This window comes from Rhizobium pantanalense, assembly GCF_030182525.1.
Lineage (GTDB): Bacteria > Pseudomonadota > Alphaproteobacteria > Rhizobiales > Rhizobiaceae > Rhizobium.
Genome location: NZ_JAQJCH010000003.1, coordinates 392,028 through 448,584 on the forward strand (window position 1 = coordinate 392,028; position 56,557 = coordinate 448,584).

At 61.2% G+C, this 56,557-nt stretch carries 53 protein-coding genes and 1 pseudogene (2 of these 54 only partly in view); 29 read left to right on the plus strand and 25 right to left on the minus strand.

Annotated features, from left to right (window positions below):
• The 3 genes in view from PH558_RS11325 to PH558_RS11335 are tightly spaced (each overlapping or abutting the next) and all read left to right on the plus strand, a layout consistent with a single transcriptional unit that may run on beyond the window.
• Nucleotides 1–2,807, plus strand: partial view of a DUF499 domain-containing protein gene (locus PH558_RS11325; RefSeq protein ID WP_285204292.1) — the 3' portion only. 493 nt of this gene lie to the left of the window's left edge; 2,807 of the gene's 3,300 nt are visible here — the last part of the coding sequence; the start codon falls outside the window, past its left edge; its stop codon occupies nt 2,805–2,807.
• A complete protein-coding gene (locus tag PH558_RS11330) occupies nt 2,808–4,187 on the plus strand; it encodes a toll/interleukin-1 receptor domain-containing protein (protein WP_285204293.1) in 1,380 nt (459 codons plus the stop codon).
• Nucleotides 4,184–5,740: an argonaute/piwi family protein gene (locus tag PH558_RS11335; RefSeq protein ID WP_285204294.1), complete on the plus strand. Its 1,557-nt coding sequence runs from the start codon at nt 4,184–4,186 to the stop codon at nt 5,738–5,740. The genes PH558_RS11330 and PH558_RS11335 overlap by 4 nt, the downstream gene beginning before the upstream one ends.
• Nucleotides 5,741–5,913: 173 nt before the next feature.
• Here the strand turns inward: PH558_RS11335 and PH558_RS11340 are convergent, their stop codons facing one another.
• Nucleotides 5,914–6,951 (minus strand): nucleotidyl transferase AbiEii/AbiGii toxin family protein, encoded by a 1,038-nt coding sequence (locus PH558_RS11340; protein ID WP_285204296.1) that lies wholly within the window; start codon nt 6,949–6,951, stop codon nt 5,914–5,916.
• Entirely contained in the window at nt 6,944–7,573 is a 630-nt protein-coding gene (locus PH558_RS11345; protein WP_285204297.1) for a DUF6088 family protein, read from the minus strand. Before PH558_RS11345 ends, PH558_RS11340 begins: the two co-directional genes overlap by 8 nt.
• 145 nt (nt 7,574–7,718) lie before the next feature.
• Here PH558_RS11345 and PH558_RS11350 point away from each other — a divergent pair, with 145 nt between their 5' ends.
• Complete coding sequence (locus tag PH558_RS11350; RefSeq protein ID WP_285204300.1) at nt 7,719–7,913, plus strand: hypothetical protein; 195 nt, start codon at nt 7,719–7,721, stop codon at nt 7,911–7,913.
• A 156-nt stretch (nt 7,914–8,069) separates the two neighbouring features.
• On the opposite strand, the gene PH558_RS11355 is transcribed toward PH558_RS11350, so the two are convergent.
• Nucleotides 8,070–8,720, minus strand: a complete 651-nt coding sequence (locus tag PH558_RS11355) for a TetR/AcrR family transcriptional regulator (protein ID WP_285204302.1) — start codon at nt 8,718–8,720, stop codon at nt 8,070–8,072.
• A gap of 200 nt (nt 8,721–8,920) precedes the next feature.
• On the opposite strand from PH558_RS11355, the gene PH558_RS11360 reads away from it, so the two are divergent.
• Nucleotides 8,921–9,817 (plus strand): NAD(P)/FAD-dependent oxidoreductase, encoded by an 897-nt coding sequence (locus PH558_RS11360; RefSeq protein ID WP_285204303.1) that lies wholly within the window; start codon nt 8,921–8,923, stop codon nt 9,815–9,817.
• 16 nt (nt 9,818–9,833) lie between these two features.
• Nucleotides 9,834–9,997, plus strand: a pseudogene (locus PH558_RS11365) (isoprenylcysteine carboxylmethyltransferase family protein); the annotation flags it as partial.
• Nucleotides 9,998–10,013: 16 nt separating this feature from the next.
• Here PH558_RS11365 and PH558_RS11370 read toward each other — a convergent pair.
• Nucleotides 10,014–10,577 (minus strand): TetR/AcrR family transcriptional regulator, encoded by a 564-nt coding sequence (locus PH558_RS11370; RefSeq protein WP_113406794.1) that lies wholly within the window; start codon nt 10,575–10,577, stop codon nt 10,014–10,016.
• A gap of 81 nt (nt 10,578–10,658) precedes the next feature.
• Here PH558_RS11370 and PH558_RS11375 point away from each other — a divergent pair, with 81 nt between their 5' ends.
• Nucleotides 10,659–11,708, plus strand: coding sequence for an aldo/keto reductase (locus tag PH558_RS11375; protein ID WP_285204304.1), 1,050 nt, complete (start codon nt 10,659–10,661; stop codon nt 11,706–11,708).
• A gap of 200 nt (nt 11,709–11,908) precedes the next feature.
• Here PH558_RS11375 and PH558_RS11380 read toward each other — a convergent pair whose 3' ends face one another.
• Nucleotides 11,909–12,910, minus strand: a complete 1,002-nt coding sequence (locus tag PH558_RS11380; protein ID WP_285204308.1) for an AraC family transcriptional regulator — start codon at nt 12,908–12,910, stop codon at nt 11,909–11,911.
• A 53-nt stretch (nt 12,911–12,963) separates the two neighbouring features.
• On the opposite strand from PH558_RS11380, the gene PH558_RS11385 reads away from it, so the two are divergent.
• Nucleotides 12,964–13,686: an SDR family oxidoreductase gene (locus tag PH558_RS11385; RefSeq protein WP_285204310.1), complete on the plus strand. Its 723-nt coding sequence runs from the start codon at nt 12,964–12,966 to the stop codon at nt 13,684–13,686.
• 289 nt (nt 13,687–13,975) lie between these two features.
• On the opposite strand, the gene PH558_RS11390 is transcribed toward PH558_RS11385, so the two are convergent.
• Entirely contained in the window at nt 13,976–14,416 is a 441-nt protein-coding gene (locus tag PH558_RS11390; protein WP_095433713.1) for a lipid-binding SYLF domain-containing protein, read from the minus strand.
• A 298-nt stretch (nt 14,417–14,714) separates the two neighbouring features.
• Between PH558_RS11390 and mug the strand changes: the two genes are divergently transcribed.
• Nucleotides 14,715–15,296 carry a G/U mismatch-specific DNA glycosylase gene (gene mug / locus PH558_RS11395; RefSeq protein WP_285204313.1) on the plus strand — a complete coding sequence of 194 codons (582 nt, stop codon included), beginning with the start codon at nt 14,715–14,717 and terminating at the stop codon, nt 15,294–15,296.
• A gap of 310 nt (nt 15,297–15,606) precedes the next feature.
• On the opposite strand, the gene PH558_RS11400 is transcribed toward mug, so the two are convergent.
• On the minus strand, nt 15,607–16,155 hold the full coding sequence (locus tag PH558_RS11400) for an NADPH-dependent FMN reductase (protein WP_285204314.1): 549 nt from the start codon (nt 16,153–16,155) through the stop codon (nt 15,607–15,609).
• A 275-nt stretch (nt 16,156–16,430) separates the two neighbouring features.
• On the opposite strand from PH558_RS11400, the gene PH558_RS11405 reads away from it, so the two are divergent.
• Entirely contained in the window at nt 16,431–16,805 is a 375-nt protein-coding gene (locus tag PH558_RS11405) for a DUF4180 domain-containing protein (RefSeq protein ID WP_095433709.1), read from the plus strand.
• 17 nt (nt 16,806–16,822) lie between these two features.
• The gene (locus PH558_RS11410) at nt 16,823–17,389 is read left to right on the plus strand and encodes a GNAT family N-acetyltransferase (RefSeq protein WP_285204318.1); all 567 of its coding nucleotides are present in this window, start codon (nt 16,823–16,825) and stop codon (nt 17,387–17,389) included.
• A gap of 24 nt (nt 17,390–17,413) precedes the next feature.
• Here PH558_RS11410 and PH558_RS11415 read toward each other — a convergent pair whose 3' ends face one another.
• The gene (locus PH558_RS11415; protein WP_285204441.1) at nt 17,414–17,977 is read right to left on the minus strand and encodes a methylated-DNA--[protein]-cysteine S-methyltransferase; all 564 of its coding nucleotides are present in this window, start codon (nt 17,975–17,977) and stop codon (nt 17,414–17,416) included.
• Between the two features lie 138 nt (nt 17,978–18,115).
• Complete coding sequence (locus PH558_RS11420; RefSeq protein WP_158225416.1) at nt 18,116–18,253, minus strand: hypothetical protein; 138 nt, start codon at nt 18,251–18,253, stop codon at nt 18,116–18,118.
• 224 nt (nt 18,254–18,477) lie between these two features.
• Between PH558_RS11420 and PH558_RS11425 the strand changes: the two genes are divergently transcribed.
• Nucleotides 18,478–19,095 carry a 2'-5' RNA ligase family protein gene (locus PH558_RS11425; protein ID WP_285204319.1) on the plus strand — a complete coding sequence of 206 codons (618 nt, stop codon included), beginning with the start codon at nt 18,478–18,480 and terminating at the stop codon, nt 19,093–19,095.
• A 9-nt stretch (nt 19,096–19,104) separates the two neighbouring features.
• Here the strand turns inward: PH558_RS11425 and PH558_RS11430 are convergent, their stop codons facing one another.
• Both PH558_RS11430 and PH558_RS11435 read right to left on the minus strand, forming a co-directional pair.
• Nucleotides 19,105–20,745 carry a SulP family inorganic anion transporter gene (locus PH558_RS11430; RefSeq protein WP_285204320.1) on the minus strand — a complete coding sequence of 547 codons (1,641 nt, stop codon included), beginning with the start codon at nt 20,743–20,745 and terminating at the stop codon, nt 19,105–19,107.
• Nucleotides 20,746–20,831: 86 nt separating this feature from the next.
• On the minus strand, nt 20,832–21,779 hold the full coding sequence (locus tag PH558_RS11435) for a LysR family transcriptional regulator (RefSeq protein ID WP_285204322.1): 948 nt from the start codon (nt 21,777–21,779) through the stop codon (nt 20,832–20,834).
• Between the two features lie 25 nt (nt 21,780–21,804).
• Here PH558_RS11435 and PH558_RS11440 point away from each other — a divergent pair, with 25 nt between their 5' ends.
• The 3 genes from PH558_RS11440 (at nt 21,805) to PH558_RS11450 (ending at nt 25,421) form a co-directional block, all read left to right on the plus strand.
• Nucleotides 21,805–22,779 carry a quinone oxidoreductase family protein gene (locus PH558_RS11440; RefSeq protein WP_095436143.1) on the plus strand — a complete coding sequence of 325 codons (975 nt, stop codon included), beginning with the start codon at nt 21,805–21,807 and terminating at the stop codon, nt 22,777–22,779.
• A gap of 277 nt (nt 22,780–23,056) precedes the next feature.
• Nucleotides 23,057–24,238, plus strand: coding sequence for an MFS transporter (locus PH558_RS11445; RefSeq protein WP_095436142.1), 1,182 nt, complete (start codon nt 23,057–23,059; stop codon nt 24,236–24,238).
• 118 nt (nt 24,239–24,356) lie between these two features.
• On the plus strand, nt 24,357–25,421 hold the full coding sequence (locus PH558_RS11450; RefSeq protein ID WP_095433704.1) for a succinylglutamate desuccinylase/aspartoacylase domain-containing protein: 1,065 nt from the start codon (nt 24,357–24,359) through the stop codon (nt 25,419–25,421).
• A 6-nt stretch (nt 25,422–25,427) separates the two neighbouring features.
• Here PH558_RS11450 and PH558_RS11455 read toward each other — a convergent pair whose 3' ends face one another.
• Together PH558_RS11455 and PH558_RS11460 are read right to left on the minus strand one after the other, a co-directional pair.
• Entirely contained in the window at nt 25,428–25,580 is a 153-nt protein-coding gene (locus PH558_RS11455; protein WP_158225415.1) for a hypothetical protein, read from the minus strand.
• Nucleotides 25,581–25,710: 130 nt separating this feature from the next.
• Entirely contained in the window at nt 25,711–26,232 is a 522-nt protein-coding gene (locus PH558_RS11460) for a MarR family winged helix-turn-helix transcriptional regulator (protein ID WP_095433702.1), read from the minus strand.
• Nucleotides 26,233–26,387: 155 nt separating this feature from the next.
• On the opposite strand from PH558_RS11460, the gene PH558_RS11465 reads away from it, so the two are divergent.
• The 3 genes from PH558_RS11465 to PH558_RS11475 all read left to right on the plus strand — a co-directional run bounded on the left by PH558_RS11465 (nt 26,388) and on the right by PH558_RS11475 (nt 28,575).
• A complete protein-coding gene (locus PH558_RS11465; protein WP_095433701.1) occupies nt 26,388–26,744 on the plus strand; it encodes an ArsC family reductase in 357 nt (118 codons plus the stop codon).
• A 10-nt stretch (nt 26,745–26,754) separates the two neighbouring features.
• Nucleotides 26,755–27,228, plus strand: coding sequence for a Cys-tRNA(Pro) deacylase (ybaK, locus tag PH558_RS11470; RefSeq protein WP_095433700.1), 474 nt, complete (start codon nt 26,755–26,757; stop codon nt 27,226–27,228).
• Between the two features lie 93 nt (nt 27,229–27,321).
• On the plus strand, nt 27,322–28,575 hold the full coding sequence (locus PH558_RS11475; protein ID WP_285204328.1) for an aminopeptidase: 1,254 nt from the start codon (nt 27,322–27,324) through the stop codon (nt 28,573–28,575).
• A gap of 72 nt (nt 28,576–28,647) precedes the next feature.
• On the opposite strand, the gene PH558_RS11480 is transcribed toward PH558_RS11475, so the two are convergent.
• Nucleotides 28,648–29,238 (minus strand): NAD(P)H-dependent oxidoreductase, encoded by a 591-nt coding sequence (locus tag PH558_RS11480; RefSeq protein WP_285204329.1) that lies wholly within the window; start codon nt 29,236–29,238, stop codon nt 28,648–28,650.
• Nucleotides 29,238–30,854, minus strand: coding sequence for an exodeoxyribonuclease VII large subunit (xseA, locus tag PH558_RS11485; protein WP_285204332.1), 1,617 nt, complete (start codon nt 30,852–30,854; stop codon nt 29,238–29,240). The genes PH558_RS11480 and xseA overlap by 1 nt, the downstream gene beginning before the upstream one ends.
• 237 nt (nt 30,855–31,091) lie before the next feature.
• Between xseA and PH558_RS11490 the strand changes: the two genes are divergently transcribed.
• A complete protein-coding gene (locus PH558_RS11490) occupies nt 31,092–31,319 on the plus strand; it encodes a homogentisate export protein (protein ID WP_095433696.1) in 228 nt (75 codons plus the stop codon).
• 63 nt (nt 31,320–31,382) lie between these two features.
• On the opposite strand, the gene PH558_RS11495 is transcribed toward PH558_RS11490, so the two are convergent.
• A complete protein-coding gene (locus PH558_RS11495) occupies nt 31,383–33,221 on the minus strand; it encodes a hypothetical protein (protein ID WP_285204333.1) in 1,839 nt (612 codons plus the stop codon).
• Nucleotides 33,222–33,457: 236 nt separating this feature from the next.
• Here PH558_RS11495 and PH558_RS11500 point away from each other — a divergent pair, with 236 nt between their 5' ends.
• Nucleotides 33,458–34,471, plus strand: a complete 1,014-nt coding sequence (locus tag PH558_RS11500) for a glycosyltransferase family 2 protein (protein WP_285204335.1) — start codon at nt 33,458–33,460, stop codon at nt 34,469–34,471.
• On the plus strand, nt 34,468–34,854 hold the full coding sequence (locus PH558_RS11505; protein WP_113329884.1) for a GtrA family protein: 387 nt from the start codon (nt 34,468–34,470) through the stop codon (nt 34,852–34,854). Before PH558_RS11500 ends, PH558_RS11505 begins: the two co-directional genes overlap by 4 nt.
• Before the next feature lie 62 nt (nt 34,855–34,916).
• On the opposite strand, the gene PH558_RS11510 is transcribed toward PH558_RS11505, so the two are convergent.
• Complete coding sequence (locus PH558_RS11510) at nt 34,917–35,903, minus strand: Gfo/Idh/MocA family protein (RefSeq protein WP_285204339.1); 987 nt, start codon at nt 35,901–35,903, stop codon at nt 34,917–34,919.
• Nucleotides 35,904–36,220: 317 nt separating this feature from the next.
• On the opposite strand from PH558_RS11510, the gene PH558_RS11515 reads away from it, so the two are divergent.
• From PH558_RS11515 to PH558_RS11530, 4 genes are all read left to right on the plus strand, one after another.
• Entirely contained in the window at nt 36,221–36,790 is a 570-nt protein-coding gene (locus PH558_RS11515; RefSeq protein ID WP_285204340.1) for an isochorismatase family protein, read from the plus strand.
• Nucleotides 36,787–37,785 carry a GlxA family transcriptional regulator gene (locus PH558_RS11520; protein ID WP_285204341.1) on the plus strand — a complete coding sequence of 333 codons (999 nt, stop codon included), beginning with the start codon at nt 36,787–36,789 and terminating at the stop codon, nt 37,783–37,785. The genes PH558_RS11515 and PH558_RS11520 overlap by 4 nt, the downstream gene beginning before the upstream one ends.
• A 104-nt stretch (nt 37,786–37,889) precedes the next feature.
• Entirely contained in the window at nt 37,890–38,840 is a 951-nt protein-coding gene (locus PH558_RS11525; RefSeq protein ID WP_285204342.1) for an aldo/keto reductase, read from the plus strand.
• A 13-nt stretch (nt 38,841–38,853) separates the two neighbouring features.
• Nucleotides 38,854–39,297 carry a GNAT family N-acetyltransferase gene (locus PH558_RS11530; RefSeq protein WP_095433688.1) on the plus strand — a complete coding sequence of 148 codons (444 nt, stop codon included), beginning with the start codon at nt 38,854–38,856 and terminating at the stop codon, nt 39,295–39,297.
• Here the strand turns inward: PH558_RS11530 and PH558_RS11535 are convergent.
• Together PH558_RS11535 and PH558_RS11540 are read right to left on the minus strand one after the other, a co-directional pair.
• A complete protein-coding gene (locus tag PH558_RS11535; RefSeq protein ID WP_285204343.1) occupies nt 39,287–39,904 on the minus strand; it encodes a hypothetical protein in 618 nt (205 codons plus the stop codon). The two genes, PH558_RS11530 and PH558_RS11535, sit on opposite strands and share 11 nt — an antisense overlap.
• A gap of 144 nt (nt 39,905–40,048) precedes the next feature.
• Nucleotides 40,049–40,942, minus strand: a complete 894-nt coding sequence (locus PH558_RS11540; protein WP_095433686.1) for a LysR family transcriptional regulator — start codon at nt 40,940–40,942, stop codon at nt 40,049–40,051.
• 131 nt (nt 40,943–41,073) lie between these two features.
• On the opposite strand from PH558_RS11540, the gene PH558_RS11545 reads away from it, so the two are divergent.
• From PH558_RS11545 to PH558_RS11560, 4 genes are all read left to right on the plus strand, one after another.
• Entirely contained in the window at nt 41,074–42,069 is a 996-nt protein-coding gene (locus PH558_RS11545) for an aldo/keto reductase (RefSeq protein WP_095433685.1), read from the plus strand.
• Between the two features lie 254 nt (nt 42,070–42,323).
• Nucleotides 42,324–47,846 (plus strand): alpha-2-macroglobulin family protein, encoded by a 5,523-nt coding sequence (locus tag PH558_RS11550; RefSeq protein ID WP_285204345.1) that lies wholly within the window; start codon nt 42,324–42,326, stop codon nt 47,844–47,846.
• Between the two features lie 9 nt (nt 47,847–47,855).
• On the plus strand, nt 47,856–49,943 hold the full coding sequence (gene pbpC, locus PH558_RS11555; RefSeq protein WP_285204346.1) for a penicillin-binding protein 1C: 2,088 nt from the start codon (nt 47,856–47,858) through the stop codon (nt 49,941–49,943).
• 94 nt (nt 49,944–50,037) lie between these two features.
• Nucleotides 50,038–50,397 (plus strand): nuclear transport factor 2 family protein, encoded by a 360-nt coding sequence (locus PH558_RS11560; RefSeq protein ID WP_095433682.1) that lies wholly within the window; start codon nt 50,038–50,040, stop codon nt 50,395–50,397.
• Between the two features lie 490 nt (nt 50,398–50,887).
• Here PH558_RS11560 and pheT read toward each other — a convergent pair whose 3' ends face one another.
• From pheT to infC, 6 genes are all read right to left on the minus strand, one after another.
• Entirely contained in the window at nt 50,888–53,311 is a 2,424-nt protein-coding gene (pheT, locus tag PH558_RS11565; RefSeq protein ID WP_285204350.1) for a phenylalanine--tRNA ligase subunit beta, read from the minus strand.
• A gap of 16 nt (nt 53,312–53,327) precedes the next feature.
• A complete protein-coding gene (pheS, locus tag PH558_RS11570; RefSeq protein WP_095433679.1) occupies nt 53,328–54,410 on the minus strand; it encodes a phenylalanine--tRNA ligase subunit alpha in 1,083 nt (360 codons plus the stop codon).
• A 36-nt stretch (nt 54,411–54,446) separates the two neighbouring features.
• Complete coding sequence (locus tag PH558_RS11575; RefSeq protein WP_285204353.1) at nt 54,447–55,283, minus strand: BUD32 family EKC/KEOPS complex subunit; 837 nt, start codon at nt 55,281–55,283, stop codon at nt 54,447–54,449.
• A 138-nt stretch (nt 55,284–55,421) separates the two neighbouring features.
• The gene (rplT, locus tag PH558_RS11580; RefSeq protein ID WP_285204355.1) at nt 55,422–55,826 is read right to left on the minus strand and encodes a 50S ribosomal protein L20; all 405 of its coding nucleotides are present in this window, start codon (nt 55,824–55,826) and stop codon (nt 55,422–55,424) included.
• 37 nt (nt 55,827–55,863) lie between these two features.
• Nucleotides 55,864–56,067 (minus strand): 50S ribosomal protein L35, encoded by a 204-nt coding sequence (gene rpmI / locus PH558_RS11585; protein WP_069611026.1) that lies wholly within the window; start codon nt 56,065–56,067, stop codon nt 55,864–55,866.
• A 322-nt stretch (nt 56,068–56,389) separates the two neighbouring features.
• Nucleotides 56,390–56,557, minus strand: the final stretch of a protein-coding gene (infC, locus tag PH558_RS11590; RefSeq protein ID WP_173002511.1) for a translation initiation factor IF-3. Its footprint extends 369 nt past the window's final position; the window shows 168 of its 537 coding nt (coding positions 370–537); the start codon falls outside the window, past its right edge — the gene reads right to left on this strand; the stop codon is at nt 56,390–56,392.

Here is a 56,557-nt window from a genome sequence, read left to right on the forward strand (position 1 = left end):
CGGGGCTGCTGCCGTGGCGTGAAGTGGTCGAACCGCATCAGGATGTTGCCACCGGCGAATTTCAGCAGGCGGAGTTCGCGGCGGATCTGGCCAAGGTTCATTCGGGCAGCGCCCCGCCTGAATATCGCGATCCCCGCCAGTTCTTCAGTCGCACTTATCTGACGGAGGGGTTGAGCACCCTGTTGGTGGGGGCTGCCAAGCGGCTGTCCGGCAGCGGCGGCGATCCCGTCGTCGAGCTGCAAACCAATTTTGGCGGCGGCAAAACACACTCCATGCTGGCGCTCTACCACATGGCGGGGCCGACTCCTGTCCAAGACCTGTCCGGCCTGGATCAGCTCCTAGAGAAGCAGGGGCTCAGCGTGCCGCCGGGCATCAACAGGGCGGTGCTCGTGGGCACGTCGCGCGGGCCGCAGGACGTGCTCCACGCCGAAGGCGATCGAAAGATTCGCACCACCTGGGGCGAACTCGCCTGGCAGCTTGGTGGCGCCGACGCTTTCGCCATGGTTGCGGAGAATGACGCGAGTGGCATCGCTCCGGGCTCGAACCTCTTGGAAGCGCTCTTCAAGAAGTATGCGCCGTGTTTGATCCTGATCGATGAGTGGGTCGCCTACCTGCGTCAGATCTACAAGGTTGAGGGGCTGCCCTCCGGGTCGTTCGATGCGAACCTGTCATTCGTCCAGTCGTTGACCGAGGCGGTCAAGGCCAGTCCGGGTACGCTGCTCGTCGCCTCATTGCCGGCCTCGCAGATCGAGGTCGGCGGCGAAGGAGGTCAGGAAGCGCTCGCGCGTTTGAAACAGACTTTCAGCCGCGTGGAGTCCTCATGGCGCCCGGCAAGCCAAGAGGAGAGCTACGAGATTGTCCGGCGGCGGCTTTTTAAGGAAATTCCCGGCGACAAGTTCCACCATCGCGACAACACGCTGAAGCAGTTCGCGAAGCTCTACCGCGAGAACGCCAACGATTTCCCACAAGGATGCGCGGACGAGGATTACCGGCGCAAGCTGGAGAAGGCGTATCCAATCCACCCCGAGCTTTTCGACCAGCTCTATACGTGCTGGGGCTCGCTGGAGAAGTTTCAGCGTACGCGCGGCGTTCTGCGCCTCATGGCGCAGGCCATTCACGAGTTGTGGATGAACGCCGATCCGTCGGTAATGATCATGCCCGGCAGCGTCGCGGTGAGTTCGCCGCGTGTGGAGCCGGAATTGCTCCATTATCTCGACGTGAGCTGGCAGGCCATCATCGCTGGCGATGTCGATGGCACGACGTCCACGCCCTATAAGGTTGATCAGTCGGCCCCGAACCTGAACCGGTATTCGGCGACTCGCCGCGTCGCGCGTGCGATTTTCATGGGGACCGCGCCAACCGCGCAGCAGCAGAACACGGGCCTCGACGACAAGCAGATCAATCTTGGCGTTGTGCAGCCGGGGGAAAGGCCGTCGATCTTCGGTGATGCGCTGCGTCGGCTGACCAACCAGGCCAAGTTCATGCACGCCGATCTTGGCCGGTACTGGTATTCGATGTCGGCCAGTCTCAATCGTATCGCGGCGGATAAGGCAGCGCAGATCGAGGCCGCGTTGGTCGATGTCACGATCGATGCGGAACTCGGGAAGTATGTGAACGGCCTCGCCGATCGAGGGCATTTCGACGCCGTACAGGTCGCGCCGGCGTCGTCGGCCGAAGTCCCCGATGAAGCCGGCGGCGTGCGGGCCGTCGTGCTTGGCGTTAAATATCCGCACAATGGCCGGGACGGCTCCGAAGCCCTGGTTGAGGCGAAGGACATTCTTACCCAGCGGGGCAGCACGCCGCGCGTCCATCGGAACATGCTGGTCTTCATCGCGGCGGAGGGTCGCCAGCTCGACCATCTGAAAGACTCAGTGCGGGCTTTCCTCGCGTGGGGAGAGATCGTCCGGGACACGGAACGACTGAACCTGACCCAGAGCGATAGCGCTCTCGCCAAGTCGAAGGTGGCCGAGGCCAACGAGACGATGAAGACACGGCTCAAGGAGACGTGGTGCTATCTGCACTATCCAGTCCAGGAGAGCGCGACTGCGGATTGGGAGTGGGTGTCTGGAAAGATCCCCGCTCAGGACGGATTGCTGGCGAGAGCCAGCAAGAAGCTCGTGGCGGAAGAGGGACTGCTGGTCGAATTGGGCCCGTCGCGTCTCGATCGCGATCTTCAGAAATATATATGGAACGGCAAGCCGCACCTGTCGCTCAAGGACCTGCGGGAGTATCTCAACCGCTATATCTATCTACCACGGATCAAGAATCAGGAGGTCCTGGTTAGGGCCGTGCAGGCCGCCGTGGGCGGCATGTTGCCCGGTCCGTTCGCCTATGCCGAACGGTGGGATGAGAGAACAGATACCTACCTCGGCCTCGCGATCGAACGGGCTGGCAGCGCCATCGTCGTCATCGATAGCGACAGCGTCATCGTAAAGCCCGATGTCGCCGAGGCTCACCGGCCGGCGCCGGTCCAGGCCGGACCCGCCGGCGGCCCGGATGTGCGGGGTGATGAGCCGCCAGTAACCACCGGGGGGCAGCCGATTGGCGGAACACCTGAACCGCAATCCTCAGAGCGCAAACCCACCCGGTTCTCGGGGGCGGTGATGATTTCGCCAGACCGACCAGCGAGGGACATACATCAGATCGTCGAGGCGATCGTCGAGCAACTCACGACCCTGCCAGGCAGCGAAGTGAAGCTTAGGCTCGAGATCGAGGCAGAGGTTCCGGCGGGCCTCGATCGGGCGAAGGTGCGAACACTGATCGAAAATGCCAACACGCTCGGCTTCGTCGAGAAATCGGTCGAGTAAATGATCGGGAGCGGACCTGTCGAACGCGACCTGATCTTCATCTCCAAGGCGACGCCTGGCGATGACCAGTTCGTGCTGTGGCTTGCGCCGCGACTCGAAGCCGCTGGCTATAAGGTCTTTGCTGACATTTTCGACCTCGATGCCGGAGACGAATGGCGCGGCAAGCTCACCGCGGCGCTTCAGACGCGGGCGATCAAGATGCTGCTATGTTGCAGCGACGAGACGCTCGCCAGAAGGGGCGTTCGCGAGGAGATCGCCATTGCGGAAGACTTGGCCAAGCAGCTCCCCGATCCCAATTTCATCATCCCACTCAAGGTGCGCACCTTCCAAAAGCTTTTCGGGATAGGTGGCCTGCAATATGTCGACTTTGAGAACGGTTGGGCGAAAGGGCTGGCGAGCCTGCTCAAATCGCTCGAACGGCAGCAGGTGCCGAAGACGGGCGGCGGGATCATACAGCCTGAATGGTACGCTCATCTACGCCGACGCGCTGTGGAGATCGAAGCGACTCCAGAGGTCTTGACGTCTAATTGGCTCCGCATCCTGCGGATGCCGGACAAGCTCAATCATCTGGTGCCACGCAACCGGCCCAATGACGCTTTGCTGCGCAAGCTCGGCTCGTCCTTCGAGTATCCCATGGCCGAATTCAGCGACGGATTCTTGACCTTCGCCAGTCCGCTCGACCTGGACGAGCATTTCGAGCAAGTCGGGCCGTTTCGCGTGGAGCGTGATTTCGATGTTCTCGATCTTCTCGAGAACGGGTCCTTGGAAGCGGGGATCGAGAGCCGAGATGCTCGCTCGATCATGATTAATCTTCTGCGCCAGGCATGGGAGAAACATTGCAGCGCCCGAGGCTTTCTTGCCCACAGCTTCTCAAGTGGCCTGTCATTCCACGTCGGAGAGGGCAAACTGGGTCTCAAGAAGCGCGTCTCATGGGGGCGTCAGGGTGAGCGTCGGAATTCGATGCTGCGCGGCGTCGCCCGTAAGAAGATCTGGGAATATGGCGTCAGCGTCATTCCCAGCCTCTTTCCGTATCCACATATGCGCCTCAAGGGGCGCGTGTTGTTCTCCGACATCGGGGAGCGCAATAAGCCGATCGCCATTCCAGACAAGAAAAGCCAGTTTCGCCTGCGGCGCTCGATCTGCTCGGCTTGGCGCAACAAGGCCTGGCATGGTCGTGTGATGGCGTTCATGGAGCTGTTGGCCGGCGACAGTCCTTATGTTGATCTCGCAGTCGGCTCAGGCGGAAGCATCACGCTTGATGCGATGCCGATCCAGTTCACCGCGCCCGTGACCGCGCGGCAGACCAATCAGCTCGGCGAGGATGCGGAGGAAGCCGATTCTACAACGCTTGGTGGCCACTTCGGGGAGGAAGACGCTTGATCGAATTTCCCGAAAAATCCGTTCCCGTCCTCTACATTCCGGAACCGCCGCTCGGGTTTGGACATGGACAGGCATCGGATCATCCGAAGGACGGCCTGACACTGTATGGGCCCGCGACGGCGCCCGATCGTGCGCAAATCACGATCGGCGCGATCGGTACAAAACATGGCCTGGATCTTCTGCGCCGGTGGCTTGAGGCGATCAGCAATCCTGTCGCGATTCCTCCTCGCGGCAAGCGCGACAAGGAGTTCCGGCTGCATCTCTCCGACTTTCCCGGTCTTGAAGAGGCCTTTGGAATCCGCGTCGATCTAAGCGCAATGATCGCTTGTGAGATCGACTTTGCAGACATTCGCGCTGCGATTGCGATCGAGAACCATCACGAAGCGGTCGCCGCGACGACGAAGCTGTTCATTGATCCAATCGAGCGTCACGCGAAAAACGAGGAGCGGACGGTTGACGTCTGGATCTTCGTCGTGCCGGAAATCGTGTTCGAGACCTGCCGGCCGGTCGCGGGGCAGCGCCGCAAGGTCGCGCTCATCGAGGGGGACTTGCCCAAACGCCAAAAGGGGCGTGCTGATCTTCCGCTGCTCGCCGGGGTCATAGATGACACGCTTGAGTCGGTGTTCGATGATATTCCCGACTTCCATCGTCAGATCAAGGCGAAGCTTCTGAAGCTGGGCATGACATCCCAGCTCATCCGCGAGACGACCCTTGCCCCCGAGGAGTTCGTGAACAAGGCGGGATATCCGAAGCGCGGTACTCAGGATTCCGCCACCGTCGCCTGGAACCTGGCGACGGGCCTGTTCTACAAGACGCAGGCCGAGCCCCCGTGGAAGATTGCCGGCATGCGGCCGGGCGTCTGCTATGTCGGTCTGGTATTCAAGCTCCTTCCCAATCATCCCGACAATCACGCCTGCTGCGCGGCGCAGATGTTTCTCAGCGAAGGCGACGGCGTCGTATTTCGCGGGGCGAACGGACCTTGGCAGACCGAAAACAGGGAATTTCACCTCAGCGATCTGGCTGCGGGGAAGCTGATCAAGACGGTTCTGGATACCTACAAGCAGCGCTTCGGGGCCTATCCTAAAGAGCTGTTCATCCACGGCCGGACCAAGTTCAACGACGCGGAATGGGAGGCGTTCAGCAAGGCCGCGCCCGATGGGACAAATATCGTTGGCGTGCGGATCCAATCGACACATGGCGAGACCAAGCTCTTTCGCGACGGAGATTATCCATGTCTGCGCGGCACGGCGATCCAACTCGGCGACAAGGATGCTTATCTGTGGACCGCGGGATATGCGCCACGCATCGATACCTATATCGGCCCGGAGACGCCGAACCCGTTGTTCGTAACCGTGCTGCGCGCGAGCGGCGAATATCCCGCCATCGAGACCGTGCTGGCTGACATCCTCGGTCTCACGAAAATTAATTACAATGCCTGCAACTTCAGCGACGGGCTGCCGGTCACCATTCGTTTCGCGGACAAGGTCGGAGAAGTGCTTACCATGGGAAGCGCCGCAGGGGCCGAGAAGCAGCCTTTCAAATTCTATATTTGAATGCCTGGGTGGCCCGGTTTGCTGTGCCGGCTGAGCCATCAGGCGAGATGCTCAGCGCTCTCGAAGGCACCGACCGGGGGAGGCACCTCATACGCTTACAATTAGCTGGTAGCAGAAACCTTTGGCAGGGCGGTGTGATTGCGGCGGCATACGCGGGGCTTTCTCCGCGGTCCCTATCGATTGATGGCTTCTTGAAGCGCTGCAATCGTCGCAAGTATGTCGTCGAATGGCGGTGTGGTTTCGTCGAACATCATCGGCGCCATCGCCCGGTAGTCGGTGCGCAGGTCCTTGATCCGCGCTTTCTCCGGCATAAGCCGCAGCGCCCCTGGTCGAGCAGTTTCGTAGCTGGCCCAGCTCGAACGGAAGAAGGTGGCTTTGTGCCGTGCCACCTGCGTCAGCAGATCGAGATCGGCGACGGCGGCTTGGCCCTCGTCCGTGTCGAGGAGCATGGCGAGGTCGTAATAGTGCCGAGAGAAATACTGCGGCGTCGGTGACTCCGCAGGGCGATGCGCCTCTGCGTGTAGCGCAGTCGCCTTTTCCCAGAAGGTGCGCCGCGCTGACAGCACGGTTACGCTAGTGTCGGGATCGGTGAAGAAGTCCGGATAGTCGTCGGCCGCGTAGGGGCGGATGATCTTCTGTTCGGTCGGCCAGGGATCGCCGCGTGCGCCGAGTTCGAGCTTCACGCGCGGCGTGATGTAGGCCATGCCCTTATATTCGGCAGCGGGCAGCGCCGTTGGATAGTGAAAGTTGACCGTTTGGGCGTCGCCGGCATCTATGTCCAGCGACCACTCGCCGTTGGTCGGCTCGCCGAGTTGTTCGACGATCGCGGCGCGAAGCGCCGGGAGAAGTTTTTCGGCGATATGCTGCTCGACGTCGCTGACGAGGCTGTCGATAAGCCGGGCCGCTTGCTTCCTGCTGATCCCTTCCTTCTCGGGGTCGCGCTCGCCGGTATATCCGAGTTCGGCCCGGTCGAACGATAGGTCGATGTCCTCGGAGAATCGGCGGATCGCGCCGAACGCCTTGGAGAGCGACGTGCCGCCCTTGAAGACGAGGGTTGCCGTGGTGCCCTTCGGTAGACCGAAAAGGCGCCTCAAGCTCCAGCAGACCCAGAAGTCCTTTTCGATGATCGTGTCGGCGACGCCTCGGCCGGCGCCGGTCTCTCCGAATAGAGCTGCGCGTTCGTCGATGGGGAGACGGGCGACGTCATCCATCGATATCGGCCACCGCTGCGTTGGCGATCGAGACGAGCGTCGGCCGCATCCAGGCGGGCGCCTGCACAGCGCTCGAAGCCAGTGTCTTCTTGTCGTTGGTCGAGAGCCGCTGCGCGGCGACCTGCGCAACATCCGTCGCACGCACGGGGCCGACATGGCGAAGGGCCTGAACGACCGTGCCGGCGGGGCTGCCCGGGGCGATCAGATGCTTGGGCGAGGCGTGGCGAAGATCGATGACGCGCTTTCCAAGCACGACGCGCCGCGACGGGCCATTGGTGAGATAGGTGCTTTGGGCCGAGACCTGCGTCGAAAGGCCGAGCGCGTTCGCCGCGCGTGCGCCGGCGATCTGCACTTGCGAGCCGGTCTCGCGAGCCAAAGCCTGGGCGACATCGTCGGGAGCGGGCGAGAGGGGCCCGAGCTTCGGATGCAGCTTGGGGAAGTCATATAGCCCACGCGCGAGCCTCCGAAGCTGGCCGCCCCTCACTAACCGGGACAGCGCCTGGTCAACGGCCGAGCGTGTGGCGACGGCGAGGAAGTCGCTGGGCGTGAAGACGCTGCCGCGTCCGCTGGCGCGGACACGCTTCATCACCCGGTCGGGAACAGAGCCGGCTATCGTCTTCATGCGTCAGAAAATAAGGCATCTTTTTCTGACATTCAAGGGCATCCGATCGGTAGCGCGGCTGCTTGCAGCCACCGGCCTCGATATCCGGCTTCCAATTTGCTAAAATAGTTGATGACGGTACTTTTCGGGGCCAGCGGCGAGATTAATGCTGACCGAAAAAGTCGGCTCTAAAGGGCGATCGATCCCGATAGATGCCGAAACCTCGCAAAAAAATTTTGGCGGGAACTTCCCTTTAAAATCAATACCATATGATTTTGACGGCCTATGGGTCGGCTTTTCGCGCCCGAAGAAAGAAAAAACCCAGTTAGATCAATGCTCTAGCTGGGTTTTGAACAATTGAGTGGGAGTGACGGGGGAACGGTGTGATCGCGCAGTCTAAGCGCCAATTTTCGCTGCCGTGCCTGTTTCATCCATTTGGGCTGTGCTCGAATGGCACCTTCCCAAAAAAGCGGGCGTTATTGGGGGCTCTCCGCCCTTCCTCGCGGCCTCATCTAGGCTATGCCACCGCGTTGTCGTTGCCACCGTGCGCGGCGATGAACATGACGACGGCCGACCGGCAATAGGATTCGATTTCGTTGTCGTTCTCTGCTCCCGCCTCATCGAAGCGTGCGATAATCAGGAGATCGGATCCTTTGAAAAGCGCAGCAAACAAACGGGCAGACCGGAGAGGATCGGGCACGTTCAGGAGCGCCTTCGCGTGCAACTGACGTAACAAGGTCTCGATTTGGGCAACAATGTGGGCGGAGCCGGCTTCGTAATGGACTTTGCTCAACGACTTTTGGTTCGGCGTGTCGGCCATGACCATGGCTTCGACGTTGCGGACGTCAGGGCGCAACAGCGTGCGAAGCAGCGATGATCCGACCGCCATGAGCTGATCTTCGGCCGAACCGTCGACGCCTTTAAAAAGGGCCTGTGGTATTAACTGCTGGCAGCGGGCCGCAAACGCCGCGCCAAACAGCGCCTCCTTGCTCTCGAAGTGCCGATAGATGCTGAGCTTGGATATCTTCGCTCGCTGGGCAACCTTGTCCAATGTCGTCGCTTGAAAACCCAATTCCGCAAAAAGTTCGCCCGCGGCATCGACGATCGTTTGGCCAAGCGCCTCATTGGCGGGCCGGCCGCGTCGTACGCGGATGTTTTCTTCGGGCACGATAATTACAGTCCTTGACAGTATCTTTATTCTTGAATTACGATACTACGTAGTTTTATAAATTCCAAGAGTGGATTTTATCGTGTCCGCCAACTCAGGATTGCCTTGGCCGCCTACCGATATCGAATGCGCATCGCTGAACGATTCTGCGCGCCAGGCTCAGCCCAACCCGCTTCATCCGCAACATGGAGCCCACCACCATGGATGACGTCATCATTATCGGCGGCAGCTTTGCTGGCCTTGCCGCCGCTCTGCAGCTCGGCCGTGCCCGCCGCAAGGTCACCGTTCTCGACACTGGCCTGCCGCGCAACCGCTTCGCCGGCCACTCGCATGGCCTGCTCGGCCACGATCACAAGCCACCGCTGGGCATCCTGGCCGAGGCGCGCCGGCAGTTGGCCCGCTATCCCACGGTCAAGCTGGTCAATGCCCGGGCCGAAAGCGTCTCCGGCGCCATCGACGATTTCTCCGTCCTCACTTCCGACGGCGAAACCCTTAAGGCGCGGCGCCTGATCCTAAGTTATGGCGTCATCGACCAGATGCCTGATGTTCCGGGCTTTGCCGAAGGCTGGGGCAAGTCCATCGTACCCTGTCCCTATTGCGACGGCTTTGAAGTCGCCGGCCAGCATTGGGGCATCGTCTGGTCCGGCCGGCAGTCGCACAATCAGGTCAGGCTGTTCCACGATTGGACCGACAGGTTGACGGTCTTCGCCGATGGTCATGACATTCCGCCCGATATCCGGGCCGATCTGGCGCGCCGCAACACACCTGTCGTCGATGGCCGGATCATCGAGATCGCCCGTCACGGGGACCATAACGCCACCGTCAAGCTCGATACCGGCTCCGATGTCGCGGTCGACATCCTGTTCGCGCATCCACGCAACAAGCCGTCCGCAAGCCTGCATCAATCATTGGGCCTCGCCACGGTCGATACGCCCCTCGGCATCATCCTCAAGGTCGACGAGCGCCGCGAAACCAGCATGCCCGGCATCTACGCCGCCGGCGACCTCGCCAACCCCCTTACGCCGCCATCGGTCACCCTGGCATCATCGCACGGCGCGATGGCAGGTATCTTCGCCCAGCAGTCGATGCTGACTTGAGAGCACAGATTGGAGGATGAGCACGGCCGCTGAACCGGACAGCGCGGGTGTCCGCTTCCCTCCGCCCTTCGTCTATCTGGGAGCGCTGCTGTTGGGGCTGGCGGCGGAGCGGTTCGTCAGCCTGCGCTCTTTCAGCATCGACTGCGGTTGCTGATCGCAGCAGGCGCGCTGTTGTTCGTCCGAGCTACCGGCAGCCTCAGTGATCCTCACTTCGCTCCAGCCCGTGGAATGCTAGCTCTAGCAAGCGCTCGCTGCGTGCTGTGCCTTCCGCTGTAGGCGGTAGTTGGGTCAGCAAGGCGAGCAATTGCAGAAAGTCCTCGGCGTCGATCGGCTTCGAGATCTCGCCCGCATCGGCGCAAGCGTCCATCAGAAGCCTGACGGCGTCGACCATGGGCCAATAGGTTTCCCGAAAGTCCTGGTCGGTCATGGCGGCCCGCAGCATATCCGCGACACCGTGCTTCTTGCGGCCGTAATCGACGAACCGCTCCGACCATCTTCGGAAGGCTTCGAGTGGCTTGAACGCATCGAGGAGCGATGGTGCGAGGCTCACCAGCTCATCGATACTATCGCGATAGATGCCGAGGACGAGCGATTCCCGGGTCGGGAAGTGGCGATACAGCGTGCCCTGCCCCACGCCCGCCGCCTTGGCGATGGAATGCAGCGAAGCCGCTGGATCGATTGCAAGGACGTCTCGTGCGACAGCCAGGATGCGGTCGCGATTGGTGCGGGCGTCGGCGCGACGCTTATGGGTTTGGGTCATGAGCCTTGACTAAGCGGACAATTGTCCATATCCATGTCGAGAAATCGGACATATGTCCGTTTCTATACGGCGGAGGCATTTATGCAATATGCAAAGCTCGGCAATTCGGGGCTCGACGTGTCGCCCGTCTGTATCGGTTGCATGGGGTTCGGCGATCCGGCCAAGGGCCATCCGGCCTGGTCAGTGGAAGAAAGCTCGAGCCGGGAGTTGATCCATCACGCCCTCAGGGCCGGGATCAATTTCTTCGACACAGCCAACATGTACTCCACCGGCACCAGCGAGGAATTCCTCGGGCGCGCGATCAAGGGCTTCGTGAACCGGGATGCCGTCGTCATCGCCACCAAGGTTGCGGGCGCGACACGCAACGGCCCCAATGCGATCGGGCTATCGCGCAAGGCCATCATGGCTGAAATTGATCACAGCCTGCGGCGGCTCGGCACGGACTATATCGATCTCTACCAGATACACCGCCGCGACCAGCTGACCCCGTGGGAAGAAACGCTCGAAGCGCTTCACGACGCCGTGAAAGCGGGCAAGGTACGCTATCTCGGCGCCTCGTCGATGAAGGCGTGGGAGTTTGCCAAAGCATTGCACATCCAGAAGTCCAACGGCTGGATGCGCTTCATCTCTATGCAGCACAATTACAATCTGGTCGCGCGCGAAGAAGAACGCGAGATGATCCCGCTCTGTGCCGATGAGGGTGTGTCGACCCTGATCTACAGTCCGCTCGCGCGCGGGAAATTGGCCCGCCCATGGGGGATGACGACAACGCGGACGGAGACCGAACCGTCCGGCGCCCAGCAAAATCCGGATACGGCTGCCAGCGATCGGGCAATCGTCGAGGCGGTAAACGCCATCGCCGCGGAACGTGATGTCGGCGCCGCCGTGATTTCCCTGGCGTGGTTACGTCGCAATCGCGTGGTCGCTGCGCCGATCGTGGGCGCACTGAAGACCAAGCACATCGACGATGCGGTGGCTTCGCTGTCGGTCGCGTTGAGCGAGGAGGAAGCGGAGCGGCTCGAGAAGGCTTACACGCCCCGCCTGGATCAGCAGGGAGTATCTATCCCGGCTTTGTTGCATCGCTCAATCGAAGCATCGACTGGCTTCAAAAGGGATGCTCCCCTCGTTTAGGCCCGTCCGCTTCCGGTCCCCTGTATTAGAGCGTGATGCCGAAAAGCGTCAGGGGATTTCTGATGACATTACGCTCTACTTCTTTGATTCTAGAGCGGATTCAGATTTTAGGTCGAATAGACCTAAAATCATCCGGCTCTAGGCGCGCATGCGCCTGGAACGGTGGCTGGCCCGGGACAATTGCTATCGAGGGCATATGTTCACGACGGGGCTTGGCGCTCTCGTGCGGCGAACGTCTTGGGCGAGACGCCGACAAATCGGGTGAAGGCGGTGCTAAAGGCGCTTGGTGACAGGAAGCCTATGGCGAGCCCGATCTCGCCGATAGTTTTGTCACCGCGACGCAACGCATCCTTCGCAACGGCCATGCGCCAGTACTGAAGATAACCGATCGGCGCCATGCCGACGACGCTGCGGAAACGGCTCGAAAGGCTGGATCGGGAAACGCCGCAGAGCCGCGCCAAGTCTGCCAGCGTCCAGTCTTTCGCGGCATCTTCGTGCAGTGCCGTCAGCGCCCGGGCTGTCACGGGATCGTTCAATCCGGCGAGCAAGCCCCTGTGCTCTCGGGTTGCGTCAGGGACGGCGCCGCGAAGAATCTCGACAAATGTCAATTCCATCAGGCGCGTAATGACAAAGTCGCTACCGGCTCTTGGTTGCGATGACTCCGACAGGTTCAAACTCAGCAAACTGCGAACACGCCAAGAGGAGACGTCATCACGCATGACATGGACAAAGGATGGCATTAGCCAGGTGAGGAGGCCCTCGTTCGCCGTGTCGAAGACGAACCGCCCACCACGTAATACCACAGGCGCTTCCGAGCCTGCACCCATCCTCAGAAGCGTTTTACCCGTGGTTGCGACCATCGCCTCGCTGTCCTGAGCGACAGCTTGCGCGTCCGAGGCGAGGACAAAGCTCTTGTCGGTTCTGATGAGGACGAAGTCGCCTTCCTGCAGCAGGATCGGTTCCTTGTCGGCTCGGATCAACTGGCAGGCGCCGCGCTCCAGCCAGCAGAACAACAGGTCGTCCCGTTTGCGGAACGACACGGCCCATCGGCCATAGCCCTCGATTCCGCCCCAGAGTGTGGCGCGTGGGCGAAGCAGGTGGATGAGGTCGAGAAAGGGATCCAAATTTTTGGCCGATTGATAAATTAATATGGGAGGTACATTATCGATCGAATGATTAGATCGAAGTAGTCTTTCCTTCAAGAGGCGGGCCGCACCTGGCGGGCAATCCATCCGCATCTGCGAAAGGAAAAGTTATGTTGCATAACAAGCGGGTCGCGATCCTTGGCGGATCGCGGGGTATCGGCTTTGCGGTCGCTCAAGGAGCCGTCCATGAAGGGGCTCATGTCATCATCGCCTCCAGCCAACAAGAGAATGTCGCGAGCGCCATCACGCGTTTACCGGAAGGGACCGCCACAGGTGCGGTCGTCGATGTGAGGTCGATGGAGTCCCTCTCGGCATTCTTCACGACACTCGGCGCGTTCGACCATCTGGTCTTCACCGCCGGCGAGCCTTTGCCGTTCGGCAAGCCCGTCGCCGAAATCGATCTGGCGACTGCACGCAGCTTTTTTGAATTGCGCTATTGGGGTGCGGTCGCTGCCGTGAAGGCGGCACGGCCACACATGCGCGATGGCGGGTCCATCGTGTTGACGAGCGGAACCTCGGCCCGTCGGCCGCCGGCAGGTTTTGCCTTCGCGGCAAGCATCTGCGGCGCGATCGAATCATTGACCCGCGCGCTCGCCCTCGATCTCGCGCCTCTGCGCGTTAATGTTGTGACACCCGGGATGGTTGCCACCGATCTGTGGTCCGGTATTCCATCCGAGGCACGGGACCAGATCTTCCGCTCGGCAGCCGGGAAGCTACCCGTGGGACGTATCGGCGAGCCGTCGGATATCGCTGAAGCGTACCTATCGTTCATGCGCAATGCCTATGCCACCGGCCAATCCATAGTCGTGGATGGCGGTGCTGTGCTCATCTAGAGCCTTTTGTTTTTACGCAATACCGGGGCAGCAATCGTTCTCCTCGTGTCAGGCCGACAACGTCATCGAGGCCCCTTCCAATGACCAGCGCAATACTGCTGCCAACGGGCTGGCTTGATGCTTCGTCAAGGATGGCGGCTAAACGACATCACGCGCTGACGGAGAAAGCCGTTCATCGCGCGCTTCCAAGGGCATGGAAAGAAGGGGGAAACCGTACCTTCTCCTGAAAAGCCCGAACGCTAAATCAGTCGGTCGGGCTCATCTGCACCATAGGCTTGGACTGGTGACCTTACTTCACCGTGATGCTCAAGCCGCTGATATCGGCGTTAACCTGCAGGCCGACCTGCCTGCCCGTGAGCTCGAGTTTGGCGCCCTTGTCATTGGTCATGACGATCACCTGCGCACCCTTGCCGACCGCGCCGCCGCCGCCGGCAGCGCCGTAGACGCCGCCTACGTCCCGGGCGCGGCGAATGTTGCGCACTGTGCCTTGGAAATAGGTCTTGGAGGCGCCAAAGGCGAGGCCGCCCGAGATGCCGCCGATCGAGATGGGATATTTGCGACCATGGAAGGTGAGCGTGCCCTCGCCTCCGGAGCCGCCGACGAAGAAAGCCGCCTTGTAGACGGAAAAGCGGATCGTGCCGCTATCGGCATGAGCGGCGCCGGCGAAGCCAATTCCCGCAGCAGCAATAGCGGCAACCGCGACCGAACGAAATCCAGATGAAATCCTCATATTAAGACACTCCTCAAAAGCGCCGCTTACCCAGCCGGCCGGGCACGACATCAGCGTCGTGTCAAAGTCAGAGATAAACGGTCTCGCACGACCTTTAGTTCCAAAACACATTAAAACAAAGCGTTAGGACATACCCCATCGCCGTGAATAGCAGGTCTGTTTCCAACACAATTGCTTGGTTATAAGGCTTCATGGTCTGCTTCATCAAGGAAGTCCGCGACAAGCCGATCTATCGGCAAGGATGCAGGGCGCGGCTTTCCGCGCCGCCTTCGTCTCCTCTCTCGCACGGAGATTTAACATGCAGGACGATGCCCCGGCCGAAGAGCTGAGTAATGGGATAGAGAACACGGCATCGGCCGCTGGGCTCTCCGAAATCCTGGCACCGCACCTTTCCGTGGTCTTCTGCGGATTGAATCCTGCGCTTACCGCACATCGTGACGGGCATAACTTCTCCAACCGCAGCAACCGCTTCTGGCGGGTCTTACACCTTGCCGGCTTTACGCCCCGCCTGCTGCGGGCGGAGGAAGAGCGCGAGATGCTGCAATATGGCCTCGGCCTGACATCGGCGGTCTCCCGCCCGACGAAAAGCGCCAGTGAGCTGAAGAAGAGCGATTACGTTGCCGCCGCTCCCGTGCTCGAAGAGAAAATCAAGCGGCTTGCGCCGGCAAATCTGGCGTTTCTCGGCAAAGCGGCCTATGCGGCTATCAGCCTGCGAGCCGATATCCAATGGGGCAGGCAGCCGGAGGCATTTGCCGGCGCCTCGATCTGGGTCCTGCCCAATCCGAGCGGCCTCAACCGGGCTTTCGATCTGGCGAAACTGACGGAACATTATCGCGAGGTAAAGCTGGCGGTCGAACGTGAACGGGATCTCCTCCAATAGCCGACGCTTCCCGGTCGGCGATCACTCAAGCCGGACCGTCGTCGCGATCAGTCATCCTTTTGCGGATCAAGCACGCCGATCGTGTGCAACCACCGCTCCGCCAGCGCCGGCCAGCCACTGATGGGAAGCTTTGTGGGACGAAGACCAAAGGCGTGGCTGCCTTGTGCTGCATGGCACGATATACCTCGCTGGGAGCATCATAAACGAAATCAGCTCGCCTTCGATGATGATCGATTGCAGCTTTATCGTGGCTCCAATCCGTCATGCCCATCGATCGATCGGGAAGATCGATGCCGCAAGGATCGCGCGCTCAGAGGCGGCCCAACTCGCCGAAAGCCTGTTCAAGCATTGGTCGCGCCCCGGCAAATTCAGTCGCCGGGTCCACCTCGCCCACATTCGCTTCGATGCGGCTGCGCGACAGGGTAAAGCCGGGCATGGTTTCGGTGGGCTTCATCTTCAATCCGGTCAGTACCTCATGAAGCTGGGCGGCACATTTATTGCCGCCATGGCCGCCATAGGTGACGATCATCGCCGGCTTGGCTGCCCATTCCCGATAGAGATGATCGAGCGCGTTCTTCAATACGGCCGGATAGCCCCAATTATATTGCGGGCTGACGAAGACGAAGGCATCGCCGCTTGTGATCTTTTCGCTCCAGGCCTTGGTGAGATCGGTGCGATAATCACCCATGGCCGGGATGCCGGGCTCGGCGTCCATCGGCAGGGGCCAATCACGCAAATCCACGATCTCGAATTCGGCCGACAGGAGCTCGCGCCCGACCGAGGTCACCCATTCGGCGACGGCAGGGCATATGCGGTTCGGCCTGACACTGCCGATGATGACGAGGATCCTGGATGGCATGGCGTTCGCTCCATATATGTGCATAATACACTTAATTGAGATCAGCCCAGCTTGTAAAGGTGCAAAATACACATTTTGGCTATGAAAGGCCGAAGGTAGCGTCCCGGTCGCGGTGCTACGCCCCTCCGGCGACTGGCTTCTAACCTCGACGAAGCCGAGGGATCGCATCTGGTAGGCCTAGGAACGCCATGCGCTACATGATAGCTGTCCTCACCATTCACGCGGGATGATGGCGAAAACTCCTAATTTCAATAGCAAGCAAAAGTCGAACCAGCATGTACACCGTCAAAGAATTCTCCGGCCGAAAAGTCGTTATCGGCGATGACAACGGCCCTCTCCTCGCCAGCGAAAGGGACGTGAATGATTGGATCAGCGCTGCATGGGACGCTGAAGCACAGCTGGTGGTCGTTCCCACATCACGGCTGAGCGAGGAGTTTTTCCGGCTCTCAACCCGCATCGCCGGCGCGATCATTCAGAAATTCGTCAACTATCGTTCGCAGCTCGTTATTCTCGGCGACGTCTCCGGATGGATCGCGGACAGTAATGCCCTGCGCGATTTCGTGTATGAATCCAACAGGGGCCGTGAGGTCTGGTTTCTGCCCGATCTGGATGCGCTTGCGGAGCGCCTGCAGCAGAATGCCCAAAGCTAAACCAGAGGTCTGCCTTCATGGAAGTAACGCTTTCTCCGCCGCGACTGGAAACCGAACGGCTTATCCTGACGGGACATACGCTCGATGATTTCGAGCCGCTTGCGGGCATGTGGAGCGATCCTCTGGTCGTGAGGCATATTTTCGGCCATGTGGTCTCCACTTCCAGGGAGTCATGGATGCGGATGCTGTCCTATCATGGCCTCTGGCCGCTGCTCGGGCATGGCTATTGGGCAATCCGCGAGAAGTCCTCCGGCCGCTATGTCGGCGATCTCGGCTTTGCCGACTTTCACAGGGTTATGGAACCGCCAATCAGGGGTATTCCGGAGGCCGGCTGGGCACTGGCCGCATGGGCGCATGGCAAAGGCTTTGCGACGGAAGCTCTGGCGGCCGCCGTCGCCTGGCTCGACAAGCAGCCGCGATTTGATCGCAGCGTCTGCCTGATCTCGCCCGACAATGCGGCTTCGATCCGTGTTGCCGAAAAAGCCGGCTATGGCGATCCGAAGCCGATGCGCCTCAATGACAAGCAGACGCTATTGTTTTCCCGCGCCCGTCAGGGGCCAAAGGAACAGGGCGATCAGCTTTAGCCGTACATCCGGATATCGTCTGGCTCAAAACGCCAGCGACTGCTGCACCGGCTTCGGCGGCGCCAGCTGAACGCCTTCCAGCTCCAGCATACGAGCTTTGGAGTTGGAGCCGCCCGGTGCGGAAAAGCCGCCGATCTTGCCGCCTGCGGCCAGAACGCGGTGGCAGGGAATGATCAGCGCCACCGGGTTCTTCGCCATGGCCTGCCCGACATCGCGCGCGGCTTCCGGCCCTGCGCCAAGCTGCTTGGCCAAGGTTCCGTAGGTTGTCGTGTGCCCCCAGCCGACCTGGCGGGCGGCATCGTAGATCTGCCTGAAGAAGGCGTCCTGCTCGCCGAGGTCGAGCGTGACGTCGGAAAAGTCGATCTCCTCACCGGCAAAATAGCGTTTCACCTTGGCGACCACTCCCGCAATCTCCGTGCTCGGCGTACCGGGCTGCGCGTTCGGCAAACGCCGCAGAAGCAGGCGTTCGGTCGCGCCCGCATCCTTCGTCGGCAATTGAAAACGCAGCACGCCGACATCATTCCAGGCGATGCCGCAGAAGCCGCCGGCGGTTTCGAAGATCAGGTAATTCTGCCTTGTCTCGTTCATGACGAAAGCTCCCGCGTTTCCACTTGTCATGAAAATCGTCCTCGGGAGCCTCGAATTCAACCCGATTCTTGCAAAGATCGAGAATTGCCACCGTTTTGACGGCCGACGAACGGATTCAGGGCGATTGACAGAACACGATCAATATCCGCCGCCGGTCGGAGGCGCGTTCAGCGTCATGCCGCTGCCGGAATTGTGATCTCCCGACGTAGAGCAAGCTGAAATGCCGAGCCCGATGAGGACGAGAAATACGGCTGAAAAGATGGCTCTGGTAAACATGGACGGTCATTCCTTGTTGGAGAGAATGAAGAGCAAGCCTCGCTTGGAATGAACAGATCAGTCAGGCTTTTTATTCGATCGCATTTTTGAAACGAGGATTGTGGCCCTTGTAACCGTGATCTTCCTATATGTTCTTGCTTTGTTCTTGATTGGCCGTTCGCGATGCACTACGATGCCGCGGTCAAAAAAGAGGAGGCAAAGCAACGCGGCTTTGATGCAAACCCATGAAAAATAATGGGCAGCTTTCGCTCTATCTCGCAGGCGGATCACACACGCGAGCACCACCGCCAATCGATCAAGGGCCTGTCAACGAGTTCTATTTCGCGCTCCTGCCCGATGCGGCGATCGCCACGTACAGCCATGAATTGGCTGGAAATTTTCGCAGGCAGTACCGCTTTTCCACGAAGCCGCGTCGGCCTGATCTCTTCCATGTGACGCTCTACCCGATCGGGTCGTTTCGCTGCTTGCCCGAGGACGTGGCATTTGCGGCGATGGAAGCGGCCTCGAGGGTGAGGAAATCACCCTTTCCCGTCGTCTTCGATCGGGCTGTCAGCTTCGGCAAGGGCGACAACCGCCCGCTGGTCCTATGGAACAAGGACGGCAATGCGGAACTAAGGGCGCTCCATCAGGAGCTGGCCGATGCCATGCGGCTCACGGGCATTGCGCCGACTAAGGAAAAGCCTGTCGAGCCGCATATGACGCTGCTCTATCAGGGCCATCTCGTTGCCGACATCATGCTCGAGGAGCCCGTAAGCTGGACCGCCAGAGACTTCGTTCTCATCAACAGCCTGCAGGGAGAGGCCAAGCACGATCATCTCTGCTATTGGACTTTGCATGATTGAGCTACCTCTTCACGCCATCGGCGGCTTCTGATCCGCCATCACAGCCGCCACGGCATCATCGACGCTGAAGCTGCACCGCTTGTCGACGTCGGCAATGCCGGCGACCGTCATGAGATCGCGAACGCGGTCATGCACCCGGGCAAACTGCAGGCGGAGGCCGGCTCGCTGCATCGCGCCGTCGAACTCCATCAAGGCGTCCATCGCCGTGCTGTCGATATCGGAGCTTTCTTCCAGGCTGAGGATAGCTGCCCGCAACCCGGCTTCACTGCGGCTGCCGGACAATATCTCGCCGAAGATCGTATCGGCGTTGCCGAAAAACAGGGTTTCGCCGGGACGCCAGATGGCAATGCCCGGTATCTCGGCGGCATCGTCATGCCTATTGACATCGACGAAGTCATGGCTGTTGTTGAGCCGTCCCAGACGGGCGATATACGGGGATGCCAAGCGATGCATCATGGCGGCAAGCGAGAGCGCGATCGCCAGCAGCATGCCATTGAGAACGCCGAAGGCGAGCACACCGACGGCGGCACCGAGTGCCACGTAGAAATCCCGGTGCAGACGGCGCAGGCGCAGAATGGGGTTAGGGTCGAGCGCATGGGTCAGAGCCGCGATCACGACGGCGGCGAGCACCGGTTCCGGTAGAAGCGCCACCAGCGGTCCCACACAGGCAATCAGAATCGCCAGGCCGATTGCAGCAAAAACGGTCGCCGCCCGCGTCTTTGCTCCCGCCGCCTCACTGGCGAAGCCTGCGGAAAAACCCGCGCCGACCGGCATACCCTGAACGAAGGCGCTGGCGAGATTGGCAGCACCCAGCGCACCAAGCTCGCGATTGACCTCCAGCGTCTCGCCATACCGCAGGGCGAGTGCACGCATCGTGCCCCAAGATTCAGCAAAGAGGATGAGGACAAGGGGCACGGTGAACTGCACCAGCCGCGAATAGGCGGTCCAGTTGGCATCCGGCAGCGACGGCCATTGCGGCAGGATCTCGATCGGGCCAACCAGCTTGACCCCATGGCCTTCCAGGCCGAACAGATAGGAGGCGAATATGCCTGCGGCGAGCACGAGGAAAGCGCCGGGAATGCCAGGCAATCGCTTCAATAGCAGCAATGCCGCCAACGCGACGATGCCGACTATGACGCTGATCGGATTCCACTGCAGAATAGCGCCGAAGAGTGCCGCCGCGTAGGTCAGGATATTCGAGCCCTGCACGGGCACGCCCACCAGGGTCGGCAACTGATGCACGATGATGGTGATCGCCAGCCCGAGCGCGAAGCCCCTCAGGACCGGCCGCGAGATGAAACCGGTGATGCCCCCAAGGCGCAGGGTACCGGCGATGACAAAGAGAAGGCCGGCAAGCGCCACGGCAACCGTGGCAAGCCCCGCCTTGATCGTCGCATCGCCCGGCACCACCGCCAAGGTGGCGGCCAAAATGGCAGCAGATGAGGATGTGGGGGAGACGATGGCAAAGCGGCTGCGGCCGAATATGGCATAGACGAGACATCCGGCGATGCCGGCGAGGATTGCACGATGCGGCGGCAGGCCGGCAATGCCTGCGTAAGCGACCGCTTCCGGCAGCATCAGTCCAGCAACCGATATGCCCGCGATGAGATCCGCCCTGCCCATCACGAACCAACTGCCCAGCTTCGTCATCGGTCACCGACCATAGGAATGGCGCATCCATTTATGGATAGAGATTCACGGCAAAGCTGCAACAAGAAAATGTGGCCGGAGTTGCCTTAAGTCCCCGCGCTTGCGTCGTCCCGGATATGGCAGCTTCGGCCGATGATGTCGCTGACGAAATCCATTACTGCGCGAATGGCCGGCGAACGGCGCAGATCAGGATAGGTCACGAGCCAGAGGTCCCGCGTCGGTGAGGGAATCGCGACCGGCAGGCGCGTCAGCCCCGCCTCGCTATCGCCCAGAAAAGCTGGAAGCGCCACGACGCCGAGGCCGGCGCGGGCCGCCTCGAGCTGGCCGAAGACATCGGTGGCGCGAAACACGATCGGGCGGCCATCCAGCAGACTTCGAAGCCAGGTCTGCTGCGTCAGATGCTCCATCGCCGCATCGTAACCGATGAAAACCCACTCCCCCTTGGGCCTTTCCGCCACAGCCGGGATGGCGTAGAGGCCGAAGCGCATGACGCCGATGCGGCGGACCAGGAGATCGCTCTCCTCCGGCCGCGTCATGCGTACCGCGATATCAGCCTCTCCGTAGTTGAGCGCGGCGCGGCGGGTGACGCCGGCAATCGTCAAGGTGATGTCCGGATGCTCTTCACGGAAGAGAGCCGCTTTCGGGGCGAGAAGATGGGCCGCGATGGACGGCGGCGCGCTAACCTTGACCGCGGCGGAGAGCCCGGCAACGGCGCTCTTCGAATAGCGCCTGATCGCTTCGACATTCTCCTCCATTCCCGCCACCAGTTCGGCAATGGCGCGGCCATCGGCCGTCAGCGGCGAAGTGCGCGGCCGCCGGTCGATGAGGCGCAGATCGAGCGAACGCTCCAGCGCGGCAATACGGCGGCCAACCGTTGCATGATCCACGCCAAGCTCCCGCGCCGCTGCGGACAGCGAGCCGGTTCGTGCTAGGGCGGCGAAGTGAAGGAGGTCCTGCCAGTCGATCATCGGTGCATTATTGCACAGATGCGGTGAGCTCATACCGAATTTATTCAGGCCGATGTTTATGGTCAAAGATCTCCTGAAAGGAGACTTCCGCATGCCCCTAGCGATTACCATTACCGGCCCGGGCGGACCCGAGGCCATGAAAGCCGTCGATCTCCCAGCCACCGAGCCGGGTCCCGGCCAGGTCCGGATCCGCCAAAGCATCTCCGGCGTCAACTTCGTCGATATCTATGTCCGCTCCGGGCTCTATCCACTGCCGCCGGGCCAGAGCGTGCTCGGCTTCGAAGGCGCCGGCGTCGTCGAGGCGCTAGGCCCCGGCGTCAGCGAACTGAAGGCTGGCGACCGCGTCGCGTATATCGGCCATCCGCTCGGCAGCTATGCCGAGGTGCGGACATTATCGGCCGCTCGCCTGGTGAAACTACCCGAAGGCGTCAGCGAACGCGTCGCGGGCAGTACGATGCTGCGCGGATTGACGGCCCAAATGGTGTTGCAAAAGGTCTATCCGGTGAAAGCAGGCGAATGGGTGTTGGTGCACGCGGGCGCCGGTGGCCTCGGCCAGCTCGTCACGCGCCTTGCCAAGCGGATTGGTGCAAACGTCATCGCCACGGTCGGCTCCGAAGCCAAAGCCGGATTTGCCTATGAGGCCGGCGCAGACATGGTGCTTCTGCACACATCCGAGGATTGGGTCGAAGAAACGCGCCGCATTGCCGATCGCCGCGGCGTGCATCTCGCCGTGGACGGGATCGGCGGCACCATGCTGTCGCAGACCCTTGCCGCCGTGCGCCCCTTCGGCATGGTTGCAAGTCTCGGCCAGGCGGGCGGCCCCATTCCGCCGATCCAGATCGAGGAGCTGACCGCACCTCGCGCGATCGGCTTGTCGCGCCCGAGCGTATTGACCTATGCCAGCGATGCGGATCTTTACCGCCAGGGCACAACGGCGCTGATGGCGGCGCTGCAGGACGGGCTCGTCAACCCGATCGGCGCCGAATACAAGCTGAAGGACGCCGCTCAAGCTCATGCCGACCTCGAAGCAGGCCGAACGACGGCCAGCGTCGTCCTGACGATGTGACGCCCAGTGAGCGGAGCCTCCCTGGCAGGCTCCGCTCATTGCGACGGGGCAACGGGGCGACGGGGTGTTTTAGCTTCGACGCACAATCCATTCATCCCGTCAATGGTTTTTGCTGCAAGGCAGCAATTCGTTGACCATGCCTGCTCCTGCCTGATACCGGTTGCATATGGCGACGCACGGCTCTCAGGCCTTCGCCGTCACTGCTATCCGATACGAATCCCGCTCCTTCGTGGCAAACAGCATGGACACCGCTGCCGGTGCCCGCAGGCGATATCCCGTGAACACTGCTTCCCAGACCATTCGGTCCACTTCGACACTGTCCCTCATCTCGATTGTCGCGCTGACATTCTTCGGCTACCTTGCCATCGGATTGCCGCTTGCGGTTCTGCCGACCTATGTCGACAGCAGCCTCGGCTTCGGCGTCGTATGGGCCGGCATCGCCGTCAGCACGCAATATGTGGCGACCATCGTCAGCCGCGCCCATGTCGGCCGGCTCTGCGATCAATACGGGCCACGCCGTTCGGTCTTCCTGGGCTTCCTGGCCTATGGTCTGTCGGGCGCACTCACCATCGCTTCCACCTTTACGATCCAAGTCCCGGCAGCGAGCCTTGCTCTTCTGCTTGCGGGCCGGCTGGCGCTCGGCATCGGCGAGAGCTGGGTGAGCACGGCGGCGATCACCTGGGCGATCGGCCTGATGGGGTCACGCGAAACCGTCCGCATCATCTCCTGGAACGGCATCGCCACCTACGGCGGCATTGCCCTCGCCGCCCCCTTCGGCGCATGGCTGCAGGGGCAATATGGCTTCTTCGCCATCGGCGTCGTCACCATCATCCTTGCGGTTGCCGGCTTCATGCTAGCGCAAACGCGGCCGCCGGTTCCGGGCGTCAAGGAAAAGGGCATCGGCACGGGCCAGGTGCTGAGCCGCGTTACACCATACGGCATCGCGCTCGCGCTTGCCTCCAGCGGCTTCGGCGTTGTCATGGCCTTCGTCGCGCTATTCTTCCATAGCCGCGGCTGGGAAGGCGCATCCTTTGCGCTCAGCGCTTTCGGCCTTGCTTTCATGGGTGTGCGACTGGGTCTTGCGCAGGCAGTCGCACGCTTCGGCGGCCTGCCGCTGGTGCGCATTTCGCTCGTTATCGAGATCATCGGCCTGGCGGCGCTCGCGCTTGCACCTTCCCCGACCGTTGCCATCATCGGCGCGGCGCTGGCCGGCGCCGGTTTCGCGCCAGTCTTCCCAGCGCTTGGCAACGAGGCCATGGAGCGCATCCCGCCGCAAAACCGCGGCGTCGCGCTCGGGCTCTATTCGATCTTTCTCGACGTGTCGCTCGGTTCGACCGGCCCGATCGCCGGCCTGGTCGCGGATCATCTTGGCTATGCGGCACCCTTCTCCTTCGGTGTTGGTGCGGTGCTCCTCAGCTTGATCCTGAGCTTCTGCCTGCGCAGGAATGGCAGCCGCTGAAAGCTGTTTTGGCGCTGTTTGTCCCCGGTTCTGATTTTCGCATGTGGCGACAAACGGTTGCAGGCTGCCGTTAAGGCTTGATATGGGTCTCTGATTATCATCAGCAGGAGGCCCGCCCATGAACATCACCGAAATCGTCATCGAAGGCGACACTGCGGGGATCGCCTGGCGGCTACCGGTCCTGCATTTTGCCGGCAGCAAGGCAGACGCGCCGAAGATCTACATTCAGGCTGCATTGCACGCCGGCGAGCTGCCGGGCACGGCGCTCGTGCATTTCCTTTGCGAGCGGCTTCGGAAAGCGGAAGCCGATGGGTCCATTCTGAGCGATATCATCGTCGTGCCGCATGCCAATCCGATCGGCGCGGCGCAATCGCATTTCGGCGAGATGCAAGGGCGCTTCGACTTGGGCTCGCGCACCAATTTCAACCGCGACTTCCCGCTGGTCTCGCTTCGCGACCGCGATCTCCTCATCGAAAATCTGGAACGCTACCCCGCCGTCGACCGGCTGAAGCGCCAGCTGATCCATATGGCACTCGGTGCCGATCTGGTGATCGACCTTCATTGCGATGACGAATCCCTGCAATATGCCTATATTGACGAGGCATTCTGGCCTGAAGCCGCTGATCTTGCCGCGGCGCTCAAGATGGATGCCGTGCTGCTGTCGGACGGTGAAAGCTCGGCCTTCGAGGAGGCCGTCAGCTTCGCGTGGAAATACGAAGTGCCGGGCGAAAAGAAGGCAAGGCTGCCGGGCAAGCTTTCAGTCACGGTGGAATTGCGCGGCACCCGCGATGTCTATCCCGAAATGGCAAAGAACGATGCCGAAGGGCTCTGGCGCTTCCTGGCCGTGCGCGGCGCGGTACAGGACGACAGCGTCGCTCCCGGCACCTCCTTTAGCGGACCGGCCGTGCCGCTCGACAACGTCGAGATGATCCGCGCACCACAGGCGGGCACAGTGCTCTTCCATCGCAATATCGGCGAGCGCGTTGAAGAAGGTGATCTGCTGGCGACGATCATCACCGCGCCGGGTATGCCGGACGGCGCCATCGATATCCGCGCGCCGCAGGCAGGTCTGATCGTCACCCGTGTTTCGGACCGGCTGGTGCGCCGGCGCGGCGATCTGATGAAGATCGGTTCGGACAGGCCAAGCTCCGTCGCCCGCAAGCCAGGAACACTTGAGGATTGATTTCCTTTAGCGGCGATCGATCACCTTGCAGCGCATGATGAAGGCGATCGCCGCCGCCTCGCGGAGAAGCACACCGAAACGATTGACCTGATGCTGCGTTCCGGCAAGCGCGGCACGCGCTTTGCCCCTTAGCCGGGCAAGAATTGAACGATTTTCCATCGCGATCATGCCTCCGATCGAGTTGATGCAGGCAATGTTCAGGCCAGCGAAGGCGGCAACCATCGCCTTCCAAAGTATATGTATGCAGTATGCATATACATTAATGAAAATGTCAAGGTCCTATCCCAGGCTACGTCATGAAGGCAATCGGGCAGCGATCCTGATCGCAAACGCCTTGATCGCAAACGCGGCAGACCACATCCTGGTCATCGCCGAGATCGACCAAGGCCGGCAGCAGCTTTTCGACCAAGCGGCCGAACTCGGCCGTCTCCTCCGAGCTGAGAACGCCAAAGGCCCGATGGATGACGGCCCGGCGGGCGGAGAGGCTCCTATCAAAGAGCAAGTGGCCTTTTTCTGTCAGCTGTAGCGCGCGGGCACGCTTGTCACCCTCGACGCCGCCGCCCCGCAGCACGAGGCCGGACGCCACCAGCTGATCGACCAGGCGCACCGTGGCGGAATGAGAGAGCGCGATCATCCGCCGCAGGCTCTCGATCGTCAGCCCCGGCTCGGTGCCGATCTGAACGATGGCGGCAATGGCGCTCGGCCCAAGGCCGGTTTCATCGGCGAAAGCCTTCTCCATCTTGTCCACCAAAGCAAGGCTCATAGCGCCAAAGAGGTTTTCCAGCCGCAATATTTCCTTGTCCGTCGCCATGCTTCCAACCCGCACCACAAATATGCATGCCGCATATTTATGCGCTTATCGCTGGCAACTGCAACGGGCGAGAGAACCACTTGCCCATCCGAGCCGCTTTCATCCGCCTTTGTTCACGTGTTATGCCCTATCCGACAGCAAAAGACGGATTCGCCATGACGCTCACCATTTACGGCATCAAGAACTGCGACACGATGAAGAAGGCCCGCATCTGGCTCGATAGCCACGGCATTGCCTATGACTTCCACGACTACAAGGCAGTCGGCATCGATCGGGATCATCTGGAGCGCTGGACGAAGGAAGCGGGATGGGAAGTCGTGCTCAACCGGGCCGGCACCACCTTCAAGGCCTTGCCGGAAACGGACCGCACCGATCTTTCGAAGGACAAGGCCATTCAGCTGATGTTGGCGCAGCCCTCGATGATCAAGCGCCCGGTCCTGGAAGCGGACGGCAAATTGCTCATCGGCTTCAAGCCGGATATTTATGCGGCTGCATTCGGTAAGGCGGCCTAGAGATAGCCCCATGTCGAAAACCACCCGCGCCACCCAAGTGCTGACCCAGGCGAAAGTCGCCTTCACCGTGCATGCCTATGACTACGACCCGAATGCGGAGCGTGTCGGCCTGCAGGCGGCGGAGGCGCTGGGCGAAGAGCCGCATCGGGTATTGAAGACTTTGATGGCCGAAGTGGACGGGAAGCCGGTGTGCGTCGTCGTACCGTCGGATCACGAAGTCAGCATGAAGAAGCTCGCCGCAGCCTTCGGCGGCAAATCCGCCGCCATGATGAAGCCCGCCGATGCCGAGCGTCTGACGGGCTATCATGTCGGCGGCATCAGCCCCTTCGGCCAGAAGAAGCTTGTGCCGACGGCCATGGAGGCGCAGGCTATGACCGAAGGTTACGTCTATATCAACGGCGGCCAGCGCGGGCTGCAGGTGCGCCTCAGTCCGCAGGATGCCTTGAGCGCTCTTAAGGCCAAGGCTGCGCCTCTGATCGCCTGACGATCTTCAAGATCGGACATAGCGCCTTCATTTTCGCCGCAAACCGGTCTAAGTCTTCAGATCATCTTCGATATCAGCCAAGCAGGTTTTGCCATGACATCAGCTACCCCCAACCATCATCCCGTCGATCACGCCAAGCTGGAAAAGCTTGCGGAAGTAGCCGTAAGGGTCGGGTTGCAGCTGCAGGCAGGCCAAGATCTGCTAATGACAGCGCCGGTCGCAGCGATGCCCTTGGTTCGGCTGATCACGCGCGAAGCCTACAAGGCCGGCGCTGGTCTCGTCTCCACCTTCTATTCCGACGAAGAGACGACGCTTGCCCGCTACGAATATGGCCAGGATGCGAGCTTCGACCGGGCCGCGACATGGCTCTACGAGGGCATGGCCAAGGCCTTCTCCAACAACACGGCACGCCTCGCCATTGCCGGCGACAATCCGATGCTGCTTTCCAATCAGGACCCCAACAAGGTGGCGCGCGCCAACCGCGCCAATTCGGCAGCCTATAAGCCGGCGCTGGAAAAGATCTCGAATTTCGATACCAACTGGAACATCGTCTCCTACCCGAATCCCTCCTGGGCAAAGCTGGTCTTCCCGAACGATCCGGAGGCGATCGCGGTCGCAAAACTTGCCAAGGCGATCTTCTCGGCTTCGCGCGTCGATGTCGAAGATCCGATCGCTGCCTGGACGGAACACAACGCCAATCTGCACAAGCGCTCGTCCTGGATGAACGGCCAGCGTTTTTCCGCCCTGCATTTCCAGGGACCCGGTACCGACCTGACCGTCGGTCTGGCGGATGGCCATGAATGGCATGGCGGCGCTTCCACCGCCAAGAACGGCATCACCTGCAACCCGAACATCCCGACCGAAGAGGTCTTCACCACGCCACATGCGCTGCGTGTCGAAGGCCACGTCTCATCGACGAAGCCGCTGTCGCATCAGGGCACGCTGATCGACAATATCCAGGTGCGCTTCGAAGGTGGCCGGATCATCGAGGCCAAGGCGACTCGCGGCGAGGAAGTGCTGAACAAGGTGCTCGACACCGACGAAGGTGCACGCCGGCTCGGCGAAGTGGCGCTGGTGCCGCATTCCTCGCCGATTTCGGCAAGCGGCATCCTGTTCTACAACACGCTCTTCGACGAAAACGCCTCCTGCCACATCGCGCTCGGCCAGTGCTATTCCAAGTGCTTCATCGACGGCGCCAAGCTCAGCCAGGAGCAGATAAAGGCGCAGGGCGGCAATTCCAGCCTGATCCATATCGATTGGATGATTGGCTCCGACAAGGTCGATATCGACGGTATCGATGCCGATGGCTCACGCGTGCCCGTCATGCGCAAGGGCGAGTGGGCATAACCAGTTCGGATATTCGAATGCGATCATGCCGCGGTATCTCTGCCGCGGCATATTTTTTCCGAAATCGTGAGATCAGATCGTCGCCAGCGCTCGCCTGACGCGTTCGAGATGTGCCTTACGGCCGGCTTCGGTGACGCGGTCCATGTCATGCAGCGCCAGCATGCGGAAATTCAGCCGCTTGGCGCAGAAGGCGGCGATGCCACGCTTCAGCAGGCGCCGCACCGGATTGCCCATGTAGAGATGCACGATCCACCATGGCGACCCGGTCGTCGTCAGCGCCCAGAACAGACGGATATTGGTGAGCTTCGGCACGATCCGCCCGCCGGCGGGATCATGTGTGAAGGCAACACCGGGCGCAAAGCCGCGATCGAAGAAGCCCTTGAGGATCGCCGGGAAATTGAACCACCATTGCGGAAAGACGAGGATCAGCGCTTCGGCCGCCTGCAGACGCGCGACGATATCGCTGACGCCCGAGGTATCGTAAGGCTGGTCGAAATAGCCGCGCCGCTCGGCCTCGGACAGACGCGGATCGAAGCCCTCGCGATAGAGATCGAGCAGATCGACCTCGTGCCCGCCGGCAACAAGCGTTTCCTGCGCGACGTTCGCCACGGCGGCGGCAAAACTATCCTCCAGCGGATGGGCCAGCACCAGCAGGATGCGCATCAGAAGAGGCTTCCCTGCTTCGGTGGAGCGGCAGGCTCCGCCGGTTTGGTGGCACGCTTCTTCGAAGGCGCAGTGCCTGATGGCGGTGTGGATGAAGACGGTGGCGAGGCATCATCGCCGGTGACGGCCCCGATGCGGCCATCAGCAAACTCGATCGAGATCGCGGCACCCGTCGAAAGGGCTGCCGCCAGCGAAACTGGGCGATCATCCTCGTCGCGCACAACAGCATAGCCGCGCTTCAGAACATTCTTGTAGGAGAGCGACTGCAGAATGCGCTCCTGCGCCGTGAGTTCGCTGCGCGCTCGAGTCAGCTGATGGCGGATGGCCGTATCGGCATGACGGACGAGACTACCGAGGCGGTCGCGCGCCCTCCCCGTCTGCGCTTCGAGGCGCGACGGCAACGTGGCGAAGACGGCATCGGCGCGTTCGATACGGGCGCGGGACCGGTCGAGCATGCGCTCGATGGTCCGCTCCCCGCGGGTTATCCGTTCGCCCAATTGCTGACGTCGCTCGGCGATCCGGTTCGACAGGATATCGGGGCGGAGGTGCGAGGCGGTGCGCTCGAAGGAGCGGCGCTTGTTCAGCGTGTTCAGCTCCAATCCGCGGCCAAGGCCAGCAGCCGCCTCATCGAAGCGGCGGCGCGGCAGAGCCAGAATCTGGTCGAGCGATGGCAGGGCGCGCATCAGCGCACGCACAACCTGCCGGCGTTGATCCATCTGCCTCGTCATTCCCCCCTGCAACCGGGCTGCGAGGCTCGCCAGCTGGGCTTCGAGCTCGGCTTTGACCGGAACGGCCATTTCGGCAGCCCCCGTCGGCGTCGGAGCGCGCACGTCGGCGGCGTAGTCGATCAAGGTCCAGTCTGTCTCGTGGCCGACGGCCGAGATCAATGGGATCTCGCTCGCGGCAGCGGCACGCACCACAGCCTCATCGTTGAAACTCCAGAGATCCTCGAGACTGCCGCCGCCGCGCGCGACGATTAGCACGTCCGGGCGCGGAATCGGGCCGCCTTGGGCAAATTCGTTGAAGCCGCGTATGGCGTTCGCCACCTCGTCGCCGGAGCCCTCTCCCTGTACCTTCACCGGCCAGACCAGCACATGCACGGGGAAGCGATCGGAGATGCGATGCAGAATATCGCGGATGACCGCACCGGTCGGCGACGTGACCACGCCGATAACCTTGGGCATGAAAGGCAGCCTGCGCTTGCGCTCGGGATCGAACAGGCCTTCGGCACCGAGCTTGCGCTTGCGTTCCTCCAGCAGCGCCATCAGTGCACCGGCGCCAGCAGGCTCCAAGGTTTCGATGACGATCTGGTATTTCGACGAGCCCGGGAAGGTCGTCACCTTGCCTGTTGCAATGACCTCCATTCCCTCTTCAGGGCGAAATTTCAGCTTGGAGAATGTGCCTTTCCAGATCACGGCATCGATGCGCGCCCGGTCATCCTTCAGCGAGAAATAAGCATGTCCAGAGGAATGCGGCCCGCGATAGCCGGAGATTTCCCCGCGCACGCGCACTTGGTCGAACGCATTCTCGACCGTGCGCTTGATCGATCCCGACAACTCCGAGACGGAATATTCCGTCAGGTTCGAAGGCGAATCATTCTCAAAAAAGCTGCTCATGTCCCCCTTCTACCCGATGTTGCGGTAAATGCGGAGCCTGCTGCATACCGCTTAAGTCTGAATCGATCGAAAGACGGGATTGTGCGCATAGTTGAGAAGCTTCCGCTTCCTTGCATGTCTCACAAAGGGCGTGGAGCCTATTGCTTCATCAAGCGTTAACCCTGCTGACAAAGGCTTTCTTAGCCATCTGCGCGTAAACCTGTGCAAACTGATTCTTGGTAAAGAGGATATGGAGCGATGATATTCGCGACCGCCACGATCATCGGAATTGCCGCCGGCCTGCAGCGCTCGACGATCGGCGCGCTGCTCGGCGTGGCACTCGTGAGCATCGCTTTCATGGCCGCCGTCGCCACATCGATCGCTCCGCCGCCGCTGACGACGCTGTTCATCGCGCTCGGCGGCTACAATCTCGGCTTCATCGGCTATCTCGTCACCATCGATGTGGTCGAGCATCGCCGCGCCTAAAAGCAGCTTCAGAGAAGGACCGCGCCGTATCCATCTGAATTCGGCGAGATGCAGCGGTTCAACTCAATCCTGGGGCTTGACGCGGAAGAACTGGACATCCGATTCCGCCGGCGCCGCAATCGGCTCCAGATAGACCGGGATGTGCCCGGCAGTCAGCTGCGCATAAAGTCCCTTGGGCGCCCGCTCACTCACTAACTCCACCTGCGGATCCCCCTTACAGAAGGCGACAATCGTCACCTTTGCCTCACGCAGAAGCCCCTCTGCTCGCTGCGGGTCCGCGAGGCCGATATGCAGCTCGGCCAGCATCCCCTCGGGATCGCGATGATAGGGACCGGAAAGGGTGCGGTGCGGCGTGAAGCGCAAAATCGACGTTCCCATGTTTGAGGCGGCCGCGACGACCTCAGGCTCAAGCGTTGCAATCGGCGCAAGGGCCTCCCCGGAAGCACAATTGGCAGTCTCCTCCGCTTTGGCCGGTGTCGTGACCGTAAATCCGTTGACGATCCCCTTGCTTGCAAGCGCACCACCCGCAGCCCAAACAGCCGGAACGGAAGCCAGTATCGTCACTGCATAAAGCAGAATGGAACGAAGGTTTCTGGTATCGGCCATATAGTCTTTGCGCAGCTCGGCGATCGCCAACGCCAATGGCGGAATGGCAAGGAGATTGGCAAATTCGGCGCCGCGCACCTGCACCAGCGTAATCATCCAATTGATCGCAATCAGAGCCATCAGCATTGCATGGAGGCTGGCGCGATTGCCCCGCAGGATACGAACCGCGCAAATGAGCATCGCCACGAGGCCCGTCGCATAGAAGGCGCCGAGAGTATCGGGTTGCCTGTAAGCGATGGAAAAGATCGATTGTGCCTCGGTCACCATGCTGAGCCAGAGATCCACCAGCATGGGGTCCAGATCGGAAAGCGGATTGCGCAGGCATTGCGGCGCAAGGGCCACCGTCGTGGCAAACACGAAAGCACCATTGGCCGCGAGAATTGCAATGCGCCAAGGCCGAGAGAGATGGCTGGCAAAAAGGGACGACAGGAGAAGCCCGACGCAGCCGGCGCTGGTGATGCCGTAAAAGCCGAGCGAGAGATTGTCGCATGTGACCATCGAATAAAGGCGCGGCGGCACCAGCGAAAAGAAGGCGGCGCTGACGGCAACCGTCAACGTCAGGGCAAAAGCTTTTGCAGCAGGTGCGAATATTTCGCCTTTCCAGGCCCATAAGCAAGCAACCGACATGCAGGCGACGGCGACAAAGGGCGTCGTCTCCGCGCCAATACCGAGCTGGATGGCAAGGGTAATGGCAGCGATTGCAAAGTTGCGAGGCCTGTAACTTTCGTCGACCAGCATTGCGACGGTAAGCGCGACAAGGCCGAGCTGGACATTATCGTGATCGATGGAGCCCGGCACGAAGCGCGGCGAGAGCAGGACGAAGAGTGCCGTCAGGATCAGCGAGAAGTGCATGCCTTCCACGCCGGCGATGCGCCTGCCCGCAAGACCCATGAAGAACATCAACGGCAGGACGAGCATCAGCGGCCAAACGGTCAGTGCCGCCGCCTCGGCGCTTTCCGGCGAAAGGAACATCCGGAAGAGGAGAATGAGGCTTGCAATCGGCAGATCGATGAAGCGCGACCAGTGCATCAGCGTCCCGCCCACAAGGCCGAGACGGTACTGCATCATGTCGAACCAGCCCTGGCCGGCGAGAAAATCGCGCACTTCGACCAGACGCATGGCGTCGTCGTTATCCGGGCCGACATAGTCCGTGAGGTTGCGATGAATGATGAGCTGCGCGACGATGACGATGACGGCATAGACGAACGCAACGAGGGCAGGATGAGACCAGCGCAGCGGCGCCTTCTTTTCTGCCGTTCCGGCTGCCTCGGGCGGCAATGCCAGCGTCTGCGCCATCTCGATAAACCTCATGTTCGAAGGATAGTCGGGATACGCTAGCGAATGCCGATCAAAAAAAAGTAAAGCCTTTGCCCGTTGCCGCTTTCATCACGAGAATGTTTTTCGCAACGCCGGTATCCCGCCTTTTTTATTAGGCAGCCATAGGGTCTTATTAACAGCCAGCGGGATAAGCTCTCGTCCGGATCGTCAATCGGGCCTCGACTTGACTTCACGCGTAGCAACCGGCCAAGACCATGTGGAATGAGAAGCTGAATATCGCAATCCTCCTGCCCTGTTACAACGAAGCCGCAACGATCGGCGAGGTTGTGCGCGGTTTCCGCAAGGCGCTGCCGCAGGCCGCGATCTATGTCTACGATAATAATTCGACCGACGGCACCGCTCTGCATGCCATGCTCGCGGGCGCGACCGTCGTGCGCGAGCGTCGGCAGGGCAAGGGACATGTGGTGCGCCGCATGTTCGCCGATATCGAAGCCGACATCTATCTGATGGCCGATGGCGACAGCACCTATGCGCCCGAAGACGGAGAAGAGCTGATCCGCACGTTGCTGACCGAGGGATCCGACATGGTGGTCGGCACCCGCCGCAACGTCCGCAACGACGCAGGCCGGCAGGGTCATGCCGTTGGCAACCGCATTTTCAACTGGCTCTATCGCACCATCTTCGGTACCGATTTCACGGACATCTTCTCCGGTTACCGCTGCTTCTCGCGCCGCTTCGTCAAGAGCTTTCCTGCCGTGTCGGGCGGTTTCGAGATCGAAACGGAAATGTCGGTTCATGCCTCCAGGCTGAAGCTGCCCGTCAGCGAGCTCGAACTCGATTACGGCCGGCGACCGGAAGGCTCGCATTCGAAGCTTTCCACCTTCCGCGACGGTGGCAAGATCCTCTGGATGTTCGCCATGCTGATGAAGGAAACCCGGCCTTTCGCCTTCTTCGGCATTCTGAGCGCCATTTCGATGGAAATGAGCATCGGCTTCTCTATCCCCGTCTTCATCGAGTATTTCGAAACCGGGCAGGTATTGCGCGTGCCGACCTGGATGCTCTCGCTAGCGCTGACAATGATCGCCTTCATGCTGTTCACCGCCGGTATCATCCTCGATTCCGTGGCGCGCGCCCGCGCCGAACAGCTGCGCATCCACTATATGAACCTGCCCAAGCCCTCCTCACGCAAAAGCGGCGATGACCGTAAGGTTTACATGACTGAGGTCGACAAGCCGGCAAGCCGGAAGAGAAGGGCCAAGGCTGCATGAAGAAGCTCTTTCGCTTCCTGATCGCTGGCGGTGTCGGCTTCATCGTCGATGCGGGCGTGCTGCATCTGCTGCTGTGGTTCACGCCTTTCGGCCCCTTCGTCGGCCGTGCCATTTCGATCCCGAGCGCACTGCTTGCCACCTGGGTACTCAACCGCAACTTCACCTTCGGCCGATCCGACCGCTCGCTTGCGGCGGAAGGCTTCCGCTACGGTTCGGTCGGGCTGACCTCGGCTCTGCTGAACTACGCCCTCTTCAGCTCGCTGCTGATGACCGAGCCGTCATTGCGGCCGATCATTGCGCTGACGCTGGCATCGGCGGCGGCTACGGCGTTCAGCTTCTTCGGCTATTCGCGCTTCGTCTTCCGCCACCGGCAAAATTCCTGAAGCAATTCCAGGAAAAGCGTGCAGCGGTTTTCCTGGAATTGCGTCAGAAAATAAGGAAACCCTCAGACCGGTTCCCAGCCATCCTTCTCGCTGGCGCGGTAGATGGCGTCGATGACCTTCTGGTTGAGCTTCGAACTTTCCAGCGACACGACCTCGGCGCCTTGACCAAGCGCGGCAGAGGCGAAAGCCTCCGCCTCGCGCCTGTACTGGCGGCTGTCGGGGAAGCGGAAGATCTGCGATTCCGAATGGCCGCGGTTTGTCAGCTCCAGCTCTTCCGCGCCGTAACGATCGGCATTGAAGGGTGATTTCACCTCGATGAAGCCTTCCGTGCCATGGAAGACCATGACCTGGCGGTTGGCCATCTGCGTCGAGATATAGAAGGTCAGTTCGAAATCGCCGAAGTCTGCCTTGACGCTGGAATAGATGTCGGTGCCGAATTCCGGGTCGCGCTCCGTCACCGCCTGAATACGCAAGGGTTCGCGGCCGGTGACGAAACGGGTGCTGATCGTCGGGTAGACGCCGATATCGGGCAGGCCGCCGCCGCCGAGCGCGGGAATATTGCGCATGTTGCCGGCATCGCGGTTGAAATAGGTGAAGGCGCCCTGGATGTGACGCAGCCGGCCGATGGCGCCATCGGCAAGCAGCGAGCGAACCTTCCGCCAGACCGGCGCATAGGTGACCATATAGGCTTCCGTCACCAGAACCTTGTTGCGATCGCGCGCGGCGATCAGGCTGTCGATCTCATCCGCCTTGAGGGCGATCGGCTTTTCGCACAGCACATGCTTGCCGGCATCGGCAGCCTTGATCGTCCATTCGACATGCTGAGAGGTCGGCAGCGGGATATAGACGGCATCGATCGTGTCGGAGGCGAGCATCTCTTCATAGGAGCCGAAGGCATGCGGCACGGAGAACCGGTCTGCCATCTGTCGAGCGCGGACGAGATCGCGGCTGGCAATGGCGGTCACAACGCAGTTTTCCGCATCCTGAATGGCGGGCACGACCAGATCGCGGCCGATTTTGGCTGTCGACAGAATTCCGAAGCGCAGCATGATCTCTCTCCTGAAGCATTGTCCCGAAGCAGACGGCCGCATGGCGATGATCGCAACACGGGCTTTCCAGCGGGATCCTTTGTGAACACGGTGGGGTAAAGCGAAACGGGGAATTCCGCTCTGGACGAAATCGACGCCAATCTTATTCGGCCCTTGCCAAAGGCGCAACGCCCGAGACAGGCCGCAGGCGTGAACTCGATGACGTAAGGACCATTTCGCTATGTCCGTATTTGTCCCTTTTCTGTCTGTCAGATGACTTTCGAAGCTTCCAAGTGACGCCTAATCTCGGCTATCCTTCAAGCACAGGAGATACGAAAATGTCCCATGCGGATACAGCACTGCTCGTCATCGACGTCCAGGAATCCTTTCGCCAGCGTCCCTACTGGAGAACCGACGACCTGCCGGTCTTTACCGACCGCCTGCAGGCGCTGATCAATGGCGCCAAGGCGATAGGCATTCCTGTCGTCCAGATTTTCCATGTCGAGGACAGCGACGCGCATTTCAGCCTGAAGAGCGGCTATGTGCGCAAGCTCGATGAGATCTCGCTGGAGGCCGATGCCGTCTTCCACAAACGCCGCCATTCGGCGCTCATCGGCTCTGGCCTTGATGTCTGGCTGGTGGCAAACGGCATCCGCAAGGTGATCGTTTCGGGTATCCGTACCGAGCAATGCTGCGAAACGACCACCCGGCACGCCTCCGATCTCGGCTATGAGGTCGACTATGTCACCGAGGCGACGCTAACCTTCCCGATGACGCATGCCTCGGGCACGGTCTTCAGCGCCGACGATATCAAGAAGCGCAGCGAGCTAGTGCTATCGGGCCGTTTCGCCCGTATCGCAACGGTCGAAGAGGCGCTCGCCGACGCATCGATCCGGAGTGCCGCATGACCCAAAGCGACCGGCGCCTCCATCGGCGGGTCGTTCCCGTCTACGTGCTTCTGCCGCCCTATACGCTGCTGATGGACGTGGCCGGGCCGGTGGAGGTGTTGCGCCGCGCCAATATCGAACAGGACGACGTCCTGTTCGACTATCAATTCATCGCTGCCCAGCCATCGCAGACGACTTCGGTCGGGCTGACACTTGCCGATCTCAGGCCATTGCCGGATCACATTCCCGATGGTGCCTATGTCATCCTGTCCGGTAACGTCACGCCGCCCGACGATGCCGAAGATATCGAACCGGAGATTGCCGCGCTTGCAGCATGGCTAAGAGGTGCGATCCGGCCTGGCATCACCCTCGTTACCATCTGCTCGGGTGCCGTGCTCGCAGCCCGTGCTGGACTGATGGACGGCTATGCCTGCACCAGTCACGCCGCCTGCCTCGATGAAATCACGCAATATGCACCGACGGCCCGCGTTCTCGATAACCGGCTCTATGTCGAAGACCGCGACCGATACTCGAGCGCCGGCATCACCACAGGCACCGATCTGATGCTGCACCTCGCCTCCAAGCTGACTTCACCGATGACGGCTCTGACCATTGCCCGGCACATGGTCGTCTATATGCGCAGAACCGGTGCCGAGCCGCAGCTCTCGCCCTGGCTTAGCGGCCGCAACCACGTCCACCCCGCCATCCATCGTGTTCAGGATGCGATCATGGCCGATCCGGCCCGTGGCTGGTCGCTTGCCGAGCTTGCCGGCATCGGCGCAATGAGCGTACGGCATATTTCGCGGCTGTTCCAGGAGCATGCCGGCCTGTCGGTGACGGCCTATGTCAATCTGATGCGCGTGACGCTGGCACGCGATGTGCTTGCCAATTCGCGGCTGGATATGGAGCGGGTGGCGGAAAAATCCGGCTTCGCCTCGCCGCGGCATATGCGGCGCGTCTGGTCGAAATACAACGCACTGCCGCCCAGCCACTATCGGCGCTCGACGACGGAATAAAGAAATTGTGTGTGGTCTTCGCCGCGAAAGGCCGATAGCCTGCCTTGTCCCTTCCTCCGGCGCCCGCTCGCCGGTTTACCTTTCAAATGACCTGGAGAAATAGCATGGACACGCGCAAGCTTGGACGAACCGATCTGTTTGTCGCCCCCATCGTTTTCGGCGGCAATGTCTTCGGCTGGACGGCCGACGAGAAAACCTCCTATGCACTGCTCGATGCCTTCTTCGACGCCGGCTTCAACACGATCGACACGGCCGATGTCTATTCCCGCTGGGTTCCCGGCAACAAGGGCGGCGATTCCGAGGAGATCATCGGCAAGTGGCTGAAGCAGGGTCGCGTTTCGCGCGACAAGGCGATCATCATCACCAAGGTCGGATCGGAGATGGGGCCGGGCAAGAAGGGCCTCAAGGCCGACTATATCATCGAGGCGGCCGAGGCTTCTCTGAAGCGGCTGCAGACCGATCACATCGACCTTTATCTGTCGCACTGGCCGGATTCCGAGACGTCGCATGAGGAATCGCTTGCCGCCTATGCCAAGCTGAAGGAACAGGGCAAGATCCGCCATGTCGGCTGCTCGAACCTCGATGCGACGCAGCTCCAGGCTTCGCTGGATGCCGCCGCCAAGGCCGGCCTGCCGCGCTACGACGTGCTGCAGCCCGAATATAACCTCTATGCCCGCGACAGCTTCGAAGGGCCGCTTGCGGATCTCTGCGTCAAGGAAGAGATCGGCGTCATCACCTATTTCAGCCTCGCAGCAGGCTTTCTGACCGGAAAGTACCGCACCAAGGCCGATACGGAGGGACGGGCACGCGAGAACCGGGTTGCCGCCTATTTCGACGACAAGGGCCTGCGCATCCTTGCGGCGCTCGACAAGGTCGCCGCCGAAACCGGTGCGAAACCCGCCGAGATCGCGCTTGCCTGGCTATTGCGCAAACGCGGCGTCACCGCTCCGATCGCCAGCGCCACTAGCCTCAGCCAGCTCGATGCGCTCATCAATTCGGCAAAGCTTTCGCTTTCCGATGACGCGATGCGCCTGCTCGATGAAGCCGGCGAATAAGAGAGACAACCCAATGACCGTGACGATCCGAGCCGCCAGACCTGGCGACGAAGCGCGCTGGCGCGCGCTGTGGGACGGCTATCTGGCCTTCTACGGCGTCACCGTCGCGCCCGACATCACCGATGCGACGTGGCGCCGGGTCTTCGATCCGGCGTCGGCGATCTTCATGCGCGTTGCCGAGGTCGATGGCGAAGTGAAGGGCTTTACCCTCAGCCTCACGCATGAGGGCACATGGGTGCGCGCGCCCGATTGCTATCTGGAAGACCTGTTCGTCGATGAAAGTGCCAGAGGCCACGGCGTCGGCCGGGCGCTGCTCGACGATCTCGTCGCGCTCTGCAAGAAAAACGGCTGGGCGCGGCTCTATTGGCACACGGAAGAAGGCAATACGACCGCCCGCAAGCTCTACGACACTTATGTCGAGAGCGACGGGCATATTCGCTATCGCATCAGCTTCTAAGCTTCGGAAAGCCTTCGTAATGGGCGGAATGGTCGCCCTCCCAGTTGGCCATGCCCGGTTTGGTCAGCATGCCACGCGGGCTGACAAAGCTCTGAATGGTCCGCTTGGGCCGCTCGTGCCACTGGATGTTGAAGGCCCAGAGCTTCGGGAAGAAGCAGAGCGATGCATAGGGTAGATGGTCGTGGATCCACCAGGCGAGCCTCTGCCAATCGCCCTCATGGCTGTGATGATCGATCAGCCAAGGCACGACGATGCAGACGGCCGCGCCCATGCAGCCGTCGAGATCGCGCATATCCCAGATGTGATGCGCGGCAGTGTGGGGATTGGTCGAGCAGTTCAGACCGTTCCTGTTGCCGAAGGCATTGACCTCGGGCGAACGATAGCCGGAACGAATATGTAGCCGGCCAAAGGTCGCTTCCAGCGGCTCCAGCAATTCCTCACAGAGCCTGCGTCCCGTCTCGATCGCCAGATCCGGGTCTTCCGGAATATTGGGTATGCGATAGAAATCTGATATTTCCGAATGCAGGAAATCGCGAAAGAAGAAGTTCTTCGACAGCCTGACGCGACCGAGCTCCTCAAGCCCCTTCATCGATCCCGGTTTTCTCATCGCGGCAATCCCCTTCTCAAATCATCGTTTAGTCGAGACGAGTTATGGCATTGCCGCCACCCGATTTCTGTCAGCAGCCGCTCCGTTCCCTTGCTTTGCGCGATTCCGGACGGAAAACCGCTGCGCACTTTTCCTGAAATCGCTTTAAGGCCCGGTATATTTGAAGAAATCGATGAAAGCTCGGAGCGCCGGGCGCATCTGGCGGCGGCTTGGATAGTAGATGCAGAAGCCCGGATAGGGCGGGCACCAATCCTCAAGTACGCGGATGAGTTTGCCCTCGGCCAGTTCCTGCTGCACGCGAATGTCGAAGAGATAGGCAAGGCCGGCGCCATTAAGGGCAGCCAAAACGCCGAGCCGATCCTCGATCACGATCAGGGGGCCATCGACGGCAACGACTAGCTCGCGGCCATCCTTCTCAAACTCCCAGCGATAGATGGAGCCATCGGTAAATCGCCGCTTGATGCAGCGATGATGAACGAGATCGCGCGGATGCAGCGGCTTCGGATGTTTTTCGAAATAGGCCGGAGAGCCGGCAATCACGGTGCGGATGTCGGGCGAGATCTTCACCGCGATCATGTCGCCTTCGATGCTCTCCGCCAGCCGGATGCCGGCATCGTAGCCTTCTTTGACGATATTGCTGAAACCGTCCTCGTTGGCGATTTCGAGCGTGATGTCCGGGTAGGTATTGAGAAAATCGCCAATTCGCGGGGCCATCAGCAGATCGGAAGCGAAGCGAGGGGCGGTGATGCGCAGCGTCCCCGCGGGACGGCCGCGCGTCGCAAGCGTGTCCTCCAGCGCGATATCGATTTCCTCCAGTGCCGGCCCCAGCCTTTGCAATAGCGCCTGCCCCTCCTCAGTCGGGAGCACGCTGCGCGTGGTGCGGGCAAGCAGCCGCACGCCGAGGCTTTCCTCAAGGCTGGACACGGCGTGGCTGACTGCCGAAGGCGCGATCGACAATTCCTTGCCGGCAGCGCGAAAACTGCGATGGGCGGCGACGGCGGCAAAAACCGCAAGCTGAGAGAGTTGTGTTCTGTTCATTGATCTAAATTATAGAACAACCTGTAAGGATTTGCATGGATTTTCATTCATTGTCCGGAGCCCTAACTTGAGCTCGTAGGCAGCGGACACGAGCCCCTGTCGCTCCCATACGTCTCAAGAAGGAATACATCATGAAAACCCGCAGGCTAGGTAAGGATCTCACCGTTTCCGCCGTTGGACTGGGCTGCATGGGCATGAGCTTTGCCTATGGCACCACCGACGAGACCGAATCCGTCAAGACGCTCCATCGCGCCGTCGATCTCGGCGTCACCTTTTTCGACACCGCCGAGGTCTACGGCCCCTTCACCAATGAGGAGCTGCTCGGCCGCACGCTGAAGTCCGTGCGTGACCGCGTTGTCATCGCCACCAAATTCGGTTTCAAGCTCGATCTCACGAAAAGTGGCCCGGCGGCGATGATCGGCGTCGACAGCCGGCCCGAGCATGTCAAGGAAGTCGCCGAAGCTTCCCTTAAGCGACTTGGCACGGATGTCATCGACCTCTACTACCAGCATCGCGTTGATCCGAATGTGCCGATCGAAGACACGGTCGGCGCCATGGCCGAGCTGGTGCGGGAGGGCAAGGTGCGGGCGCTCGGGCTTTCCGAAGCCGGCTCTGCCACGATCCGCCGCGCCCATGCCGTACATCCGATCGCCGCTGTGCAGAGCGAATATTCGCTTTGGAGCCGCGATCCGGAGGAAGACGTGCTCGCCACCTGCCGTGAACTTGGCATCGGCTTCGTGCCTTACAGCCCGCTCGGCCGCGGCTTCCTGACCGGGGCCATCCAAAAGACGGAGGATCTTGCCGACGACGACTTCCGCCGTTCGCTGCCGCGCTTCCAGAGCGAGAATTTCGATGCTAACGCGGCTCTGGTCGCCAGGTTGCAATCACTTGCCGAGGAAAAAGGCGTCACGGCGGCACAACTGGCGCTCGCATGGGTGCTGCATCAGGGCGACGACATCGTGCCGATCCCCGGCGCACGCAAGCTGCACCATCTCGAGCAGAACGCCGCGGCTGCCGATATCGTCCTTTCGGCACAGGAAGTGAAGGAGCTCGGCGATATCATCAAGCCCGAGATCGTCGTCGGAAAGCGGTATACGGATGCCGCGTTGGCCCTGACGAATATTTGACAAACGGGCTTCCTCTGCAGCCCAGACAGAGACACCGGCCATTAAGGCCGGTGTAATTTTGGGATTGAAAAGAAAAATGAAGCCTGGCCGACGCTTGGTCGAACATGCGAATCGCCTGATTTACAGCCTCTTTCAAGAGCCTAGGCGAATCGTCATAAACGTGAAACGTCGACAACAACTCCACGCTCGGTTGACAAACGGGTGCGAAATTTGAAGATTGCCGCCATCAAAAACGGGCAGCGTGGGGAGGACTTATGTCTAGGCGCGCGTTTATCGGCTTCTCTGCTTTTCTTCTCGCCACTTTTGCATCTCTGAACCCTTCGGTCGCCGCTGACGTCAAGCGCCAGGTGGTCACCACGAAGGATGGCGACTACTTCGGCTTCGATCTGCGTACAGAGCAGAATGTGACGCTGGATCAGTGCTCCGCCTCCTGCATCGGCGACAAGTCCTGCAAGGCCTTCACCTACAATCCCAAGGTGAAGTGGTGCTTCATGAAGTCGGATTTCAACCAGCTCAACAGTTTTCCCGGCGCGATCGCCGGCAAGATCGTTGAGACCGCGGCCACCAGCGAGCCGGATATCGGCGCTGCGCCTGCCCTTTCCTTCCTTTCCGACAATTTCGTCCAGAGCGCGCGCGATGCAAAGAACACGCTGACGCTCGGCAACGAGCTCAAGGGTCAGGGCGTCGAAAGCCTGATTGCGCTCGGCCGCATCGAGCTGACCTCGGGCAATGTCAACGACGCTTTGAACGCCTTCCAGGGCGCGCTTTCCATCAATCCCGACAATGGCGATCTGTGGATCGAGATGGCGCGTGCCGCCAATACGATCACGAACGACGCGTCTGTCGCCACGCGGGCCGCCTATGCCGCGCTCAACGGCTATCAGCTGACCCGCACGACGAGCAGCCGCGCCGATGCGCTGGCCGTTCTCGCCGAAGCGCTGAAGAATGCGCAGAACTATCGTCCGGCGCTCAGCGCCTACAAGGCGAGCCTCAATCTCGTCAGCTCCGCTGCCGTCCAGGCCGCCTATAACGATCTTCTGGCCCGCCAGGGCTTCCGCGTTACGGGCAATACGCTCGACAACGACAATGCATCGCCCCGCGCCTGCGTACAATTCTCCGAAAAGCTGGTGAAGAGCGGTGTCGACTACACGCCCTTCGTCACCCTCAACGGCGCCGCGCCGAAGGGGGTCGACGCCAAAGACAACCAGATCTGCGTCGAAGGTCTGGAATTCGGCCAGCACTACCGCATTTCGCTGCGCGCCGGCCTGCCCTCCTCCGTGGATGAAAACCTCGCCTCGCAAGTCAATGTCGATATCTACGTCAAGGATCGCACGGCTTCGCTGCGCTTCACGGGCGACAATTTCGTCCTGCCTTCGACCGCGCGCCGCGGCATCCCGATCGTTTCGGTCAACGCCACCACGGCCAATCTCAAGCTCTACCGTATCGGCGATCGCAATATTGCCCAGCTTCTGAACAATTCGCAGTTCCTGACGCAGGTGGACAGCTACAGCGCCCAGACCATCCAGGACACCAATGGCGAGCTGGTCTGGCAGGGCTCCATCGAGATCAAACAGGAACTCAACAAGGAAGTCGCGACCAGCTTCCCAGTGGATGAGGCACTGCCGAAACGCAAGCCCGGCGTCTATGTGCTGACGGCTGTTGCACCGGAGAGCGGCGGCCACGAATGGGACCCGCAGGCGACACAATGGTTTGTCGTCTCCGACATCGGCGTCACCACCTATGCCGGCACCGACGGCTTGAATGTCTTTGCCCGGTCGCTCGGCAGCGCCAAGCCGCTTGCCGGCATCCAGCTGCAGCTGCTCGCCAAGAACAATGAAATCCTCGGGACCGCCAAGACCGACGACAATGGCCGCGCCGTCTTCAGCGCCGGCCTGATGCGCGGCACGGCGGGCATGACGCCGGCCGTCATTACCGCTGAGAACGGCGATCAGGATTATGTCTTCCTCGACATGACGCGCGCCGGCTTCGATCTTTCCGACCGCGGCGTGGCAGGCAGAACCGCACCGGGCGCGATCGATCTGCTCACCTGGACCGAGCGCGGGATCTACCGCGCCGGCGAGACGGTGCATGCCTCCGCACTTGCCCGCGACGTCAGCTCGACGGCGGTCGAAAACCTGCCGCTCACCTTCGTCTTCCTGCGCCCGGATGGCGTCGAGGATCGTCGCATCGTCACCGATGGCGGCAAGCTCGGCGGCTATAACGTCGACCTGCCGCTGCAGCAGACTTCCATGCGCGGCACCTGGACGATGAACATCTACACCGACCCGAAGGGTTCCTCCATCGGCTCACAGACCTTCCTCGTCGACGATTTCGTGCCGGATCGCATCGAATTCGACATGAAGAGCGATGCCAAGGAGATCGAAGTCGGCAAGCCGACGCCGGTCAACGTCGACGGACGTTATCTCTATGGCGCACCGGCAGCGGGCCTCAACCTCGAAGGCGAAGTGACGCTAAAGCCGACGCGCCAGAGCGACGCCTTCAAGGGCTATCAGTTCGGCCTCGCCGACGAAGGCGCCGGCAAGGCAAGCGCAAACAATGACGATGACGACAGCAGCAGCGGCGACAGCACGGCGGAAAGCACGCAGGTGTCGCTCGAAGACCTGCAGGCGCTGGATGAAAACGGCAAGACCACGTTCAACGTCACGATCAACGATACGCCTTCGACCACGCAGCTCCTGAACGCCAACATCACGGTGCGCATGCAGGAAGCCGGCGGCCGCGCCGTCGAGCGCTCACTGACGCTGCCCGTCAAGGCGGATGGACCGCGCATCGGCATCAAGCCGGAATTCGACAGCGATCTCGGTGAAAATTCCGTCGGCAACTTCCATGTCATCGTTGTCGACGCCAATGGCCAGAAGCAGGCCATGCAGGGCCTGACCTGGAAGCTGCTGAGCATCGAGCGCAATTATCAATGGTATCGCGACGGCAGCAGCTGGAAGTTCGAACCGATCATGTCCACCAAGCAGGTGGCAGTCGGCACGGTCAACGCCACGACGGACGGCGCGGCGATTTCCATGCCCGTGACCTGGGGCCGCTACCGGCTCGAAGTCTCCACAGCCGATGCGAACGGCCCGGAATCGAGCGTCGAGTTCAATGCCGGCTGGTATGTGGCTTCCACCTCGACGGAAACGCCTGACGCGCTCGAGATCGCACTCGACAAGGAAAGCTACCATGTCGGCGATACCGCCAAGCTGAAGGTGACCTCGCGCTATGCCGGCCAGCTGATGGTGACGGCAGGCTCGGAAACGCTGATCTCGGTCACCAATGCCGATATCGGCGCGACGGGCGGCGAAGTCGACGTTCCCGTCACGGCCGATTGGGGTGCTGGTACATACTTGACGGCCACGCTGTTCCGGCCCGGCGATGCCCAGGAAAGCCGCATGCCGATGCGCGCCATCGGCATCAAATGGGCACCGGTCGACCCCGGCGAGCGCAAGCTGCAGATCAAGATCGACGCGCCGCAGAAGACGCTTCCGCGGCAGCCGCTTAATATCGGCCTACAGGTCGCCGGCGCTGGCGCCAATGAGGACGCCTACGTCACGATTGCCGCCGTCGATGTCGGCATTCTCAATCTCACACGCTACCAGCCGCCGGCACCGGATGACTGGTATTATGGCCAACGTCAGCTCGGCCTCGAAATCCGCGATATCTACGGTCGCCTCATCGATGGCTCGCTCGGCGCGACCGGCAAGCTGCGCACCGGCGGCGACGGCGGACAGGCGGCTTTACAAGCAAGCCCGCCAAAGGAAAAGCTGATCGCCTTCTTCTCCGGTCCCATAAAGCTCGATGCCAATGGCAAGGCCAATGTCAGCTTCGACATTCCGCAGTTCAACGGCACGGCGCGGCTGATGGCGGTTGCCTGGTCGAAGGCCGGCGTCGGTCATGCGACGCAGGACGTGATCATCCGCGATCCGGTCGTCGTCACCGCCAGCCTGCCGAAGTTCCTGGCTCCCGGAGACAAGGCAAACCTGCGTCTCGACGTCGCCAACACGGACGCGCCCGCCGGCGAGTACACGCTCGCCGTGACCGGCAATAACGCCGTAACGGTGGATGCAAGCGCCACACAACAGAAGATCAACCTTCAGACCGGCGACAAATACGCTATCACGCTGCCGCTGACCGGGGGACAGCCGGGCGACGGCACGGTTTCGATCAGGCTCTCGAATGCGTCGGGCATGTCGCTCGATCAATCGGTCGATATCCCGGTTCGCCCGTCGCAGCTGCCGGTCACCGAACGGCGCGTCATCGCGCTGGCACCCGGCAAGAGCCTGACCGTCAATGCCGATCTTCTCGCCGACAGTGTGCTGCCCGGCGCCTCGGTCAGCGTCAATGTCAGCCGCTCCAGCGCCTTCGATGTGCCGGCGCTCTTGATGAGCCTCAGCCACTATCCCTATGGCTGCGCGGAACAGACGGCGAGCAGCGCCATGCCCCTGCTCTACTTCAGCGACATGGCGGTCAAGAACGGCCTTGCCGACGATGCTGAGATCCAGAAGCGCGTGCAGGACTCGATCTATCGCGAACTATCCTACCAGTCTTCGACCGGCAGCTTCGGTCTCTGGAGCCCGGGCTCGGGCGATCTCTGGCTCGACGCCTATGTCATGGACTTCCTGACCCGCGCCCGCGAGCAGAAGTACAACGTGCCGGATCAGGCGATGGTGCAGGGGCTCGAAAACCTCCAGAACGCGCTCAGCGCCAACACCAACGTCAAGGACAACGGCAACGAGATCGCCTATGCGCTCTACGTGCTGGCGCGCAACAAGAAGGCTTCGATCAGCGATCTGCGCTACTATGCCGACACCATGCTGAACGACTTCCCCACGCCGCTTTCCAAGGCGCATCTGGCCGCTGCTCTCGCGCTCTATGGGGACGCACAGCGCTCGCGCAACATCTTCGTGGACTCGCTGCAGATGTCGCAGAAGGCGGCGGTCACCAAGGTCAGCTTCGTCCGTTCGGATTACGGCTCGTCGCTGCGCGACGGTGCCGCCGTGCTGGCGCTGGCCGCCGAAAGCCGCCCGGTGCCGCCGATCATTCCGGAACTCGCCAGCGTCGTCGCCAAGGATTGGCAGAGCCGGAAATATACCAGCACCCAGGAACAGACCTGGATGCTGCTCGCCGCCCGCTCCCTGCAGAATGGCGATGACGGCCTGACGCTCGACGTCAACGGTGCTGCCCATAGCGGCACCTACATGGCGCAGATGTCGGGCAATGCGCTTATGGGCCATCCGCTGACCGTCACCAATACGACGCGCCAGCCGCTCTCGGCTGCGGTGACCACGGTCGCGGCTCCGGTTGCGCAGCTGCCGGCCGGCGGTAACGGCTTCAAGATCGAGCGCAAATACTACACGCTCGATGGCGAGGAGGCGAATGTCAGTCAGGCACAGCAGAACGAACGCTATGTCGTCGTGCTGCATGTGACCGAAGACAATGACTGGCCACAGCGCATCCTCGTGACCGATCTCCTGCCGGCAGGCTTCGAGATCGACAATCCAAGCATCGTCAACAGTGCTCAACTCTCGAATTTCGACTGGCTCAGCGAAATTCAGCCGGCCCATGTCGAATTCCGCAACGACCGCTTCGTCGCCGCCTTCGACCAGGGCTCCGGTGCAGACCGTGACATGACCTTCGCCTATGTCGTGCGCGCCGTAACCCCCGGCGTCTACGATCATCCGGCCGCAAGCGTCGAGGACATGTACCGTCCGCAGTTCTCGGCCCGCACGGCGATGGGCCGCATGGAGGTGCTGGGCGCCCAGCAGTAAGAAGCAGACATGAAGGCGCGATGGAAGATTGCAATCGGCTTTGGAGCCACTGCCCTAGGAGCGGTGGCTCTGGTCTTGGGCCTGGAAGCCGCGGACCGCGCCTATCCGCCGCCGCTCGACAATGCCCGCGTGGTCTCGGCTGAAGTGCTCGACGCCAATGGCGATCTCCTGCGCGCCTTCGCGACCCCCGAGGGACGCTGGCGGCTGAAGACCGATGTTGTCGATGTCGATCCGCAATATCTGCGCATGCTGGTCGCCTATGAGGACCGGCGCTTCTACGACCACCACGGCGTCGACCCGATGGCGATCGGACGCGCCTTCCTCCAGCTTCTCACCCATGGCCGCATCGTCTCCGGCGGCTCGACGCTCTCCATGCAGGTGGCGCGCCTGATCGAGCCACGCAGCGAGCGCTCGATGACGGCGAAGCTCCTGCAGGTCATCCGTGCCATACAGATCGAACGCCGGCTGACCAAGGAACAGATCCTCGATCTCTACCTGACCCATGCCCCCTATGGCGGCAATCTGGAAGGCGTGCGCGCGGCGAGCCTTGCCTATTTCGGCAAAGAGCCGAAGCACCTGACGGTCGCGCAGGCTGGCCTGCTTGTAGCACTGCCGCAGCTGCCGGAAAAACGCCGGCCGGATCGCAATCTTGCCGCCGCACAAGCCGCCCGCCATCGTGTGCTGCAGCGCGCCGCGGTGGCAGCTGTTATCGGTGAAGGGGAAGCGGAGCGCGCTTCGCTCTCTCCCATTCCGGCCCAGCGCCGGCAGCTGCCGGCCTATGCCGCCCATGTCGCCGAATTGGCACTGCGCAAACAGCCCGGCATCATCAAGCACAAGACGACGTTGCGACGCGACGTGCAGCAAGGCCTCGAAGCCGTTGCGGATGCGGCGGCGAAGCGGCTTGGGCCGAAGGTGTCTATCGCCATGATCATGGCCGACGCCAAGACCGGCGAGATCATCGGTGAGGTCGGCTCGGCCAATTATTTCGACTCCTCGCGCGCCGGTTGGGTCGACATGACCCGCGTACTGCGCTCGCCCGGCTCGACGCTGAAGCCCTTCATCTACGGGCTTGCTTTCGAGCAGGGTTATGTGGCGCAGGAAACGATCATCGAGGATCGCCCCGCCGATTTCTACGGCTATCGCCCGCGCAATTTCGACATGAGCTATCAGGGCGATGTCAGTGTGCGCCAGGCGCTGCAATTGTCGTTAAACGTGCCGGCCGTACGGCTGCTCGATGCCGTAGGTCCGACGCGGCTGCTGGTGCGCTTCCGCCGCGCCGAAGTAAAGCCGAAGCTGCCGCCGAACGAGGCGCCCGGCCTTGCCATCGGGCTTGGCGGCGTCGGCGTGACGCTGAAGGACCTTGTGCAGCTCTATGCCGGGCTTGCCAATCGCGGCAAGCCGATGCGGATCGGCGACGGCGTTCAGGACGAGCCGGGGCCGATCGACGGCGAGCCGCTGATGGAGCCGATCGCGGTGTGGAACATCACCGATATTCTCTCCGACATCATCGCGCCGCGCGGCAGCAAGCAGCTCGGCATCGCCTACAAGACCGGCACCAGCTACGGCAACCGCGATGCTTGGTCGATCGGCTATGACGGTGCTCATGTGCTCGGCGTCTGGGTGGGCCGTCCGGACAATGGCGCCGTGCCGGGTTTGGCGGGCTATGTTTCCGCCGCCCCTATTCTATTCGAAGCCTTTGCGAAATCCGGCGTTGCCATAACTCCCTTCCCTGCCGCTCCGATGGGCGCCGTGCGCATCGCACCAACCGAACTGCCGATCAGCCAGCGGCGCTTTTCCGTCACCGCCGCCGGGCTGCTGGCCGCCTCCAGCCGCGAACCGGCACCGCAGATCGTCTATCCGCCGGAAGGCGCACGCGTCGATCTCGGCGCCAGCACCGGCAACGACCAGATCATGCCGCTGGCGCTGAAGCTGCAGGGTGGACGGGCGCCATTCCGCTGGCTTGCCAACGGCAAGCCGCTGCCCGACATGTCGCGCCGCCGCACCAACCAATGGACGCCTGATGGCGCCGGCTATTCGACGCTGACCGTAATCGATGCCGCCGGGCGCGCGGCAAGCGTGCGGGTTTTTGTCGAGTAATATCCGTCAAATCATTGCGATCGCGCCGTATGCATTTTTGTCAGCCGCCGGCGTCTATGATATCTTAGGCATAACTCAAACGAGGAATGACGAGATGTCGGAAGAGCAGGCAATCCGTGCGGTCGTTCATCTCTATGTCGATGGAATGGCATTCGCGAACGAGCCGGCACTGCGCAAGGCCTTCCATCCGCGGGCAGCGATCATCGGCAATTACCAAGGCGCGGTGGAATGGATGACGCGGGACGAATTCATCGCCGCGATCGTCGAGGAAGGCAGTGCGCCGCCCGGAACCATACCGCTGATGGAGATCGAATTGATCGACATCGAAGGCGATGCGGCCAGCGTCAAGGTCGTCGACGAATTCGCCGGGATGCGGTTTTCGGACTATCTATCGCTGGTGAAGATCGATGGGCGCTGGAGTATCGTCAATAAGGTCTATCATCTGCATCGGTAGGTGAGGCGATCCGAGGCGTGCGCCTTTTATGCCGAGGGTTTGATACCCCGCTCTGTCACTTCGTAACATCTCCCCCACAAGGGCAGGGCTATCGCATATGGAGACGGGCGAGCACCATAAGCTCCTTCTCCCCTTGGGGAGAAGGTGGCCCGAAGGGTCGGATGAGGGGGTTATCTATTTGAATTCATGGATTTTGGTGGTCTTGGCGAGCACCCCCTCATCCGCCTGGCGGCACCTTCTCCCCGCTGGGGAGAAGGGGGACAGCGGCGATCTCCGCTCATATGCGATACCCCTCCCCACAAGGGGGAGATCGGTTAACTCGCGGAATCCCTCCTGCCTCAATCAAATATCGAAGCTGCAGACGCTGAAGCTTTTTAGGTTTGAATGAGCGTGCGGCATACTCCCAACAATCTCCCCCCTTGTTGGGGAGATGTCACGAAAGCGACAGAGGGGGTAACTCACTCTCCGCGAACTCTGCAGCCGCAGCCGATTACGCTCTCAGCACCCCACCCGTCGACTTCGTCACATTCGCCACGATCTTCTGCGTCAGCGCCTCGAAATCCTCATCCGTCAGCGTACGCTCTGCCGGCTGGATCTGCACTTCGATGGCGATCGACTTCTTGCCTTCGCCAAGCGATGCGCCCTCGAAAATGTCGAAGACGTTGACGCCGGTAACCAGCTTGCGGTCGGCGCCGGCAGCCGCGCGGATAATCGCTCCGGCTTCCACCGACTTGTCGACCACGAAAGCGAAGTCGCGCTTGACGGTCTGGAACGGAGAAAGCTCCAGCGCCGGCTTGGTACGGGTCGCCTTCTTTTTCGGTTCGGGCATGGCATCGACATAGACTTCGAAGCCGGCGAGAGCGCCTGAGACGTCGAGCGCTTCCAGCGTCTTCGGATGGAATTCGCCGAAATAGCCGAGCACGGCCTTCGGACCCATCTTGATGGTGCCGGAGCGGCCGGGGTGGTACCAGGCCGGGCCACCCTGCTCGATCTGGATATTGCCCATCGGCAGGCCGCAGGCCTCGATGACGGCCAGAGCATCGGCTTTGGCGTCGAAGACATCGACCGGCTTGCCGCCGCCCTTGGTGGCGTTCGACCACATCCGGCCGGCGCCGGCAAGCGTTGCCGTGCCACGGCGGATGCCGCCGGCAACGCGACGCTGGCCCTCGGGCGTATCATTTTCATAGGTGCCGGAAACTTCGAAGATCGCGACGTCGCCATAGCCCTTGTCGGCATTGCGCTGCGCGGCCGACAGCAGGCCCGGCAGCAGCGAGGGACGCATGTCGGACATATCGGCGGCGATCGGGTTCGCAAGCTTCAGCGCGTTGGAGCCGCCGCCGAAGAGCTTCGCCTGATCTTCCGAGATGAAGGACCAGGTGACGGCTTCCAGCATGCCGCGCGCAGCAAGCGCTCGCTTGGCAGTGCGCGTGCGGATCTGCAGCGTCGTCAGGATCCTGCCGTTGACGGCGGTGTGGCTTGCCAACGGCTGCGGCTTTATATTGTCGACGCCGTGGATGCGCATGATCTCTTCGACAAGATCGGCCTTGCCATCGACATCCGGACGCCAGGAGGGAACGGCAACGGAAATACGCTCGCCGGAACCGGAGACCGAGAAACCGAGCTTCGTCAAGATGGACTTGCTCTCATCGGCCGAGACTTCGAGGCCGGTCAGGCGCTTGACTTCCGACAGCGGAAAATCGACGACCTTGGCCTCATAGTCCTTGTAGCCTTCGACGCGGGCCTTGGCGGCCGTCCCGCCGCAGCAAGCAAGCACCAGCTCAGTCGTGCGCTCGAGGCCGGGTACCATATATTCCGGATCGACACCGCGCTCGAAACGATAGCGCGCATCGGTGATGATGCCGAGGCTGCGGCCGGTCTTGGCGATGTTCATCGGGTCCCAGAGCGCCGATTCGATCAGCACGTCCGTAGTATTCTCGTCACAGCCGGAATGCTCGCCGCCCATGATGCCGCCGATCGATTCGACGCCGTTGTCATCGGCGATGACGACATTGCTTGGGTTGAGCTTGTATTCGCGCTCGTCGAGCGCCAGCACGGTTTCGCCGTCCCTGGCGCGGCGCACAACCAGATTGCCCTTGACCTTGGCGGCGTCGAAGACGTGCATCGGGCGGCCCTGATCGAAGGTCATGTAGTTGGTGATATCGACCAGCGCGCTGATTGGACGGAGGCCGATCGCGAGCAGTCGCTGCTGCATCCACTTCGGGCTCGGGCCGTTTTTGACACCGCGCACGAGGCGCAACGAAAAGCCGGGGCACAGGCGCGCATCATCCAACACGATCTTGAGCTCGGTCGGCGTTTCGCCTTGGACAAGGAAGGTTGGCGTGAGGCGAGGCTTCAGGGTGCCAAGGCCGGAGGCGGCGAGATCGCGGGCGATGCCATAGACGCCAGTGCAATCCGGGCGGTTCGGCGTCAGATTGATCTCGATGACCGGATCGTCGAGGCCGGCATAGGCGGCGAAACTCGTGCCAACAGGCGCATCTTCCGGAAGGTCGATGATGCCGTCATGGCTGTCGGAGATTTCGAGCTCCTTTTCCGAGCACATCATGCCGCGGCTCTCGACGCCGCGGATGTTGCCGATCGCAAGCGTCACGTCGATGCCGGGAACATAGGTGCCGGGGGCGGCGAAGGCGCCGATGAGGCCAGCGCGCGCATTGGGAGCGCCGCAGACGACCTGAACGGGCGCACCGCTGCCGGTATCGACCATCAGCACCTTCAGGCGATCGGCCTGCGGGTGCTTTTCGGCCGAGAGAACCTTGGCGATGACGAAGGGCTTGAACGCCGTCTTGTCGTCCACCTCTTCCACTTCCAGCCCGATCATCGTCAGGCGGGCGCAGATCTCATCGAGCGAGGCGTCGGTTTCCAGGTGCTCTTTCAGCCAGGAGAGTGTGAATTTCATGTGCTTTATCCCTTCCTTACGCGCTCAGACCGCCGAACAGGGTCGGCATGTCGAGCGGGCGGAAGCCATAGTGGTTCATCCAGCGGACATCGGCGTTGAAGAAGTCGCGCAGGTCGGGCATGCCGTATTTCAGCATGGCAATGCGATCGAGGCCCATGCCCCAGGCAAAGCCCTGATACTCGTCCGGATCGAGGCCGCCATAGCGCAGCACGTTCGGATGCACCATGCCGCAGCCGAGGATTTCCATCCAATCGGTGCCTTCGCCGAACTTGACGATCGGGCCGGAGCGGTCGCACTGGATATCGACCTCGAAGGACGGCTCCGTGAAGGGGAAGAATGACGGGCGGAAACGCATCGTCACATTGTCGACCTCGAAGAAAGTCTTGCAGAACTCTTCGAGCACCCAGCGGATATTGGCGACATTCGCTGTCTTGTCGATGACGAGGCCTTCGACCTGATGGAACATCGGCGAATGCGTGGCGTCGCTATCCTGGCGGTAGGTCTTGCCGGGGATGATGATGCGAATCGGCGGCTTCTGCGCTTCCATGGTGCGCACCTGCACCGGCGAGGTGTGCGTGCGCAGCACCTTGCGCTCACCTTTTTCATCCGGCTGGAAGAAGAAGGTGTCGTGCATTTCGCGGGCCGGGTGTCCTTCCGGGAAGTTCAGCGCCGTGAAGTTATAGTAGTCGGTCTCGACATCGGGACCTTCGGCGATCGAGAAGCCCATGTCGCCGAAGATGGCGGTGATCTCGTCGACGATCTGGCTGATCGGATGGATGCGGCCGCGCTCGGCCGGCGAGGAGCGGACCGGCAGGCTGACATCGACGGTCTCGGCCTTGAGCTTCGCCTCTATCGCGGCATCGCGGAGCTCGCTTTTACGGGCATTGATGGCATCGGTGACGGAATTCTTCAGCGCGTTGATCGCAGCACCGCGTGTCTGCCGCTCTTCCGGCGACATCGAGCCCAGCGTCTTCAGCAGTTCAGAAACCGAGCCCTTCTTGCCGAGCGCAGCAACCCTGACCGCCTCGATCGCCTGCTCGTCGTTCGCCGCGGCCACCTCGGCCATGAGTTGGGTTTCAAGTGTTACGAGTTCCGTCATCTGGTCCTGCCTTGCGGACCAGGGGCCATCGGGCTCTCAGTCCACGGAATAAGTGGTGAACGCATGCATCAGAAAGCTTGTCGCAACGATGAAGCGCTGGAGATCACTACCCATGTGCACGCGGCCAATCAACCGGGCAAGGAACAAAAAACCGCCTAGAAAGCGAATCATGCGCTGAAGCTCGGCGCGCGCAGCCGCTGGTGCCTGCTCCGACCAGGCTTCATAGGCTCTGTTCTGCGTTGAAAGCCCGAGGCGGGCGCCGGTTGCGATCTGCAGGAAGAGCAGCCAGATATCACGGGCCTGCGCCGCGGCAAGCGGCATGACTGTCTGCGGGTCCTCCTCGAAATCCATGAAGCCAAGCCGATCGCCGGCGAAGAACATGTCGCGCGGATAGGGCCTGCCATGGCAAAGCCCCTTGGCATGCAGCCGACCGAGCTCGGCAGCGCAGGCGACCATGAGTTCGTCGTGAGCGGCGGGATCGCTCTCCTTCAGCTGCGCAAGGCGACGCTGAACCGTGATTCCGGCGTCCGCAAGAACAAGCGCGCCATTCGAGGCGTAGAGAACCTCCGGAACGGCTACACCCCGCTGCCTGAACAAGGCTATGCGCTGCATTTCCCGCTCGGCCATCTGCCGCGGAGACAGATAGGCACAGGGGCGCAGAAAGGCGACCGGGACAATGCGTGAAAAGACTCTCTGCAGATGACGCCAGGCAGAGGGTTTCTTCGTGCCGTATCGCTTGATCCAGACCTGACACACAGAAAGGGCAACTCGCTCGACACGGCTGGAGCCGTTCACCAGCACTGTCAGCAAGGTCTCTATGTCCTTACCGTTCAGATTGGGTATGAAGTTCAGTTCCGCAGTCTTGCCATTCAACAATTTCACCCATTCCCGATACCGGGAATCCTCAAGGTGACTATCGCAAATTGATTGTATTGCAAGAAATACAAAACCCGCGCTGGTTACACAAGCGCGGGTTTCATAAATATGACAAAAACTGTCTAGTAGACGCTCTTAGCCAACAGCGGCTTCGAACTCGTTCTTCGTGCCAGCGTCCTTGAGGTACTCAAGTGCCTTCTTAGAGGCAGCGACGAGGGCGCCGAAAGCTTCCGGCTCATGGATTGCCATGTCGGAGAGAACCTTGCGGTCGACTTCGATGCCAGCCTTGTTCAGACCGTCGATGAAACGGCCGTAGGTCAGGCCAAATTCGCGGACGGCAGCGTTGATGCGCTGGATCCAGAGGGCGCGAAAGTTGCGCTTGTTGACCTTGCGGTCGCGGTAAGCGTACTGCTTTGCGCGGTCGACAGCGGCCTTGGCGGTACGGATGGTGTTCTTGCGACGGCCGTAGAAGCCCTTGGCTGCCTTCAGAACCTTCTTGTGCTTGGCGTGGGCGGTAACGCCTCTTTTTACGCGTGCCATTTCATGATCTCCTTAGTCTATAGCGTTACGAATAGTCTTAGAGACCGTTCGGCAAGTAGTTCTTGACAACCTTACGGCCATCCGGTTCTGCGAGAACCATGGTGCCGCGGGCATCGCGAATGAACTTGTTGCTACGCTTGATCATGCCGTGGCGCTTGCCAGCAGCGGCTGCCTTGACCTTGCCGGATGCGGTGATCTTGAACCGCTTCTTGGCAGAGGACTTCGTCTTCATCTTGGGCATTTTGCTACTCCTTCGATGCTTCCTGGCGCGCTTTGCTTAAAAGCCCTTCCCACAGATCCGGGCTGGCCGGGCTGCAACAAGGTGCCGGAGCGTTTGTTGTTGAACGGCAGATACGGTGACGAACCGCTCCACCAGCATTCTGAACTGCCACGGCATGCCCTGCCGGTCAGTTCGGACGCGCGCTTATAACCGCACTTGCCCTGAAGTGCAACGGTGCGAATACAGGAATCTTTGCAGATCGATGACAGGCATCGACCCCTGCCGCAGAAAAGGAAAAAGCCGTCCAAGGGACGGCTCCGGCCTCTCTACTCCGACTTGCGCCTCACTTGGGCGCAAGCACCATCATCATCTGGCGGCCTTCGAGCTTGGGCTCGGCCTCCACCTTGGCAATCTCGATCGTATCTTCCTTGACCTGCTGAAGCAGCTTCATGCCAAGTTCCTGGTGGGCCATTTCGCGGCCGCGGAACTTCAAGGTCACCTTCACCTTGTC

Bases quoted from the DNA above. Each gene is read 5' to 3' on its own strand.
- PH558_RS11330 (WP_285204293.1), top strand. From the start codon at position 2,808: ATGATCGGGAGCGGACCTGTCGAACGCGACCTGATCTTCATCTCCAAG.
- PH558_RS11340 (WP_285204296.1), bottom strand. From the start codon at position 6,951: ATGGATGACGTCGCCCGTCTCCCCATCGACGAACGCGCAGCTCTATTC.
- PH558_RS11345 (WP_285204297.1), bottom strand. From the start codon at position 7,573: ATGAAGACGATAGCCGGCTCTGTTCCCGACCGGGTGATGAAGCGTGTC.
- PH558_RS11350 (WP_285204300.1), top strand. From the start codon at position 7,719: ATGCTGACCGAAAAAGTCGGCTCTAAAGGGCGATCGATCCCGATAGAT.
- PH558_RS11360 (WP_285204303.1), top strand. From the start codon at position 8,921: ATGGATGACGTCATCATTATCGGCGGCAGCTTTGCTGGCCTTGCCGCC.
- PH558_RS11370 (WP_113406794.1), bottom strand. From the start codon at position 10,577: ATGACCCAAACCCATAAGCGTCGCGCCGACGCCCGCACCAATCGCGAC.
- PH558_RS11375 (WP_285204304.1), top strand. From the start codon at position 10,659: ATGCAATATGCAAAGCTCGGCAATTCGGGGCTCGACGTGTCGCCCGTC.
- PH558_RS11385 (WP_285204310.1), top strand. From the start codon at position 12,964: ATGTTGCATAACAAGCGGGTCGCGATCCTTGGCGGATCGCGGGGTATC.
- PH558_RS11390 (WP_095433713.1), bottom strand. From the start codon at position 14,416: ATGAGGATTTCATCTGGATTTCGTTCGGTCGCGGTTGCCGCTATTGCT.
- mug (WP_285204313.1), top strand. From the start codon at position 14,715: ATGCAGGACGATGCCCCGGCCGAAGAGCTGAGTAATGGGATAGAGAAC.
- PH558_RS11400 (WP_285204314.1), bottom strand. From the start codon at position 16,155: ATGCCATCCAGGATCCTCGTCATCATCGGCAGTGTCAGGCCGAACCGC.
- PH558_RS11405 (WP_095433709.1), top strand. From the start codon at position 16,431: ATGTACACCGTCAAAGAATTCTCCGGCCGAAAAGTCGTTATCGGCGAT.
- PH558_RS11410 (WP_285204318.1), top strand. From the start codon at position 16,823: ATGGAAGTAACGCTTTCTCCGCCGCGACTGGAAACCGAACGGCTTATC.
- PH558_RS11415 (WP_285204441.1), bottom strand. From the start codon at position 17,977: ATGAACGAGACAAGGCAGAATTACCTGATCTTCGAAACCGCCGGCGGC.
- PH558_RS11420 (WP_158225416.1), bottom strand. From the start codon at position 18,253: ATGTTTACCAGAGCCATCTTTTCAGCCGTATTTCTCGTCCTCATCGGG.
- PH558_RS11425 (WP_285204319.1), top strand. From the start codon at position 18,478: ATGAAAAATAATGGGCAGCTTTCGCTCTATCTCGCAGGCGGATCACAC.
- PH558_RS11430 (WP_285204320.1), bottom strand. From the start codon at position 20,745: ATGACGAAGCTGGGCAGTTGGTTCGTGATGGGCAGGGCGGATCTCATC.
- PH558_RS11440 (WP_095436143.1), top strand. From the start codon at position 21,805: ATGCCCCTAGCGATTACCATTACCGGCCCGGGCGGACCCGAGGCCATG.
- PH558_RS11450 (WP_095433704.1), top strand. From the start codon at position 24,357: ATGAACATCACCGAAATCGTCATCGAAGGCGACACTGCGGGGATCGCC.
- PH558_RS11455 (WP_158225415.1), bottom strand. From the start codon at position 25,580: ATGGAAAATCGTTCAATTCTTGCCCGGCTAAGGGGCAAAGCGCGTGCC.
- PH558_RS11460 (WP_095433702.1), bottom strand. From the start codon at position 26,232: ATGGCGACGGACAAGGAAATATTGCGGCTGGAAAACCTCTTTGGCGCT.
- PH558_RS11465 (WP_095433701.1), top strand. From the start codon at position 26,388: ATGACGCTCACCATTTACGGCATCAAGAACTGCGACACGATGAAGAAG.
- ybaK (WP_095433700.1), top strand. From the start codon at position 26,755: ATGTCGAAAACCACCCGCGCCACCCAAGTGCTGACCCAGGCGAAAGTC.
- PH558_RS11475 (WP_285204328.1), top strand. From the start codon at position 27,322: ATGACATCAGCTACCCCCAACCATCATCCCGTCGATCACGCCAAGCTG.
- PH558_RS11480 (WP_285204329.1), bottom strand. From the start codon at position 29,238: ATGCGCATCCTGCTGGTGCTGGCCCATCCGCTGGAGGATAGTTTTGCC.
- xseA (WP_285204332.1), bottom strand. From the start codon at position 30,854: ATGAGCAGCTTTTTTGAGAATGATTCGCCTTCGAACCTGACGGAATAT.
- PH558_RS11490 (WP_095433696.1), top strand. From the start codon at position 31,092: ATGATATTCGCGACCGCCACGATCATCGGAATTGCCGCCGGCCTGCAG.
- PH558_RS11495 (WP_285204333.1), bottom strand. From the start codon at position 33,221: ATGGCGCAGACGCTGGCATTGCCGCCCGAGGCAGCCGGAACGGCAGAA.
- PH558_RS11500 (WP_285204335.1), top strand. From the start codon at position 33,458: ATGTGGAATGAGAAGCTGAATATCGCAATCCTCCTGCCCTGTTACAAC.
- PH558_RS11505 (WP_113329884.1), top strand. From the start codon at position 34,468: ATGAAGAAGCTCTTTCGCTTCCTGATCGCTGGCGGTGTCGGCTTCATC.
- PH558_RS11510 (WP_285204339.1), bottom strand. From the start codon at position 35,903: ATGCTGCGCTTCGGAATTCTGTCGACAGCCAAAATCGGCCGCGATCTG.
- PH558_RS11515 (WP_285204340.1), top strand. From the start codon at position 36,221: ATGTCCCATGCGGATACAGCACTGCTCGTCATCGACGTCCAGGAATCC.
- PH558_RS11520 (WP_285204341.1), top strand. From the start codon at position 36,787: ATGACCCAAAGCGACCGGCGCCTCCATCGGCGGGTCGTTCCCGTCTAC.
- PH558_RS11525 (WP_285204342.1), top strand. From the start codon at position 37,890: ATGGACACGCGCAAGCTTGGACGAACCGATCTGTTTGTCGCCCCCATC.
- PH558_RS11530 (WP_095433688.1), top strand. From the start codon at position 38,854: ATGACCGTGACGATCCGAGCCGCCAGACCTGGCGACGAAGCGCGCTGG.
- PH558_RS11535 (WP_285204343.1), bottom strand. From the start codon at position 39,904: ATGAGAAAACCGGGATCGATGAAGGGGCTTGAGGAGCTCGGTCGCGTC.
- PH558_RS11540 (WP_095433686.1), bottom strand. From the start codon at position 40,942: ATGAACAGAACACAACTCTCTCAGCTTGCGGTTTTTGCCGCCGTCGCC.
- PH558_RS11545 (WP_095433685.1), top strand. From the start codon at position 41,074: ATGAAAACCCGCAGGCTAGGTAAGGATCTCACCGTTTCCGCCGTTGGA.
- PH558_RS11550 (WP_285204345.1), top strand. From the start codon at position 42,324: ATGTCTAGGCGCGCGTTTATCGGCTTCTCTGCTTTTCTTCTCGCCACT.
- pbpC (WP_285204346.1), top strand. From the start codon at position 47,856: ATGAAGGCGCGATGGAAGATTGCAATCGGCTTTGGAGCCACTGCCCTA.
- PH558_RS11560 (WP_095433682.1), top strand. From the start codon at position 50,038: ATGTCGGAAGAGCAGGCAATCCGTGCGGTCGTTCATCTCTATGTCGAT.
- pheT (WP_285204350.1), bottom strand. From the start codon at position 53,311: ATGAAATTCACACTCTCCTGGCTGAAAGAGCACCTGGAAACCGACGCC.
- pheS (WP_095433679.1), bottom strand. From the start codon at position 54,410: ATGACGGAACTCGTAACACTTGAAACCCAACTCATGGCCGAGGTGGCC.
- rplT (WP_285204355.1), bottom strand. From the start codon at position 55,826: ATGGCACGCGTAAAAAGAGGCGTTACCGCCCACGCCAAGCACAAGAAG.
- rpmI (WP_069611026.1), bottom strand. From the start codon at position 56,067: ATGCCCAAGATGAAGACGAAGTCCTCTGCCAAGAAGCGGTTCAAGATC.